This is a genomic window from Micromonospora sp. NPDC050276 (genome assembly GCF_044459545.1).
GTDB lineage: Bacteria > Actinomycetota > Actinomycetes > Mycobacteriales > Micromonosporaceae > Micromonospora.
Window position 1 is genome coordinate 1 of the sequence record NZ_JBITJA010000025.1, and the last position, 43,505, is coordinate 43,505.

Consider the following 43,505-nt stretch of genomic DNA (forward strand, 5'->3'; position numbering starts at 1 on the left):
CACCAGGTCGCGCCGTCTTCCCCTTACCAACTTTTTGGGGGGGGGGGGGGGGGGCCCCCGGGGGGGGGGGGGGGGGGGGGGGCCCGCCCCCCCCCCCCACCCCCGACCGATCACTCCGGGTACGAAGGACCCGGCTCGGTCCGCAGCATCCGCTTGAGCATGCGGTTCGCCGACCGCATGTCGTCGGTGATCAGGCGGGTCCGCACGGTTCCCTTGCCGGTCAGCTTGCCGCCCACCTCGAACACCGCCGTCTCGCCCGGCAGCGGCACCGCCTGGCAACCCGTGTACGTCTCGGTCGGCAGGCGGCCGTCGAGCAGGAAGGCGTACACCGGGTCGTCCACGCACGGCGTGTAGTACGGGAAGACACCGTGGCTGCCCTCGTTGTCGACGCTGATCATCGACGCTCCCGGCAGCTTCTTCGACGCCTCCAGCGCACCCTCGTACGCCGTGGCGACATCGAGCTCGTCCTGGAGCATCAGCACCTTCGGGAACGTCTTCCGGTCGAACGTCGGCATCCGGTTGCTCGTCGGCCAGTACGCGCAGGCAGGCGGGTTCTGCTGGTACGGCGCGACCAGCGGGGCGTCCCGGGTCAGTCGCCGGCTGAACGCGTTCCAGTACGCGACGCTGTCGTTCCACTGCCCGTCCTGGCAGCGGATCACCTCGAAGACGTAGTCGATGTCGTACGTGTACTCCTCCGCGGCCTGAACCAACCGGGCCCGGTCACGCTGCGTCTTCAGTTGCGCCTCGGCGGAGACCCGCGCCTGCTCGATGTACGCCCGACCGTCGGCGGTGATCCCCGGTGCCGCGCGCAGCTTCGCGCTGGCCGCGGTGAGGATCTGCTCGGGCGTCCAGCCGTTCCACTCCTCGTAGTACTGGATCACGGTGTTCACCGCCGACGCGGCGACCGGGTAGTTCTGGGTGTCGTAGAGAGCGCCGAGGATGAACCAGCCGAACATGAACGGGCCCATGCCGACGCGGGTGCCGCCGGCCCGCTCGAACATCTCCCGGATCTTCATCGGGTCGGTGCCCCGGCCGTACAGCTCGTCGTGGCGTGCCATGTACGGCAGCAACTGCTCCTGGAACGCCCGGTCGCGGGTGAACGGCTGCAGGTCCCAGGTCTTCTGCAGGGTGGGCGAGCCGACCGCAGCCACCGAGTCGAGCACCATCCGGCCGGTGCGGCTGCCGAACGTCGCCGCATACCAGGTACCCAGCCAGGTGCCGTACGAGTAGCCGAGGTAGTTGAGCTTGCTCTCGCCCAGCAGCACCCGGATGAAGTCCAGGTCGTAGGTGGTCTGCTCGGTGGTGATGTACTTCGTCAGCTCGGTGCTGCGGCAGCCGGCCACGTTGGCCCGGGTGACCAGGTCGTTGGTGTTGTCGGTGTCGCGGTAGGTAACCGTACAGAGCAGCGGGGTGCTCTGCCCGACACCACGCGGGTCGAACCCGATCACGTCGTAGTGCTCGGCGAGGGCGGGCGCGGACCTCGCTACATACGGCGCCAGCGACAGGCCGCTGCCGCCGGGGCCACCCGGGTTGACCAGCAGGATGCCCTTGCGGTCACTGCCGGAGGCGACGGTGCGGCTGATCCGGACCTGGATCGTCCTGCCGTCACGGGGGTTGTGCCAGTCGCGCGGCACCGTGACCGTCGCGCAGGCCAGCCGCAACTGCGCCTCGTCCTCGGCGCCGACGTCGGGCAACCCGCACGGCTCCCAGGAGAGCCGTTGGGTGGCGAGCGTCGCGGCCAGGGCCGCGGTGTCCGGCTCGGCCGCCTTCGCCGCCGCGGCCGGGGTCACGCCCGTACCGCTGCTCAGGACGGCCGCGACCAGGGTCGCGGCGAGGATGGCGGCCGGCCGGCGCACCCGACGTGGGTGGCGCGAGCTGGTCGTGAGGTGGGGCATGGTCCCGTCCTCTCGTGGAGCGGTTGATCAAGTGGCTCCACCCTGGACCAGGAGTGTTTCGCGACGACTGCCCCCGGTTGACGAAGACCAGCCATGGCAGGATCCGGCCAGTCACAGCCAGCCGCGGCGGCTGGCCTGCACGCCGAGCTGGAACCGGCTGCGCGCGCCGAGCAATTCCTGCAGGCGGCTGACCCGCCGGTGCACGGTCCGGTTGCTGACGCCGAGGTCGCGGGCGATGGCCTCGTCGGTGAGACCCGCGGTGAGCAGGGCGAGCAGCCGCTGCGTGGCGGCCGTCGGCTCGGCGTCCGGCTGAGCGGCGTCGGTGGTGGCGTGGATCGGCGCGCCCAGTCGCCAGAACACCTCGAACAGCTCGGAGAGCCCGTCCAGCAGGCGGGAGCGGTGCACCAGCAACGCGTCGGTGTCTTCCCCGCTGCCGCGCGGCAGGATGACGAGGCCACGGTCGGAATCGGTCAGCATCATCTTCAGCGGCAGCTCCGGGAAGACCCGCGCCTGCTCACCCGCCGCGACCGCGGCGCGTACCGCGGCCAGCATCGCCTCGTCGTGCAGCAACTCCCCCTCGTAGACGCAGCGATAGCGCAGGCCGCGACGCAGCCCGTCGTACTGGACCTCTTCCGGAACCCGGGTGGTGTCGCGCAGGTACGGCCCGCGTTCCAGACCGCGTACCTCCGTGCGGGCACCGGCCTGGAGCTGACGGAACAGCTCGCGGGCAGCGTGCTTGCCCTCGACGACCTCGACGAACGCGGCACCGGTGCCGTGGACCGCGCTGTAGAGACCGGACAGCGTCTCCGCCGCGGCACGCGCACGGGCGGCCTCCATCTCCCGCTGCGCGGCCCAGTTCTCCAAGGCGGTGCGCGGCGGTCGGACGTGCAGCACGCCGGCGGTGTCGCGGTGCACCGCGCCGCTGCTCAGCAGCCCCGCGAGCGCCCGAGCGGCCTGCGGTGACGCGGTGGCCAGGAACTCCGGCTGCGCCACGGGCGCCACTCGCAGGAGATCGCGGTAGACGTCCGCGGCGTCCGGCGGGAGTGGGAGCGATTCCACGTCGAGGTCGGAGGCCACGACGAAGGGATCGGTCCGCATGCCCGGATCGTAAGGCGCGTGAGTGGCGGCGGTCCACCAGGCCGGGCGGGACGGGGCTGTCGTGGTGCGTGTGCACCGCGACAGCCCCGTCCGTCAGACCCGACCGCTACCGACCCGAGGTGTACAGCGCGTCGACCTCGGCCGCCCCCAGCGCGCGGTCATAGACGTGCACTTCGTCGAGGGCACCCCGCCAGTAGTCCACCGGGTTGCCGCCGAAGCGGCCACGGCCGATCACCAGCGGGCCGATGGACTCGGTGCCGGAGCAGGCGTCGACCTGCCGGGCAAGCTGCCCGTCGACGTAGAGCCGCAACTGCCCGGCGGACGCGTCACGGACGCCGACCAGGTGATGCCACTGACCCGGCAACGGGGTCATCGGGGCGACCGCGCGCAAGCCGGCGAAGCTCATCGCGAAGCTGCGGTTCTCCCCCGAGTACTGCAGGAAGAACGCGCTCAGCTCGACGCCGTTCTCCCGCTTCAGCTGCACCTTCGGGAACAGTGGGCTGCCCAGCAGCAGCTCCGCCCGACCCGGCGTCTGCGGAAAGACACCCATCGCGGCGAACACGTACCAGGCGGACATGGTGCCGAGGTCAGCTCCCCGGTCCGCCCTCGCGGCGGGGGCCGGCATCCCGACGGTGGTACTCGGGTTGGAGCTTCGCGCTGGCGAACGCCGCCTTCACGGCCGCCGAGAGCGCGGCGATGTCGTATGCGCCGTGGTGACGGCGGCCGTTGATGAAGAAGGTCGGGGTGCCGGTGACGCCGCTGAGGTCGGCGGAGTCGACGTCCTCGGCGATCCGGTCGACGCCCATCCGCTGCACCATGTGCTCCCGGAACCCGTCCATGTCCAGGCCGAGCTGTTCGGCGTAGCCGAGCACGTCGGGGGGATCGAGTGCGTCCTGGTGGGCCAGGAGCAGGTCGTGCATCTCCCAGAACGAGCCCTGCTCCCCCGCCGCCTCGGCGGCCTCGGCGACGAGTTGGGCATGCGGGTGGACGTCGGTGAGTGGCAGGTGCCGCCAGACGTAGCGGATGTTGGCGAAGTCGGCCAACAGCTCCCGGACCACTGGCTCGGCCTGCCCGCAGTAGGGGCACTCGAAGTCGCCGTACTCCACCACCGTCACCGGCGCGTCGACCGGACCGCGCATGTGGTCGCGGTCCGGATCGACCGGCAGCATCAGGTCGACGATGCTCTCGGTGACACCCAGCAGCGCCCGCGACCGCCGGGCCGGCGAGAGTCGCCCGACGGAACGGAACAACAGCCAGGTGACGAGCGACGCGCCGAATGTCGCGACGATGATGCCGAACTTCGCCTCGTCCAGGGCGGGACCGTCCAGCGCATGGGTGGCGATCAGGAGCGCGACGGTGAACCCGATGCCGGAGATCGTGCCGACACCCGCGACGGCGAGCCAGCCCACGGGTGGCCGGAACCGGTTGCCGCTCAGCCGGGCCACCAGCCACGCGGTGGCCGCGATCCCGACCGGCTTGCCGACGACGTACGCCACCACGACGCCGAGCGTGACCGGGGAGGTCACGGCCCGGGCCAGCAGGTCGCTGTCGATCACGATACCGACGTTGGCCAGCGCGAACAGTGGGACGATCACGTAGCTCGCCCACGGGTGGTAGAGCGTCTGCAACCGCTCGTTCGGCGACAGCGCCGAGGTGAGCCCGGCCCGCGCCATCCGGGCGAGCTGCGGGGTGGGCTGCTCCCGGAAGAGGCGGAACTGGTCGCTGGCCCGCTGCAGGTCGACGCGGCCGGGAGCGTAGGCGTAGGTCAGCAACCCCATCACCAGGCCCACCGCCACCGGATCGACACCGGACATCGAGACGGCCAGCCAGGCCGCCACCCCCAGCACCGCGTAGACCGGCCCGAACCGCACCCCCCACGCCCGGACGAGCAGGACAATGCCGAAGATCACCGCCGCGACGATCAGCGCCGTCAGCGAGGGGTGATGCGGGTACGCGACGGCCAGCACCGCGATCGCCACCACGTCGTCGACGACGGCGACGGTCAGCAGGAAACCCCGCAGCCGTTCCGAGAACCGTGGCCCGAAGACGGCCAGCGCGCCGAGCGCGAGCGCCGTGTCCGTGGCCATCACCGCACCCCAGCCCGCAGCGGTGGTGCGCCCGGCGTTGATGGCGAGGTAGATCGCGATCGGCACGAGAATGCCGCCGAACCCGGCCAGCATCGGCAACGCCAACCGACGCCGCTCCCGCAGCTCGCCGATGTCGAACTCGCGGCGCAACTCCAGCCCCGCGACCAGGAAGAAGAACGTCATGAGGCCGCTGTTGACCCAGGTACGCAGGTCGTGTGACACGGACCAGTCGCCGAGCTGGACCGCGAACGAGGTGCTCCAGAGCGACTCGTACGACGACACGTGCAGGTTCGCCCACCCGAGAGCCACCACCGCGGCGACCAGCACCACCCGGGCACCGCCGGTCTCGGTACGCAGGAACGCGCGCAGCGGGGCGTTGAACCGCCCCTCCCAGGCGGTGCGGCTGGCCCAGCCCCGGCGCATGTCGTCGCTCGTCACGGGACAATCTTCGTCGACCTGACCGTCACGTGGTCCGGATTGCTACTCATCCTCGGCGAACACGACGGCCCGACGCTGACGGATCGTCGGGATAACGGCGACGACGAGCGCGGCGAGGGCCAGGACCAGCAGCGCAGCGGAGATCGGTCGGGTCAGGAACACGGACGGATCACCCCGGGAGATGATCAAGGCGCGGCGCAGGTTCTCCTCCAGCAGCGGGCCGAGCACGAAGCCGAGAAGCATGGGTGCCGGCTCGCAGCCACATTTGATCAGGAGGTAACCCAGGATCCCGAAGAACGCGATCGCGTAGACGTCGTACGCGTTGAAGCTCAGCGAGTAGGTGCCGATCGCGGCGAACAGAATGATCATCGGAAACAACACCTGGTACGGGATGCGCAGCATACGCACCCAGAGGCCGATCAGCGGCAGGTTCAGCAGCAGCAGGAGCACGTTGCCGATCCACATCGACGCGATCAGCCCCCAGAACAGCGCCGGCTCGTCGTTGATGACGTCCGGGCCCGGGGTGATTCCGTGGACGATGAACGCGCCGATCATCAGTGCCATCACCGGGTGGGCGGGCAGACCCAGGGTGAGCAGCGGGATGAACGACGTCTGCGCGGCGGCGTTGTTCGCCGACTCGGGGCCGGCGACGCCCTCGATCGCACCACGCCCGAACTCCTGCGGCCGCTTCGAGAGGCGCTTCTCCACGGCGTACGAGGTGAACGAGGCCAGCACGTGGCCGCCACCGGGCAGGACACCGAGGCCGGCGCCGAGACCGGTGCCCCGCAGGATCGGGGCGACGATCCGACGCCGGTCCTCGCGGGTCGGCCAGAGATTGGTCACCCTGCTGACGAGCGCCGCGCGGGTCTGCTCGTTCTCCAGGTTGCGCAGGATCTCGGCCACCCCGAACAGGCCCACGGCGACCGACACGAAGTCGATGCCGCCGTACAGTTCGCGCTGCTCGAACACGAAACGGGGCGTACCGGTGTAGAGGTCCTGGCCGACCGTGCCGAGCAGCACGCCGAGCGCGATCATCGCCAGTGCCTTGAGCGCCGTGCCCCGCGCCAGCGCGATCGACACGATCAGCCCGAACAGCACGAGCGAGAAGTAGTCGGCCGGACCGAACCTCAACGCGACACTGGCCAGCGGCGGTGCCGCGGCGGCCAGCACCACGGTGGCGACCGTACCCGCGACGAAGGACCCGATCGCCGCGGCCGCCAGGGCCGGGCCGGCCCGACCCTGGCGGGCCATCTCGTGCCCGTCCAGCGCGGTGACCGCCGCGGACGACTCACCGGGCAGGTTGATCAGGATGGCGGTGGTGGACCCGCCGTACTGCGCCCCGTAGTAGATGCCGGCCAGCATGATCAGCGCCGTCACCGGCTCGAAGCTGAACGTGATCGGCAGCAGCATCGCCACCGTCGCGGTCGGCCCGATGCCCGGCAGGACGCCGACCGCCGTCCCGAGCAGCACTCCCACGAAGCAGTAGAGGACGTTCTGGACCAGGAGTGCCGTCGAGAAGCCCAGCGCGAGATTGTCGAGAAGTTCCATGCCTCAATCCGGATGCCGCGTCAGAACCCCAGCCACGGGCCCCAGAGCGGGATCCGCAGCTGAAGTCCGACGACGAAGATGAGCGTGCTGGCCACGGTCAGCCCGGCGGCCACCGCCACCGCCGTGAGCAGCCGTACGCGGGCGCTGGCCAGCGTGGTGAGCAGGGCGGTCACCGCCGTCGTCGGGACGAACCCGAGGCGACGGATGGTGAATCCGAAGAACAGGACCGCGAGCACGATGACGGCGACCGCTCGCCACGGAACCGGCCCGAACGAGACCACCTCACCGGCGATGAGCCCCTTGCCGACGATCGCCAGGCCCAGGGCGACCACGGCCGCGCCGGCCAGTAGCGGGAAGGCGCCGGGGCCCATCCGCGTCGGGGTGCCCAGTTCGTAGCCGAGTGCCCCCACCACGAATGCGCCACCGATCAGGACGAAGACTCCCCCGGCCAGCACGTCCGGGTACGACCGACGACGCTGCACCTCAGGAAACCTTGACCCCGGAGTCGGCGATGATCTTCGCCCAGGTGCCGATCTGCTCGTCGAGCTTCACCCGGTGCGCCTCTGGGGTGGCGTCCTGGGCCGGAACGGGCGCGGTGCCGAGCTTGGCCATCTGGTCGATGACCCCCTGGTCGGCCAGCGCCACCTTCAGCGCCTCGGACAGCTTCTGGACGATCTTCTGCGGAGTGTCGGCCGGAACGTAGAGACCGTGCCACACGCTGACCTTCAGCTGCGGCAGCCCGGCCTCGGTGGTGGTGGGCAGGTCGGGAAGGCTCTTCACCCGCTCGGGGGTAGTGACCGCGTACGCCTTCACCTTCCCGGCGGCGATCTGGCCGCTGGTGTTGGTCGTCTGGTCGCACATGAAGTCGACCTGGCCGCCGACGAGGTCGGTCAGCGCGGGCCCGGTGCCCTGGTACGGAACCTCCTGAAGCTTCACACCGGTGGTGGTCTGGAACAGCATGCCGCACAGGTGCGACGCGGCACCGATGCCGGCGTTGGCCAGCGTGACCTTGCTGGCGTTCGCCTTCACGTGGGTCACCAGGTCCGGGAGCGTCGCGGGTGGGAAGTCCTTACGGGCCACGATCGTCATCGGCACCTCGGTGACCAGCCCGACCGTCTCGAAGTCCTCCAGGGGCTGGTAGCCCAGGCTCTTGTACAGCGCGGGTGCCGTCGACATGCCGATGTGGTGCATGAGCACGGTGTAGCCGTCCGGCTTGGCCCGTGCGACCTCGCCGGCGCCGACGGTGCCGCCGGCACCCTCGACATTCTGGACGACGATCTTGCCACCGAGCTTCGCGGCCATCGGCTCGGCGATCATGCGGGTGACGGTGTCCGTGGGGCCGCCCGCGCTGAACGGCACGACGATCGTGATGTTCTCATCCGGGTAGCTGTCGGCGTCGCCTCCACCGGTGACGCCTCCGTTACTGGAACAGGCGGCGGCGAGCGCGACGACACCGATCGCGGCGATCATCCGCGCGGTGGCCCGGTACCTGCTGGTCGTACGCATACGGCGGCCTCCCCATCAGCACATGGACATTGCTCGGTGCGTGAGTGGACCCCAGTCTCGGCTGGTCGGGGCATGGATGGTGTCAGAAAAATCCCAAGAAGCAGGGCCGGCACGAGCGCCGGACTGGGCCGTACAATCCGCTGGTATGCGGATAACCGTCATCGAGGATGACGACCGCGTGGCGCGGGGTCTGGTCACCGTCCTGACCCAGGCGGGCTTCGAGGTCCACCGGGTCGCCACCGCCGCGGAGGCCGTCCGCGCCGCGCCGTCCGACGTGGTCCTCGTCGACCTCGGTCTCCCCGACGGCGACGGGCTCGACGTGATCCGCAAGCTGCGGGACCACCCGCAGACCGCCGTCATCGCGGTGACCGCGCGATCCGAGGAGCACGAACGGGTCCGTGGCCTGCGCGCCGGCGCCGACGACTACATCGTCAAACCGTTCGGCATCCCGGAGTTGCTGGCCCGGATCGACGCCGTCCTGCGGCGTACCCGGGCCGCGCGTGCCGTCGGCCGCCCGGACGAGCCGCTGGTCCTCGGCCCGATGGGGATCAGCGTCGGCACCCGCGAGGTCACCGTCGACGGCACACCCGTGCCGCTGACCCGCAAGGAGTTCGAGCTGCTCCTGCTCCTGGCCCGCCGGGCGCCCAACGTGGTCAGCCGCGATGTCATCCTCGACCAGATCTGGGGTGCGACCTGGGAGTCGTCGAGTCGTACCCTGGACACCCACATCGCGGCGCTCCGGCACAAGCTGGGGCCGGGCGTGGTCATCCGCACGGTCCACGGCGTCGGCTATCGGCTGCTGGCCGACCAGCCGGAGCTGATCGGTTGACGCGCCGTGCATCGCCGGCTGCTCGTCGTCCTGGTCCCCCTGGCGGTGCTGCTCGTCGCGGCACTCGGGGTGCCGCTCAGCGTGACCGTCGCCGAACGGGAGATGCAGGAGACGTACGTCAACCGGCTCAACGACGTCGGTCGGTTCGCCTCGCTGGCCGAGACCGCGCTGTCGACCGGGCGGACCGAGGCACTGCAGCAGGAGCTGACGCGCTATCACGAGCTCTACGGCATCCCGGTCGCTCTGATCGACACGTCGGGCACGGTGCTGCTCGGACCGGCCGACGCGTACCAGGAGGCGGCGCACGCTGAGGCGGCGTTGCCCCGGATCGTGACCGCGGCACTCGCCGGCGCGCGGTCCGAACCGTCCGGGGAGTGGGCGCCGTGGGACGACTCGGCACTCGTCGTGGCCGAGCCGGTCGGCCGGGACAGCGAGGTCGTCGGGGCCGTGGTGACGATCTCCGACCTGGCCAAGACGCGCGAGCTCATCCTCGTCCGCTGGGCCTGGCTGGCCGGGCTCGGGCTGCTGCCGTTGCTCGCGCTGACGGCCGTCGCCTGGCCGGTGTCCGCGTGGGTGCTGCGGCCGGTGCGGAAACTCGACGCGGCCACCGGGCGGATCTCCGAGGGTGACCTGACGATCCGCGCCGACGCCGAGGCCGGCCCGGTCGAGCTGCGCAGGCTGGCACGGTCGTTCAACACCATGATGGACGCGGTCGAGAACGCCGTGCAGCGACAACGCGCGTTCGTGTCCGACGCGTCGCACCAGCTACGCAACCCGTTGACCAGCCTCCGGCTCGCCGTGGAGAGCCTCGCACCACACCTGCGGTCCGAGGGCGACGGGCAGCAGGTGTACGACATCGCCGTCGACGAGCTGAAGGCGATGCAGCGGATGCTGAACTCGCTCCAGGCCAGTGCGCGGATGGAGAGCATGCGAAAGGCGTCACCGGTGGGCCTCGACGAGGTGTTGGCGACCCGGGTGGACCGGTGGCGGGCACTGACGGCCACGGCCGGGCAGGCGCTGGCCGTCGACGTACCCCCGGGGTTGCGGTTGTTGGAACCGCCCGGCGGCCTGGGCAGCATCCTCGACGAGCTGATCAGCAACGCGCTGCGACTGTCGGACGCGGGGGTCGTGGAGGTGGCCGCACAGGTCGTGCCGGCGGGTGCGGTGGTCACCATCGTCGTCCGCGACGATGGTCAGGGTATCGACGTGTCCGAGCGGGCCCAGGCGTTGCACCGGTTCTGGCGGTCGCCACGGCACCAGAACGTGTCCGGGACCGGCCTGGGGCTGGCGATCTGCGCCGACCTGATCGGCGCGGCCGGGGGTGAGCTGCGGTTGGAGGAGGGCCTGCCGCGTCCGGACGGGTCCGGGCACGGGCTCGCCGCGGTGGTGGTGTTGCCGGTCGCTCCCGCGTCAGCGCCGGTCTGACGAAGGCGGCCCCTGCGACCGGGTCAGCGTTTGCGGTCGCGGAACCAGGCCGCCGCGCCCGGGTGGAGCGGGACCGATGCGGTGGAGATCCCGGTCCGCACGTTGATCTGCCACGCCTCGGGAAGGGCCTCGGTGTCATCGCGGCTGGCGGTGGTGATCGCGCCGGTGTGCGTGAAGACCGTGTCGGTGATGGCGTAGACCAGCTCGTCGGGCAGGTCGTCGCGCGCGAGCAGCACGTTCGGTACGGCCACGGTCCGGGTGGCCGGGACGCCGGCGTAGGCAGCCGCGTGGATCATGGCCGGGGCGTAGGGACCCGGGTATACCGTGAAGAGCCCGTCGGCCTGCGCGTCCAACGGAATCAACCGGATGGGGTGTCGCTGCGCCAGCTCGGTGATGGCGGGTGTCGGAACGCCGGTCAGCGAGAACATCGCGTCGATCGTGCCGTCGCGCAGGGCCGCCGCCGACTCGGCCTGGCTGAGATTCCGACTGTCGGCCTGCACCGGACTGAGCTTCAACACCCGCAGCGACGTGAACTCGGTGCCCGAGTCGTGCGCGCCGAGGGACAGACGCCTGCCCTCGAGGTCCCGGAACTCGTCGATCGCCGAACCGGCCATGACCACGAGATGCAGGTGGCTGTCGTAGAGCCGGCAGATCGCGGAGAGCCCACCGGGCGCGCTGCCGTCGCTGGTGATCAGCGCGTCCAGGCTGGTCAGTCCGAGGTGCACCGCGCCGGCCCGCAGCATCCGGATGTTGTCGGTGGACGCCCCGCTGGGCACGGTGGTCACCGTGGCGCCCGGCACGCGCGCGGTGATGTGCTCGGCCAGCGCACCGCCGATGCGCCGATAGACCGCCCCGGCCGGCCCGGTCGCCAGCCGCAGCTGGACCTCGCCAACCTCAGGCTGCCGCGAGCACCCAACAAGTAACCCGCTGCCGGTCAACAGCACCGCCCGCCGACTGAACCGCCCCATGTCGAGATGGTACGGACGACGGCCTCCCCCGCCGCTCCCACTGCGCCGATCTTGCACTTTCTGTCGTCGAGATGCGGGATTCTGCGTCATTTGTCGCGACAGGAAGTGCAAGATCGCGGCACAGCTTGGTCGATCATGGAGTTGTGGTGCCTGGTTTGGCGTGATGACGGGTGCTTTGCCGCCCACCACAACTCCATGATCGACGAGGCGGTGGGTGGGCATGCACGCAGCGCCACCGGTTGGTAGCGTGCGGGTGATTCGCCGGTTGCCGCCGGCAGTGGTCCCCTGGGGAGGGTCGACATGTGGGCGGACGACGCTGCGCTGGACGCGGCCGGGCGCCGGCTCGACGAGTGGGAATCATCGCTCGCCGAGCGGGCGGAACGAGCCAAGCGGCTGTCGACGGCGATGCGGAGTCTGACCGGGACCGCCCGCAACGCCGACCGGACAATCGACGTCACCGTCGACTCGACCGGCCTGCTGATCGACCTGCGGCTCGACGAGCGCATCCGGCAACAGCCCGCCGCGCGCGCCGACCTGCTCCGACAGGTCGGTAACGTGACGGCGGAATCGCTCGGCGACGACCCGAGCGCCCAGGCCATCATCGACTCCTACCGCAGCCGACTCCTCCCCGACCAGGGATCAAACGATGCCCGCCGGTAACGGCATCCAGGTCGACCCGGACGACCTGACCGCCCACGCCGCGCGCCTCGATCGCAGCGCCAGCGGCATCGACACCGCCAAGCAGGCAGGCCAGCACGTCCGGTTGGGCACCGACGCGTACGGGCAACTCTGCGCGATGATGCCGGTGCTGCTCGACGGCCTACAACGGACCCTGGTCGACGGCATCGGCGCCGCCGCCGCGTCGGTACGGGACACCGCCGGCAAGCTCCGGGTCGGAGCGGACCGCTACCGAGGCTCCGACGCCCACGCCAAACAGTTGCTCGACGGGGTGCGGGAGCAGCGGCTCGACGGGTTGCCGCCGCACCCGCTCGACGGGGTGCGGCAGCAACCGCTCGACGGGGCGCGGCAGCAACCGTGACGTCCAACCCGCTCGTCGCAACCGCTGCGGACACCCCGCCCAGCGCCTGGGCGGGAATCTGGATCTGCGAGGACATCGAACTCATCGCGCAGGGCGTCCGCAACGGCAGCTGGATCGACGGCAGCCTCGGCGTCGTCAGCGCGGGCCTGGACACCCTCGCCTTCGTCTCCGATCCGGTCGGCGCCCTGCTCCAGTACGGCCTCGCCTGGCTCATCGAACACGTCAAGCCACTCAGCGAGGCGCTGGACTGGCTCGCCGGCGACCCCGCGCAAATCACCGCACACGCTCAGACCTGGCGCAACGTCGCCGGCTCCCTCCGCGACGAGGCCGCCGAACTGGCCCGCGCCGTCCGCAACGACGTCGCCGGCTGGGGCGGCAGCGCCGGCCCCGCCTACCGGGCCTGGGCCAACGAACAGCAACAGGCCATCACCGGCCTCGCCCAGGGCGCCGACACCCTGGCCGCGATCACCGAGGGCGCCGCCGGCCTGGTGGCCGCCGTCCGACTCCTGGTCCGCGACGCCATCGCCACCTGCGTGTCCCGCATCATCGTGTACGCGGGCGAACTCCTCATCACCGGCGGACTGGCCGCGCCGCTGGTCGTGGAGCAGGTCACGACCTTGGTCGCGTCGTGGGGAGCACGGATCGCGCGGCTGCTGCGGGGGCTGCTGGCCAGCCTGCGGCGGTTGATTCCGGAGATCCGCCGGCTCGGCGACCTGATCGAGAAACTCAAGCAAGCGTTGGGCCGACTCCAGAAGCAGTCACCCGCTCCGCAAAAGCCCGACGGCCCAGAGCAGACCAAGATTCCGGCCGACCCCATCCGACCGGACTTCACCAAGGTCGAGATCGACTCGCGGAAGATCACCGCCTACGCCATGAACCCGGACCACCCCGTCGGCAAGAACAAGTATCGCGTCATCAACTCCGCCACCGGGCTCGGCCCGGACGACGCCGACGTGATCTTGCAGCAAATCCGCGATGGTGTAGTCGCCGGCAAGCCTTCGCTAGGCAAGGCGGACGAGTTCGGGCAGCGGTGGTCGGTGGACCTTCCCCTGACCGGACCCGGGGGCACGGTCACCGTCAGGACTGCCTGGATACTGGAGAACGGAGCCTCTGCACCTCGCATGGTGACCATCTCATTCCCGCCTAAGGAAAGATGACATGTTGGAGTTGTACGACGTGGTTGCTCTCCGCGAAGCCATTCCGGAAGAACAACTACCCCCCGGGGCAGTGGGAACCGTCGTTCACATCTTCAATGGCCCCCCGGCTGCGTACGAGGTCGAGTTCGCCGACGCCGACGGCCGCACCATCGCTATGGTCACGCTCCGGGACGACCAGGTAATACACCAAGGCGGGTAGTTGGTCGGTGCGTCACGTAACGTCGCAGATCGCGATCATGCTTCACCAACGCCTGGAAACGCCGGGTCACCGGCGTAGGCGGCGGGAGCAGGGGCCGTCGTGGCCGTCACGGAGCAGGCAGCGCCGGCCGCCCTGCATCCGCAGGTCGCAGAAGACCCGGTGGCGGAGCAACTGATGGTCCTCTTCGGAGACGGTGGACTCCCCCGGGTCGGTCATCGGCAGCACCAGCATCCACCGGCCGATGACCCGGGCCAGGCGTTGCGCGGCGGGCAGATCGGTGGCTACCACGGGCAGGTGGATGACGTACCGCTGACTCATCGGGCCTGGTCCCGCTCGTTGCGGGCGCGGGCCTGGTCGGCCTGCCAGCGACGCAGCCCGTCCTTGACCCGAGCGGTCTCGCGGCGACTCTCGGCGAGAGCTGCGTAGACGGCGGCCATGTCAACGGCGACCCGGTCGAGGAAGGCGTACACGTCGTCGGGGTTCAGACCGCGACGTCCGAGCCCGACCGCCGCGAACCGGCGCTCACGCACCTGCCACGGCAACAGGCTGGTGTACGCGGCGGACCGGTAGGTCGCGCCACCGTGCGGCGGTTCCGGTCGCTGGTTTCTGGCGTTCATGTCTGCCTGCCTTCCTGATCGGAGGGGCGAGGGGCGGTCGTGGAAGCACGGCGGCCGCTCGGGGGGACCGGACGACCGCCGCGCTGTGACCAGCCTGCGACAGTCCGCAGCGGAAACGCAACGTTCCAGACCGCAATTTCGCTGGCATGCATTGACTTTCTTTGCTGAAACCCGTAGGAGTTGCAGGAGCAGGTCACGCAGTGTTGCGTGGTGGAACCAGGGAGTGTGCGGATGCCCGAAGACATCGGATCGACCGTGCCGCGCCGGCAACTCGGCCGGCTGCTGCGACAGTTCCGCAACGAGGCTGGCGTAACGCTCGACGCCGCCGCCGAAGCCCTCGAATACAGCCGGCAAAAGATTTGGCGCCTCGAATGCGGCCAGGGCTCGGTCCGTGTGCTCGACGTCAAGGCGATGTGCGAGCTGTACGGAGTGTCACCCGAGATGACCGAGGCGATGCGCGGGCTGGCCGTGGAGACGAAGTCGAAGGGCTGGTGGCACGCGTACGGCGATGCGGTGCCGAGCTGGTTCGAGCTGTACGTGGGCTTGGAATCCGCCGCTTCCCGCCTCCGTCGTTACGACGAGTCGCTCATCCCGGGGATCCTGCAGACCAAGGAGTACGCCCACGCGCTCTATCGCCTTGGCGGGATGCTGAGCGAAGAAGATCGCGAGCGGGCGGTCGAGGTCCGACTCCAACGGCAGGCATTGCTCTTCCGGCGACTGCCGAGCGCTCCCAGGCTGGAGTCCGTACTGTCTGAGGCCGTTCTCCGCCGTGGCGTCGGCGGGCCGGTGGTCATGACCGCGCAGCTCGATCACCTAACCAAGCTGTCCGAACTGCCGAATGTCGGCGTCAGGGTGTTGCCACTGTCGGCGGGACCGCAGCCTGGCGCGGTTGCGGGGTCGTTTGTGATCCTCGACTTTCCGCCGACCAAGGGCGGTCGCGCCGCGCCGGAACCGTCGGTGATCTACAGCGAATCGCTGACCGGAGCGCTCTACCTCGACAAGCCCGACGAGTTGGCGGTCTACGAGCGCGTCTGGAGAGGGCTGGATGGGCTGGCCCTCGGCGAGGCAGAATCGAAGGACATGATCAAGAGGATCGCTGGGGAGATGCGGCATGACTGACCTGACCGGCGCCGTCTGGCGCAAGAGCACCCGCAGCGGCGACAATGGCGGCGACTGCGTCGAGGTCGCCACGAATCTTGCCGAAGTCGTCGCCGTTCGCGACTCGAAGGATTCCAGGGGGCCACGGCTCACCTTCACCGCCGAGGCATGGACCGACTTCATCGCGGATGCCAAACGTGGAGGAAATGTCAGCTAAGTTCGGCTTCGCCCCGGCACGAGTACGGCGGCCGCCATGCGATCGGCACAATGTCAGTCGAGGCGGATCGGCAGTTGGCCACCTACCTGGCCGGGGTGCAGGCGGGCGAGCCGCCGTGCATCCGCGCGCACGGCAACGACGAGGAGATCGGTGACGCCGAGGCCGGCGCCAAGGACTGGGGCTGGACCTACAAGAAGCTGGCCAAAATGCTGGCCACCCACCTGACCGCCACCCCGAGCGTCGTCCTGATCCGGTCGTGCGCCGAAGAAGTGACCAACTTCCCTACTCAAATGGCCGTCCGCCTCGAATCGAACTGGCCGGGCGCGAACCACCTCGACGGGGTCGTCATCTACGGCTACAGCACATCAGTCAAGGTCAGCACACCCGTCCCCTCGCCGCAGCACTGACCAAGAACGTCCAGGTCCAGCCGGTCATCGGCTCGTTGTGAAGACTGCTGCACCTAACAATTCATTCGGTACGGCGATTTCTCTCAAGCTGACGCATGCGCACGGTCTCGTGGAGTGCGTCGGTACCAGGGTGGCGCGGACGCTGGTTGGTGTGCCTTCGTCGGCGGTGCCCCCAAGAACACGCTGCCGCTGAAAGCGTTTTGCCCTCGTGACCACACGTGAGCAACATCCTGCTCCGATCCCGATGCAGTCGGTGTACGTCGGACCCCAGGCGGTGCTCGTACCTCAGAAGTCTGCTGGTGCTGCCGTCGCCCTTGAGCTGATCCTGGGCCTCTTCGGCATCTTCGGTGTGGGCAACCTGTATGCCGGCCGAACGGCCTTTGGTGTAATGCTGATGCTGTCCTTCTGGGGGCTCTTCTGGATCAACTTCTTCCTTCTCTTCGCTGTCATCGGAATCGTGACGATGCCACTGACCTGGATCGCATACATGGTTCTAGGCCCCCTGCTCGCGGCCCGTGGCGTCGAGCGACACAACACCAGCGTTGTCGTCGCCACCCACGCCGCGATCACGCACTCGTACTGAACTCGCGTGCTAGCCGGGCGCTCTACCTCGACCAGCCCGACGAGTTGGCTGCCTACGAGCGGGGCCTGAGTGGGGCTGGATGGGCCGGAGCGCGCGAGCCGTACGCCGGGCCGAAGATCACCAGCAGCGCCAGGTCCTCGGTCACCTCGTCGAACCGGTGCTCCTCGCCGGCCGGCACGAAGATCACCGAACCCGGGCCCACCTCGGTTGCGCCGTCCGGGGTCACGATCCGGGCCTGCCCCGCGGTCACCACATAGATCTCATCCTCGGTGTGCGGGCTCTGATCGTCGAGACCGCCCGCCGGGATGCAGTACGTTCCCACCGACAGGTCCGGCATTCTCAGGTGTTCGACCCAGTCGTTGGCGCCATCGGTGGGCGTGGTCCACCGACCCGCGCCTTCGATAATCAGCATGGCGAAAGCCTAGGGCCCGCTGATGCCGCAACCGATTCAGCTCCGAGGCGTCGGCGACGACTTCGACCTGGGCACGTAAGCCAGCTGACCCGGCCATTCGACCCAGCGGCGCGCCGCTGGGTCAGGGTTCACCTTCGAGTCCGAGACTCCGCCGTGTGCCCGGCGCATGCTGCCGCCGGCCACCCCTGGCCTCGCCGGCGGCTGAGGGGACGGCAATCGGTCTGCCGTCGACGCAAGTTGCTGGCACGCGGGTCTGCGATGCTCCAGGAATGGACGACCTGACAGGCCGCGTACGGGAATTCGCGGAAGAACGGGACTGGCAACAGTTCCACACGCCCAAGAACCTGGCCATGGCGCTCGCTGGTGAGGTCGGTGAGCTTGTCGCCGAGTTCCAGTGGCTCACGCCGAAGCAGTCTGAGGCGGTCATGTCCGACCAGGACGCGGGTAGCCGGGTGCGTGCCGAGATCGGCGACGTCATGATCTATCTGACTCGGCTCGCCGATGTGCTCGGCATCGACCTGGTAGAGGCAGCTCTCACCAAGCTCGAGGATTCGGCTCGCCGCTACCCCGTCGAACTGGCTCGCGGTTCGGCCGCGAAGCGGTAGCCGCTGGCAGCGTCAACATGGCGCTCAGTTGATCTCTTCGCTACAGTCCATCACTGTTAGAGCGCGTCACGACGGGCTTTCGGCGGCTGCCGGACACGCCCCCCATGCGCACGATCACTTCGTGCTGCCCGGGGGCAAGTGTTGTCAGCGTTCCGCACGTCCGCCGATGGTCTGCTGCGCCTCAGTGGCGTCGGCGTGCTCGCAGACCGGATCGTGGAGCAGATCGGTCGCAACGTGAGCCCGGCAGAACGTCGTTCCTGGTCGAAGAGCCTGACGGTGCTGGGGCAGGATCTCGCCGACGCGGGCCTGGGCCAGGTGGAGATGCTGGTCGAGTATCAGTTGCCGCTGACCAGCAAGCGGGTTGACGTGGTGCTTGCCGGCGTTGACCCCCGAACGTCCGACGATTCCTACATCGTCGTCGAGTTGAAGCAGTGGTCCTACGCCGAGTCGCACGAGGGTTCTGACACTCTGGTGGCAGTGGAGCACGCGCGTGGCCCACGGCTCCACCCCGGTGTTCAGGTTGAGCTGTACTGCGAGTACCTGACGGATTTTCTCGGCATTCTCGCCCAGCATCGGAACCCGGTTCGTGGGGCGGCATACCTGCACAACGCGACCGACCGCGACATCCGTGACCTGTTCGAGCGGCAGGCGACCGAGCAGAGCAGGATCTTCACCAAGCAGCGGCGGGGCCAGTTCCTCGATTATCTCCGTACCCACCTTGCCCCGGCCTCTGGCGCCGGCGCGGCTGACCGGTTCCTCACCAGCTCGGTTCGGCCCAGCCGGCACCTGCTGCGGTACGCCGCCCAGGAGCTGAAAGATCGGTCAAGCTTCACGCTGCTGGATGAGCAACGCGTGGCGTACGAGTTGGTGTTGCACGCAGTGGAGAAGGCGCGATCGGCGGACCGTAAGTCGGTCGTGGTCGTCTCGGGCGGACCGGGCAGCGGAAAGAGCGTGATCGCCCTGTCGGTGCTGGGCGAGTTGGCGCGCCAGAACCGCTCCGTGATGCACGCCACGGGCTCACGGTCGTTCACCCAGACCTTGCGGCGGTACGCCGGCAAAGGCTCGACCCGGCTGAAGAATCTTTTCGGGTACTTCAACAGCTTCATGGCCGCCGAACGCAACGGTCTGGACGTCCTGATCTGCGACGAGGCACACCGCATCAGGGAGACCTCCGTCAACCGGTTCACACCGAAAGCCCGGCGGGCGGAGCCTCGTTCGCAGATCGACGAACTCATCGGCGCGGCCCGTGTGCCCGTCTTCCTGCTCGACGAACACCAGGTGGTGAAGCCGGGCGAGTTGGGCAACGTCGAGGTCATCTCGTCGTACGCGAAGCAGCTCAAGCTTGACGTCGAGGTCGTGTCATTGCATGGCCAGTTTCGCTGCGGCGGCAGCGAGACGTATGAGGAATGGGTCGTTGACCTGCTCGGTCTCGATGGCGGCGAGCCGTCGGTCTGGACCGGTGATGGGAAGGTCGACCTACGTCTCGCCGAGTCGCCAGAGGAGATGGAAGCCTTCCTCTTCAGCAAGCAGGCGCCCGGTACGACCGCCAGAATGTCCGCCGGGTACTGCTGGCCGTGGAGCGATCCGCGTCCGGATGACAGTCTGGTGCCGGACGTGCAGGTGGGCGGGTGGTCGCGACCCTGGAACGTCAAGAGCGACCGCAGCGTCGGCGAGGCGCCCGGCAGCGCGTTCTGGGCCACCGACCCCAACGGTTTCGGCCAGGTGGGCTGCGTCTACACGGCGCAGGGCTTCGAGTACGACTGGTCGGGGGTCATCATCGGGCCGGACCTGGTCGCCCGGGACGGCCGGCTGTTAACGCGTCGCGAAGAGTCGAAGGATCCAGCGTTCCGCAGTCGCAAGGCGGTCAGCGATGCTGAAGCGGATCTGCTGATTCGCAATACCTACAAGGTCCTGCTGACCCGCGGGATGAAGGGCACGATCGTCTACTCCACGGATCCGGAGACGCGGCAGTACCTGGCCTCGATGGTCAAAATAGTCCGGCCGGTCGAGACGGTCTACGAGGCGGCAGCCGAGAGCGACGTGGGCTGATCGATCGGTTGGGCTCGGCGCTCAGACGTGTGCGGGTAGGGTCCAGTCACGGTCGACGAAAGGTAGATCAACCATGGCTATCCCTCACCTGACGGCAGCCGACGGGACCACCCTGCCGGCGATTGGGCTCGGCACGTACCGGCTGAACGGCTCGGCGGGTGCCGACGCGATCGGTCAGGCGATCCGGGCGGGTTACCGGTTGCTCGACTCGGCGGTGAACTACGAGAACGAGGGCGCGGTGGGCCGGGCGGCCCGGTCGGCCGGCGACGTACGCGACGAGTTGATCGTCACCTCGAAACTGCCGGGGCGGCACCACCGCTACGACGAGGCGCTGACCACCATCGAGGAGAGTGTGTTCCGCACCGGCCTCGACCGGGTCGACCTGTACCTGATCCACTGGCCGAACCCGAAGGTCGACCTGTACGTGCAGGCGTGGCGGGCGCTGATCGAGGCGCGCGAGCGCGGGCTCGTCCGGCACATCGGGCTGTCCAACTTCCTGCCCGAGCACATCGAGCGGCTGGTGGCCGAGACCGGGGTCGCCCCGGTGGTCAACCAGATCGAGGTGCACCCGTACTTCCCGCAGCAGGAGGCGATCGACTACCACCGGGAACACGGGATCCTGGTGCAGGGCTGGAGCCCGCTCGGCCACGGCAACGACCTGCAGGAGCACCCCGTCATCGTGGAGATCGCGACCGCTCACGGCGTCAGCCCGGCGCAGACGATCCTCGCCTGGCACGTGGCCCGCCAGGTGATTCCGCTGCCCAAGGCCGCCTCGCCGCAGCGGCAGGCCGAGAACCTGGACGTCTTCGGTATCAAGCTCACCGACGCGCAGGTCGAGGCCATCACCGCGCTGGGCCGCCCGGACGGGCGGCTCGCGGACCAGGACCCGGCGGTGTACGAGGAGTTCTGACGAACCCTCCCCGCTGACTGTCGGTGGAGTGGGAGAGCATGGGGCGTGCTCGACGGACTTGATGACATCGACTGGGCGCGGCTGGGTCACGCCTATGGGGCGGCCGACGACGTGCCCGGCCAACTGCGCGCCCTGCTCTCCCCCGACCCGACCACCCGGGACGAGGCCCTGGGCGACCTCTACACGAACGTCTTCCACCAGGGCAACCGGTTCGAGGCGAGCGCGTACGCGGTGCCGTTCCTGTTGGAGATGCTCGCCGACCCGGCCACCCCGGACCCGGCGGCGGTGCTCGGGCTGCTGAGCAGCCTGGCCGTCGGGTTCGACGAGGGTTTCCTGCCGGAGGGTTTCCCGGTGGCCGAGTATCGCCGGGCCGCCGAGGGCGGGCGCGAACTGCTCGCCGCCAAGCCGCCGCCGTGGACCGGCAGCGACGAGTCGAAGAAGGAGTACGTCGAGTACACGTATGTCGAGTCGCTGTCCACAGCGGAGCAGGGTCGGCTGTGGGCGTACGTCGAGGTGGCCGTCTACGACGCGGTACGCGCCGGGGTTCCCCTCTTTCGCACCCTGCTGACGCACTCCGATCCGGGTGTGCGGACGGTCGCGGCGTACGCCCTCGCCTGGTTTCCGGAGGAGGCCGAGGGCAGTGTGTCGGCGCTGGCCGGCGCGCTCGACGCCGGTCGGCAGTCGGGCGTGGAGTCGACCCCCGGCGAGCTGGCGACCATGCTGGTGGCGTCGGGGTTGCTGGGTGCCGCGCCGGACGTTCGTTGGTTGGCCGATCCGCGCCCGGTGCTGCGCTGGGCCGCCGCGATCGGTCGGGTCCGGGTCCTCGGCGCGGCGGCCGACCCGGCGACCGTCGAGGAGCTGTTGAGGTGGGCGTCGGCGCCGCTCGACGACGCCGGCGCCGAGCCGGTCGAGGGTGAGTGGGTGCCGTTCCTCGACGGTGATCGCGGTGGCTACGCGGGCCTCGCCCTGCGGCAACTCGGCCCGCAACACGAGGACCGTGCCTTCGACGCGCTGCTGCACCGGCTGCCCACCGTCAGCGGCGAGCGGTCGTTGACGGTGCTGGGTGTGGCGCTGCGCCTCGCGTTCCCGGACGGTCCGGCAGCGGCGGGGACGTCGGTCGCGGCGTTGGCACCTCGGCAGCGGCGGCTCGCCGAGGTGCTGGGCCGGTCGACCGAGCCGTGGCTGATCGACGGGCAGGAGTTCGGCAACGTGGCCATGCTCGTCGCAGAGTACGGCCTGCCGGGGAGCCGCGAGGCGATGCTGGCGTACCTCGGACGCCTGCCGTAGCCGGCCCGACACCGTCACCCGGGCCAGCGGTGGTGTCTCAGGCCACCTGCGCGGCGGCCGGCTCGTCGTCCAGTGCTCCCGCGAAGTGGCACGCCGCCGCCTGCCCGGTGCTCACCTGCAGCAACGGCGGGGTGGTGGTGGCGCAGACCTCCTCGGCCTTCCAGCAGCGGCTGCGAAACCGGCATCCGGTCGGCGGGTCCATCGGGCCCGGCACGTCGCCGGCCAGCCGGATCCGCGCCTTGGGCGCCGCGCCGCGCGCCACCCCCAAATCGGGTACGGCGGAAAGCAGCGCCTGGGTGTACGGGTGCTGCGGCGTGCCGTAGAGCGCGTCCCGGTCGGCGATCTCAGCGACCCGACCGAGGTACATGACCGCCACCCGGTCACAGAAGTGTCGCACCACGCCCAGATCGTGCGCGATGAAGACGAACGCGATGTTGAACTCCTTGCGCAGGTCTTCGAGGAGGTTCATCACCTGCGCCTGGATCGACACGTCGAGGGCGCTGACCGGTTCGTCGGCGACAATCACCTTGGGCTGTACGGCCAGCGCGCGGGCGATGCCGATGCGCTGCCGTTGGCCGCCGGAGAACTCGTGCGGGTACCGGTTGTAGTGCTCGGGGTTGAGGCCCACCACCTCCAGCAACTCCCGTACCCGGTCCAGCTCCTTGCCCTTGGGCACAAGGTTGTGCACGCGCAGGGGCGCGCCGATGATGGTGCCCACCGTGTGCCGCGGGTTGAGCGACGAGTACGGATCCTGAAAGATCAACTGCAGCTCCCGCCGGTACGGCCGCAGGTCCCTCTCCTTCAGGTGCGTGATGTCGGTGCCCTGGTAGAGGACCTGCCCGCCGGTCGGCTCCAGCAGCCGGGTGATCAGACGTCCGGTGGTGGTCTTGCCACAGCCGGATTCGCCGACCAGACCGAGCGTCTCGCCCGCGCGCAGTTGCAGCGACACCCCGTCGACGGCTCGGATCCGGTGCGCGTCGCGGCCGAACCATCCGTCGCCCCGGGCGGTGAAGTGCATCTCCAGGTCCCGCAGCTCCAGCAGCGGCGCCCCAGGTCCCCCCGGCTGCTCGGCGGGCACCGGACGGGTCGCGGTGTCGGTGGTGGTGGTCATCAGGATCGCGGCGTGGAAACCCGGCCGGTTAGGGCCGGGAGGTAACGCCGCTCCCTCCCCTCGATGCTCGTCTTGCGGGATGGGTGGATAGGTTGTGAGGCGTGGGTGAGGTGGTGAAGCGGGCGTACAAGTACCGCTTCTATCCGACGCCTGAGCAGGCCGATCAGCTCAACCGCACCTTCGGGTGTGTGCGTAAGGTTTACAACCTCGCCTTGGAGGCGCGCACCCGCGCGTGGGCCGTTGACCGGCAGCGCAGCACCTATGTGCAGTCCTCGGCGTGGCTGACCGAGTGGAAGCGCACTGAGGAGTTGGCGTTCCTCAACGAGGTCAGCTCGGTGCCGTTGCAGCAGACGCTGCGGCACCTGCAAGCCGGGTTCGCCGCGTTCTGGGACAAGCGCTCGCGCTACCCACGTTTCAAGTCCAAGCGCAAGTCCCGGGCGTCGGCGGAATACACCCGCTCGGCATTCCGCTGGCGTCACGGGCAACTCACCCTGGCCAAGATGGACGCCCCGCTGGGCATCGTGTGGTCGCGGCCCCTGCCCGAAGGGGCCGAACCGTCGACGGTCACGGTGTCCCGCGACGCGGCCGGTCGGTGGTTCGTGGCCCTGCTGGTCGGCGATCCCACCGTCACGGCACTGCCGTCGCTGTCCACGGCGGTCGGGGTGGACGTGGGCATCACGAGCCTGCTGACCTTGTCCACCGGGGAGAAGATCACCAACCCGCGTCATGAGCGCGCCGACCGGCGCAGGTTGGCCAAGGCGCAGCGGAACCTGTCTCGCAAGGGCAAGGACACCAAGAACCGCGCCAAAGCCCGGCATGCCGTGGCCCGCATCCACACCCGCATCGCCGACCGGCGACGGGATCACCTGCACAAGCTGTCGACTCGACTCGTCCGCGAGAACCAAACGGTCGTGATCGAAGACCTCGGTGTGCGCAACATGCTGCGCAACCACAGCCTGGCCCGCGCCATCTCTGACGCGGCGTGGACACAGTTGCGCAGCATGATCGAGTACAAGGCCGCCTGGTACGGGCGGAGGGTGATCGCCGTCGACCGCTGGCATCCGAGCACGAAGACCTGCTCGGCGTGCGGGCGGATCAACACTGCGATGACTCTCGGCGTTCGCGCCTGGACGTGTCCCGGCTGTGATGCCGTGCACGACCGGGACGTCAACGCCGCTAGGAACATCCTCGCCGCCGGGCTGGCGGAGAGGTGAAACGCCTGTGGAGGGCCGATAAGACCCGACCCGCGAAAGCGGCGAAGGCGCGGCCCGGTGAAACAGGAACCCCCTCGGGCGACCGAGGGAACCCCCGCCCTTCAGGGCGGTGGGGGATGTCAACTCGTGCTCCTTCAGGGCAACCGGGGCAGGATGTCGGTCTCGAAGATCCCGGCCGGGTCGGGCAGGTGGCAGCGGGAGGTCCGGGTGGTGTCCGCCGTGCGGGAGCGCAGGTCGGGTAGGTCGACGGCGCAACCTTGCACCCGGCCCGCGAACTCGCAGCGCGGGTGGAACGAGCACCCGGTGGGCAGCGCGAGCAGGCTGGGTGGCGTGCCGGGAATGGGGTGCAGCCGGGCCGGTTCGCCGGAGACCGCCGGGATGCTCTCCAGCAAACCCCAGGTGTACGGGTGCAGTGGCCGGCCGAGGATCGACGCGGCCCGGCCGTACTCGACGCCGCGTCCGCCGTACATGACGAGCACGTCGTCGGCGATCTCGGCGACGACGCCGAGGTCGTGAGTGATGAAGAGGACCGCCGAGCCAAAGTCCTGCTGCAATTCCATGATCAGGTCGAGGATCTGCGCCTGCACGGTGACGTCGAGCGCGGTGGTGGGCTCGTCGGCGATCAGCAGCTTGGGGTCGTTGACCAGGGCCATCGCGATCATCGCGCGTTGCCGCATGCCGCCGGAGAACTGGTGTGGGTAGTCGTCCAGGCGACGGCGCGGGTTGGGGATGCCGACCCGGCCGAGCATGTCGATCGCCCGGTCCCGGGCCACCCGCTTGGACACGCGGTGGTGCGCCCGGTATGCCTCGATGACCTGGTCACCGACGGTGAAGTAGGGGTGCAGCGACGACTGGGGGTCCTGGAAGATCATCGCGGCGTTGGCTCCCCGCCGCTTGCGAAGCTCGGCGGGCGGCATGCCGACGATCTCCTCGCCGCCGACCCTGATCGAGCCGGTCATCCGGGTGCTGCGCGGGTCGTGCAGGCCCATGATGGCCATGCTGGACACGCTCTTGCCGGAGCCGGACTCGCCGACCACGGCGAGGGTACGGCCCAGCGGCAGGGAGTAGCTGAGCCCCTGGACCGCCTGCACGAGCCCGTCGGCGGCGGGGAAGCTGACGGTGAGGTCGGTGACCTCCAGGTAGGACTGCCCTTCGGCGCGGTCGCCGGTGACCCGGCGGGCGCGGGAGACCGTCTCGGGCCGTCGGTTCGGAGTCGACAGCAGTTGCGGTTCGGTCATCCCAGCCTCACTCGCGGGTCGAGGATCGTGTAGAGGATGTCGACGAGCAGGTTCATCGCGACCAGCACCACCGAGCCGATCAGCACGCCACCCATGAGCACCGGCAGGTCGTACTGGTTGAAGGCCCGCAGGGTCAGCACACCGAGGCCGGGCAGCCCGAACATCGCCTCGGTGAAGATCGCGCCGGTCAACTGGAATGCCAGGTCGAGGCCGAAGATCGTGGCGATCGGAGTGATCGCAGCGCGCAGGCCGTGGCGGTAGACCACCCGGCGTTCGCTGATGCCCTTCGCGCGGGCGGTGCGGATGTAGTCCTCGCCCAGCGTTTCGATCATCGACGCGCGGGCGTAGCGGGTGTACGAGGCGGCGTTGGCCAGACCGAGCGTCAGCCAGGCGGCCAGTAGCCCGGTCGCCCAGGTGAGCGGGTTTTCCAACAGCGGGTGGTAACCGGCGTGCGGCAGGAACGTCGCGTAGAGGGAGACGAGCAGCGCCACCACGAAATACGGCACGGCGTTGATGCCGAGCGAGGTGCCGACCATGAGCCGGTCCAGGTAGGTGCCTCGTCTTCGGGCGGCGATGATGCCGCCGAGGATGCCGGCGATCAGGTACACCACCGCGCCGCCGAGGACGATGGAGACGGTGACCGGCAGCGCCTGCCCGATCAGCTTGGTCACCGGCTGGCCGAGGGTGTACGAGTAGCCGAGACAGGGCGCGTCGCACTCGATGGTGAGCCCACCGGAGTGGTACGTGCGCCCGACCGACAGACCCTTGAGATAGTCGCCGACCTGCTGCACGACGGGCTCGTCGAGGTTGAGGCTGGCGCGGATGTCGGCGTAGCGCTCCGGGGTGCAGCGCTGGCCGCAGATCGTCCCGGCCGGGTCGGTGGGCGCGACGAAGAACAGCCCGAAGCTGGCGACAAGCGTCACGATGACGACGGAGACCGCGCTGGCGATCCGTCGCAGGATGTAGATGAGCACCGCCGAGGCTCCTGGTGGCAGCGGGCCAGGGCTGGGAGCCCAAGCCGGAACGGGGAGAGGGGTGGACGCCGGCCGGCACTATGCCGGAGGCCGGCCGACGTCCACGATGGGGAGTGCGGGAGGTCAGTTCTTGAGGAACATGTTCAGGTAGAACGGCTCCCCCGCGGAGGCGTCGCCCTCGGCGCCACCGATGTTCGTGCCGATGACGAAGGCGAGCTTGCCGTAGTAGCGCGGCAGGGCCACGTACTTGCCCATGATCTCCTTGTCCAGCTCACCCCACTTGGCGACGGCCTGGTCGGCCGGGAGGTTGCCAATCTCGTCGATCTTGGCGTCCAGCGCCTTGTCGCTGAGCTCGCCCCAGCTCGTGCCGTCGCTGATGCTGTGCGACTGGAACAGCACCGGGAACCAGCTGCCGCCACTCGGCCAGTCCGAGCACCAACCCTGCGGCGCCTGGCCCATGTTGACCGGGGCGTCGTAGTCAGCGATCTTGGAGCGCAGCTCCGCGGTGGTGACACCGATCGGCTTCACGCTGAAGCCGGCCGCCTTCAACGCGTCGACCCGGATCTGGTTGGTTTGCTGCGGGACCGGCTTGGTGTTGTCGTAGTACCAGCTGAGCTCGAAGCCGACCTTGCCGGCCGCCTCCAGGTCGGCCTTGGCCCCGGCCGGGTCACCCTGGCCGACACCGCTCAGGCCCGGCAGCGGGTCGTACTTGGTGTAGCCGGGCACGCTCGGTGGCAGGACGGTGCTGGCCGGCTGGGAGTTGAAGCTGTTCAGACCGGCGGCCTTGTTGACCTGGTCGTACGGGTACGCCTTGGCGACCGCCTTGCGCACCTCCAGCGGGATCTTGCGGGTGTCCATCTGCACCGAGTAGGTGCAGGGCTGCTCGCCCTGGATCAGCTGGGCCTTCTTGTCCCCGGTCACCTGCGGGACCAGCGAGGCGTCGATGGAGTAGGAGTTGAGTGCGCTGGCGTCCTCGCCGGCGCTGTTGAGCACCTGCTGCTGGGTCTTCGGGTCCTCGCCGCCCCACTTGAAGTCGAAGCCGTCCGGGTACTGGTGCCGCACCGCGTCGGTGTTCGGGTCCCAGTTCGGGTTCTTCTTCAGCTTCAACTCGGTACCGGGGGTGTAGGTGTCGAACTGGTACGGCCCGGTCGCGAGCGGGTTGTTCTTGTAGTTCTCCTTGGTGTCCTTGGCCTTCGGGATCGGCGTGAACGCCGGGAAGGTCATGAAGAGGGGCAGGTCCGCGAAGGGCCGGGCCAGGTGGATGACCAGCGTGGTCGGGTCCGGGGTCTCCACGCCGGCGAAGGTGTCGCCGCTGGCGTAGGGGCCCTTGTACGTGTCGCCGTCCTTGAAGGTGGTCAGCTGGTACGTCGGGCCGTTGGCGAACACGTCGTGGGCGAACGAACGCTTGATCGCGTACGCCAGGTCCTCGACCTTTACCTCGCTGCCGTCGGCGTACTTGATGCCCGACTGCATCTTGAACGTCCAGGTCAGCTTGTCCGAGGAGACGGTGCCGAGGTCGGTCAGGTCCGGCACGAGCACCGGCTTGCCGTTGCGGATCGCGAACTGGGTCGGGCTGCGGAAGACCAGCTTCTCGATCGCCATCGCGTCGGCGTAGTAGGTGTCGGTCGGGTCGAACGTGTTCGGGGTCACCTGGGAGTAGACCGTGATGACGCCGCCCTTCTTGGCGCCGGGTACCTCGGCTGCCGGGCCCTTGGCGGTCGGGTCGAACGCGTTCTGCTGGGTCTCGATGCCCTTGGCGCCACCTCCACCGCTGCTGCCGTTGTTCGACGAAGGGCTACCGCAGCCGGCCACCGCCAAAGTGGCGGCCAGTGCGGCGGCGAGACCAACCTTCAGTTGCCTCACAGACGTACTCCTGTCTTGTCTTCCGGTTTTGCTTCGGCCCAGGGCGTCCTCATCGACGGGTCCGGGGATCGAAGGCATCGCGCACGGCGTCGCCGAGCAGGCTCAGGGCGAGCACCAGGATCGTGATGCCGAGTACGGGCAGCCACAGGTAGAGCGGGTCGGCCCGGTAGTACGTGGTGGCGGCCGAGATCGTCAGGCCCCAGGACGGGGTGGGCTCGATCAGCCCGGCCCCGAGCACGGTCAGTCCGGCCTCGGCCACCACGTAGCCGGGCAGGGCCAGCGACACGGAGACCACGATCGGCGCCACCAGGTTCGGCAGCAGCTCCTTGAAGAGCACCTGCCGGGTCGGGATGCCGAGCACCTTGGCCGCCGCGACGAACTCACGCTCCCGCAGTGAGAGCACCTGCCCCCGGACCAGGCGGGCGAGGCTGGCCCAGCCGAAGAACGACAGCACACAGATCAGCGAGGTGAAGCGGATCTGGGCGACGTCCTCGGAGCCGGCACCGTCCGCGCCGCCGAAGATGGCGACCAGGACGGCGGAGCTCGCGATCGCGAAGAGCAGGTACGGCAGGCTGAGCACCAGGTCGATCAGCCAGGAGAGCACCCGGTCGACCCAGCCGCCGGAGAAGCCGGCGACCAGACCCACGACCACACCGATGATCGTGGTGATCGTGGTGACCGCGACGGCAACGATGAGCGACGGTCGGGCGCCGTACACCCAGCGGGCGAAGAGGTCGCGGCCCAGGCGGGGCTCCACCCCGAACCAGTGTTCGCTGGTCGGCCCGATCGTCGGGAAGCCGAACTCGTCGATCAGGTTCTGGTGCAGGTCGCTGGCGTTCTGCCCCTCCAGCCGGGCGAGCAACGGCGCGAAGATCGCGATCAGGACGTAGGCGACACAGATCGCAGCGCAGATCATCGCGATCCGGTCGCTCCGCAGCCGGGCCAGGGCGATCCGGGTCGGCGACTTGCTGACCGTCCGGATCGGGGCGGCGGGCGACGCCACGCTCTGCACCCGTTCGTCGCCCGGCTCTCCGGCGCGGAGCACCTGGGGCTCCGTGACCATCGGCTCCACGCGGGACGACCTCCTCATCGTGCTGACACATGGCACCGCCACCCGAGCGGTTCTCCGCCCGGGTGGCGGCTCTAGTGCCGGAACGTTAGCCGGGCAAATGATTTCGTTGTGGGTCCACTCCGTTACAGATCAATTACGTGGACGGCACCCATTCGACCTTTAGGGCCGCCGACCACAGTCCTCGCCAGCACCTGCGGCACGACGGACCATCCTGTCACGCATAGTGACCAAGGCTTCCCGCCATCGCCGACGCCCGGCGGCAGCGATCGCCATAACACCTGTTCAGTGCGTCGATCCGTTCGCGCACCGTACATAACGTTGACTGAGGCAACATTAGTTCATGACTTGATGTAACGGTTCTCAATGGAATGTCGCCGCCCAGGAATGCTATTTCAAGAAGCAGCCAGCGCACTGATCATGCGCAGAGCAAGAAGGCCTTCAGAGCGATTGCGCATTGACGATGATGCTCACGTAATGCGCCGTACCCGATTTGCGGGCCGCACGGGCTGGACGATACGTAGCGTGACGTCCGCGCGAGCGGACACCGCGACGAGCGTTATGACTCTGCGGCATACCTATACCGCAGAGTCATAACGCTCACCGGCACACCGCCGCCAGTCAGGACCGACGGGGGCTATCTCGGCCGGGGGGATCTCGCTGGCCGGGGCGGAATCAGGCGTCGACTTAGACGAGCCCGCCGAGGGCCGGGTCGCTGATGCTGTCCTTGCCGTTCTCGACGTGACCCGCGCAGCGGTACGTGAAGTCGGCGTCGCCCGCGACGCTGACCGTCAGGTCGTACCAGCCGTGGGTGCGGGCGAGCGACCACGTCGCGCGCTCGGTCGCGCCGGGGCGCAGCGACACCTTGACCGGACGGGAGTGGTAACCGTCGCGGACGGTCACCTCGACCCGCTTGGACCCTCGGTTGGTGAGCGTGAGGGCGACCTTGTCACCGCGCTCGTCGTACGCGGGGGTGACGTCGAGGTGGGACCGGCCGCTCGTGAACCGGCGGAAGAAGCCGTTCGGCCCGTGCACCGACAGGTCGTACCCGGAGGCGGCCGGCCAGGTGTCGGTCAGGTGCTTGCCCGGCTCGACGGTGTAGCTGCGCGGGGCGTCCGCGCTGCCCGCCTGGCGAACCTGGAAGACCGCGGCGACCCCGCCGGTGTTGCGGAAGTCGATGCGGAACGAGCCGTCGGCGAGACGCCCGTCGGCGTGCAGGGTGTACGGGATCGCGCGCGCCGGGCGTACCCCGTGCTCCTGCTTCGGCAGCCGCTGGTCGGCTGGCGGGACCGGCACCTCGTCGGGGTGCCGGACCAGGTCCTCGGGCTTGAAGTCGTCGGTGTCGGGCAGCCTGACCTCGCGCGAGCGGTTCGGGTGCCGGAAGTCGAAGGCGGTGGTCAGGTCGCCGACGACGGCACGCCGCCACGGGGTGATGTTCTGCTCGATCAGGTCCGGCCGGCCGTGTCCGAACCGCGCCTCCAGGAACTTGATCAGCGAGGTGTGGTCGAAGACCTGGGAGTTCACGTAGCCGCCGCGCGTCCACGGCGAGACGATGATCATCGGTACGCGGATGCCGAGGCCGTACGGCCCGGCCGGGTGGTTGGCGTCGCCGGGGAAGATCTCGTTGGTGGTCGGCACTGTCGACTGCCCGTGCTCACGGGTCTGCGGGGGCGTCGGCGGGACCACGTGGTCGAAGAAGCCGCCCTCCTCGTCGTACGTGATGAAGAGCGCCATCTTGCTCCACACCTCGGGGTTCGACGCGAGGATGTCGATGACCTGGGAGATGTACCAGGAGCCGTACGCCGGCTCCCAGTTCGGGTGCTCGGTGTACGCCTCGGGCGCGGTGATCCAGGAGACTTCCGGCAGGCGCCCCGCCTCGACGTCGGCGCGGAAGTCGGCCAGCAGCGCCTCCGGGTCGCGGCCCTGGGTCCTGATCTCGGTGCCGGTCTTGGCCTTGTCGGCCAGCGGCGTTCCGGGCTGCGCGTTCTGGTACTGGTGGAAGTAGAGCAGCGAGTTGTCGCCGTAGTTGCCGATGTACGGGTCGTTCGTCCAGCCCCAGGAGCCGGCGGCGTTGAGGCCGGTGCCGACGTCCTGGTAGATCTTCCAGGAGATGCCGTTGCGCTCCAGCCGCTCCGGGTACGTGGACCAGTCGTAGCCGGCCTCGGCGTTGGTGATGACCGGGCCGCCGCCCTTGCCGTCGTTGCCGACCCAGCCGCTGAACATGTGGTAGCGGTTCGGGTCGGTCGGCCCCATCAGCGAGCAGTGGTAGCTGTCGCAGACGGTGAAGGCGTCGGCGAGCGCGTAGTGGTACGGCAGGTCCTGGCGGGTGTGGTAGGTCATCGCCGTGACGCCCTTGTTCGGCACCCACTTGTCGAACCGGCCGTCGTTCCAGGCGGCGTGTCCGTCGTTCCAGCCGTGCGGCGGGTCCGGCAGGAAGGTCTGACCGAGATCCTTCACCTCGGGCCGGAAGGGCAGCAGCTCGTCGGCCCCGTTGGGCTGGTGCCACACGTCCTTGCCGGACGGCAGTGTCGCCGGATGAGGGTCACCGAATCCGCGTACACCGCGCATGGTGCCGAAGTAGTGGTCGAAGGAGCGGTTCTCCTGCATCAGGATGATGACGTGCTCGACGTCCTTGATCGAGCCGGTCCGGTTGTTCGCCGGAATGGCGAGCGCCTTGCTGAGGTCCAACGGGAGCGCCGCGCCGATCGCGGGGACTCCCATCGCCTTGAGGAACGTACGGCGATCCACCGTGCCCATAACTCCGCCTTTGGGGGACTGGTCGGGAAACTGGCGACCGGACGCTACCGACGGCGGGTTGACACCGGATGGCCACAGTTGGAGGGTTTTGCAACCTCTCGACGACTGGCAGCCAGCCCGCTGAACTGCACGATTCACCGGAGATGATCTTCGGTTGCGTGCCAGGTGCCGTTCAGCCGGGCGTCGAGGGGCGCTCACCGCACCTCGGGAGAGTGCTCCACGTTCAGGCACCTCACCAAGCGGGAGACCAGATGGCCGCCACCGGCGATCAACGAAACGTGGAGCGGCGGACCCTGCTCCAGGCGATGCTGGCCGCACCGGCGGCGGGCGCCGCCGTGGCCGTGCTCGGCGGCACCGCCACCGAGGCCGCAGCGGCGACAGCGACAGCGGCGTTCGACGCGCAGAGCCCGCGCTTCGCACTCGCGGTGCTGCCCGACACGCAGTACCTCTTCGACGAGGACAGCTCCGACCCGGAACCCTTGAATGCGACCTTCCGCTATCTCAATCAGGAGCGCAAGGACGCGAACATCGTGTTCATGACCCACCTCGGCGACGTGACCGAGCACGGAAGCGAGCATGAGGTCGCGCTGGCCGGCGAGACGTTCCGTACCCTCGACGGCAAGCTGCCGTACAGCGTCCTGGCCGGCAACCACGACATCCGCGGCGGCGACGACCAGCGCGGCGACAGCGTCTACTTGCGCACGTTCGGCCCGCAGCGGTTCGCCTCGATGCCCACCTTCGGCGGTGCCTCGCCGGACGGCTACAACAGCTACCACGTGCTGCGCGCCGCGGGACGAGACTGGCTGGTGCTCGCGCTGGACTGGCGCATCTCGGACAAGGGGCTGGCCTGGGCACAGGGCGTGATCGACGAGCACCGCACCAAGCCGATCATCCTCACCACGCACGACCTGGCCTGGGCCGATGATGCGGGCGCGGCGAAGCTCTCGGACAACGGCCAGCGCCTCTGGGATCGTCTGATCCGCAACAACGACCAGATCTTCCTCACCCTCAACGGTCACTACTGGCCGCCCGGCCGCACCACGCTCACCAACGCCGCCGGCAACGACGTGCAGGTGCACATCACCAACTACCAGGACCGCTACTACGGCGGCGCGGCGATGATCCGGCTCTACCACTTCGACCTGGCCCGCAATGTCATCGACGTCGAGACGTTCTCGCCCTGGTTCCTCGCCCGGGACCCGGAGAAGCGCACACCCCTGGAGGCCGAGACGATCGAGCTGACCGGTCCGGTCGACCGATTCAGCATGGAGATCGACTTCGCCGCCCGGTTCCACGGGTTCGCGCCGGTGCCGCCGCCCGCTCCCCGTCCCCCGGTCGCGGTGCTGCCGCGTGCCACCGTCGGCTACTGGCGGTTCGACTCGTACGGGTTGTCGTCGGGCACCGACGGTAAGCCGGTCGCGGACGGAACTGTCGTCCGGGATCTGAGCGGCAACGGCAACAACCTCACCGTCCAGCGCATCGGCGCCGGTGCCGCCGAGGCGTTGACCTACTCGACCGAGCACCACCCCGGTCAGCCCGCACACGCCAGCCTCCGCTTCGGCGGCGGCAAGGGCCCGGACCGTGGCGCCATACTCCGGGCCGGCGCCAACGCCCCGATCAACAGCATGAAGTTCACCAGCGGATACACCATCGAGGCGTTCATCAAGCTCCCCGACCCGTTCGAGGGCGACCACGCCTGGATGGGCATCCTGAGCTGGGAGGGGCGCAGCGGCGACGCCGGCAAGACGACCGGCTGGTCTCCGCTGGAGTCCACCTGCAGCCTCAACATCTCCCCCGAGCGGTTCCTGCAGTACGTCGTCTACGCCGACAAGCAGGACGCCGACCCGACCTCGTGGAGCCACGCCCTGCCGACCGGTCGCTGGACCCACCTCGCGGTGGTCAACGACGGCCAGCAGACCGTGGTCTACATCGACGGTTCGAAGATCGCCCGCAACCCCACCCAGCCGTCGACCGGTATCGCCACCCTCGGGCTTCCGTTCGTGATCGGGGCGACGTCGTTCGACCTTTCGTACGGGCAGGGCTTCTACGGGTGGATCGGAGATGTCCGGGTTACCAGCAAGGCGCTGCGCCCGAAGGACTTCTTGACGCCGTACGCCTGACCGGCCCGACGGCGGCTACCACCCGCACCGGTAGCCGCCGTCGGCCCGGCCAATCAGTGAGCAGCGTTACCGGTGATCTGCCGGTAAGCCGGGAGCCGGCCGACGTACCGTGAGATCGTGCCGACGAGAGACGTACTCACCAAGGCTGACCTCGCTGAACTTCGCCGCTCGGCGCTCGGGACGGCAAACCCGCTCGGTGTCGCGGCCGACCTGGCGGAGGCGGCCGGGCGGGGCCGGCTGGAGGATCCGGACGACGCCGGGGACGCGCTGACGCTGGCCGCCGAGATCGCGGAGATCCGGGCGCGGCCCGAGGCCGCCCTGCGGTACGCGGAGCAGGCGCTGGCGGCGTACCCGTCCGGCGACGATCCTCGGGCCGGGTTCGCCCGCGCGCTGCGGGCCCGCGCCCTGTTCCGGGCCGGCGATCGCGACGACGAGGCGATGGCGGAGTTGACCGCGCTGCGCCCGTTGCTGCTCGTGCAGCCCGACGCCCCGGCCTACGTCAGTGCCGCGCTGGACGCCGGTGGGCGCTCGGCGACCGCCGAGACATGGCTGAGCGAGGCGGTCGACACCCTGCTCAACGAACGGGCGACCGCCGCGTCCGGGCCGGCCAGCACGGCGATCGACCCGGTGGTCGATCTCGGTCCGCCGGACGCGCCGGGTGTGGCCTTCTTCCTGCTGCAACAGCGGCATCGGGTACGCCGGAATCTGAACCTGCCGCACGACCGGCAGGACGATCTGGCGGACCGGTTGGAGACCCAGCTCGTGCGCCGGGCCGGGGAGCGCAGGGACGCCGAGTCGGATCTGCTCTTCTGGCCCCGGGCCGAGTTCGATCGGCTGCTGGCCGAGCATCCCGCTCTCGCTGAGGTGTACGGGCCGGACTGGGACGCGCACCGGGGGCGGCTGGAGACGGAGCTGGTCCGGCTGCGGGGTGCCGGTCAGGCCGGGTTGGGCGTGTTCCGCGCGACCGTGGACGGGCTGAACGCCGTCGCCGGTCGGCGTGGCGGCGACCCGGCCGACGTGGCGGTCCGGGCGGGCTATGCAGCCGAGGTGTCGGCGCGGCCCAGCGCGCGGATCGCCTGGCCGCCGGAGCGCAACGACGCCTGCTGGTGCGGTTCGGGTCTCAAGTACAAGAAGGACTGTCTGCCGCGCTCCCGGAGCTGAGCAACCGGTCAACTGGCGCCGACTCTAGGACGGAGCGCTGAGGCAAATCAATACTTGAAGAAGTTAAATATTCGCCTTAGATTTCGTTCATGTTTCCCGGGATCGACACCGGTACGTTCGCCGGGCCACCGGCGGCGACGGCGGTCTTCACGACGGTGCTGACCGAGGGGCCGGTGAGCCGGGTGGCGCTCGCCCGCCGGCTCGGGCTCTCCTCCGCCGCCGTCACCAAGGCCGCCCGACCGCTCATCGACCTGGGTTACCTGCACGAACTGGCCGCCACCGAGCGCTCCGGGCCGGGCGCCGGACGCCCTGCCAGCCCCCTCGCGGTACGCGCCGAACGCGAGTTCTTCCTCGGCGTGAAGATCACTGCCGACGAGCTGATCGGCGTGGTCTGCGACCTACGCGCGCAGGTCCAGGCCAGCGCCCGCCGGCCGTTGGACGACCCCGACGTCGACGCCGTCCTCACCGAGGTCGGCCGGCTCGCCGACGACCTGTTCGGCGCGTTCCCCGGCGACCGGAGCCGGGTCCACCGGCTCGGGCTGGCCCTTTCCGGCGACATCGACCGTGGTATCGGCCTGGTGCGCTACTCGCCGTTCCTGCACTGGCGGGACGTGCCGCTGGGTCGACTCGCCGCCCAGCGCACCGGTCTCACCGTGACCGTGGAGAACGACGTCAAGGCGCTCACGGCCGCCGAGCACTGGTTCGGCGAGGGGGTGGGGGCGGAGTCGTTCGCCCTGGTCACCGTGGGCACCGGCATTGGCTGTGGCCTCGTCGTCAACGGCCGCTTGGTCTCCGGCTCGTACGGTGTGGCCGGCGAGATCGGCCACCTCACCGTCGACGCCACCGGCCCGGACTGCCACTGCGGTGGTCGGGGCTGCGTCGAGTCGATCGCCGGCACCGACGCCATCGTGGCCCAGGCCCGCGACCGCACCGGCCGCCCCGACCTCACCATCGACGAGGCCGTGGCCCTGGCACGCGGGGGCCACGAGCAGGTGCGGGGCGTCTTCACCCGGGCCGGCGGCGCGATCGGTTGCGCCATCGCGGCCGTCGCGAACCTGGTCGGCCCCACCCGCATCGTCGTGTCCGGTGAGGGGCTGGCCGCGTACGACCTGTTCGACAGCCACATCCGCACCAGCTTCGAACGGCAGGGCTTCGGCGCTGCCGCGCGGTGCCCCCTCTCCATCCGCCCGTTGCCCTTCGAGGAGTGGGCTCGCGGGGCGGCGGCCGTGAGCATCCAGTCGCTCGTCGTCCCCTGATCCGGCGCCACCCCGGCCACCGGCCGTCCACCGCACTCGACTCGACCCACCGTGCCCCCAGGAGGTTGACCATGCCGTCACCGACAATCCCCCGCAGACGACTCCGTACCGGCGTACCCCTCGTCGCAGTGGCACTTGCCGCGCTCCTCGGGGCGGGCGCGGCCCAGGCCGCACCGGCCGACGCCGTGACGACGAAGACCCCGACGGCTGCGGACATCGCACAACGCCCTTTCATGGGGTGGACCAGTTGGACCATGCAGTCCTCGAAGTACCCGGGCCTGAATCCCGACGGCGACTACAGCTACCTCACCGAGGCCAACGTCCTGAAGCAGGCGGACGCCCTCGCCAGCAAGCTGAAGCGGTACGGCTACGAGTACGTCAACATCGACGCCGGCTGGTGGCGGGACAACGCCTGGGTGCCGAGGTTCGACCAGTACGCCCGGCAGGCGCCCGACCCGGTGCGGTTTCCACGTGGCATGCAGGTGATCGCCGAGCACATCCACGGCAAGGGGCTGAAGGCCGGCATCTACCTGCCGGTCGGGCTGGAGAAGGAGGCGTACGCCAACGGCGCGGCGCCGATCTGGAACGCCCCCGGCTGCACCACCGCGGACCTCGTCTACCCGGACCTGCGCACCACCAACGGCTGGGACAGCGCGTACAAGCTGAACTTCGACAACCCCTGCGCGCAGAAGTACATCGACTCGCAGGCGCAGCTGTTCGCCGACTGGGGTTACGACTTCCTCAAGCTCGACGGGGTCGGGCCGGGCTCGTTCAAGTCCGGTGACAACTACGACAACGTGGCCGACGTGGCCGCCTGGCAGCAGGCCATCGCCACCGCCGGCCGGCCGATCCACCTGGAACTGTCCTGGTCGCTCGACATCAACCACGCCGCCGACTGGAAGCGGTACTCCAACGGGTGGCGGATCGACACCGACGTCGAGTGCTACTGCAACACCCTGGTCAGCTGGGAGAACTCGGTCGACGACCGGTTCGACGACGCGCCGGCCTGGAGCCGCAAGGCCGGCCCCGGCGGGTGGAACGACCTCGACTCGCTCAACGTGGGCAACGGCGAGATGGACGGCCTCACCAGGGCCGAGCGGCAGTCGTACGCGACGTTGTGGGCGATCTCGAAGTCGCCGCTGTACACCGGGGACGACCTCACCCGCCTCGACGACTACGGGTTGTCGTTGCTGACCAACCGCGAGGTCATCGCCATCGACCAGAACGGCGGCGCGCCCGCCCGGCCGATCACCCCCGCCGGTGACCAGCAGGTCTGGGGTGCGAAGAACCCGGACGGCAGCTACACCGTCGCGCTGTTCAACCTCGGCGACGCGCCCGCGTCGGTCACGGCGCACTGGGCGTCGTTCGGGTTCACCGGCAACGCCTCGGTGCGGGACGTGTGGAACCGCCGCGACCTCGGAAAGCAGAAGAACAGCATCACCGCGGCGCTGCCCGCGCACGGCTCGCGGTTGTTCACCGTACGGCCGGGCACCGCTCTCGCCACCACCAGCTACGAGGCCGAGGCGTCGATCAACACCCTGACCGGCAACGCCTCCGTCGGCGGGTGCGCCGCCTGCTCGGGTGGGCAGAAGGTCGGCAACCTCTACGTCGGCGGCAAGCTGCGGTTCAACGACATCACCGTACGCAAGGACGGCATTTACACCGTCGCCGTCTCCTACGTCAGTGGCGACGCGCGGTCGGTGCACGTCCTGTCCAACAACGGCAACGGCACCTACCTGAAGTTCCCCTCGACGGGTGACTGGGGCACGGTCGAGACGGTCAGCGTCCAGCTGGCGCTGAAGGCGGGCACCAACACCATCACCTTCGACAGCGGCACCGCGTACTCCCCCGACATCGACCGGATCGCCGTACCGCAGACCCGCTGACGTGCCGGCGCGGCCCGGCGCGACAGCCGGGCCGCACCGGAGGGGTCGGCGGGGATGACATGACTTCGCGGTACCGATAACGTCCCCTCTGCGGACGATCAACGTCCAGGCCCATGGCAGCGGAGGAGACGCCGATGTTCGAGGAGTTCATGGGCATCCCTGCCCACCCTCTGCTGCTGCACGCCGCGGTGGTGTTCGTGCCGCTGCTGGCCCTGCTGACGGTCGGTTACGCGCTCGTCCCGCCGATCCGGCCGCACACCCGCTGGGTGCTGGGGCTGCTCGCGGTGGGTGCGCCGGTCGCCGCCCTGCTGACGAAGCTCAGCGGTGACGCCTTCCTTGAGCGCATGCGCGCCGCCAACCGGGTGACCCCCGAATTCCTTCCGAAGCTTCAGGCGCACCAGGAGTTCGGCGACATCACGCTCTACGCCAGCATCGGGTTGGGGGTGGTGGCCCTGGCACTGGTCCGGTTCGTCCCGCCGCGAACCGCCGAGGGTGTACGCCCCGGGCCGGCGCTGACCCTGGCGTTGCAGGTGTTGTCGGTGGTGGCCGCCGGCGTCGCCATCTACTACGTGTTCCGTACCGGCGACTCCGGGGCGAAGGCGGTCTGGGAGGGCCAGTGACGTCGGCGGCTCATCGGCGGCTGGCGCGGTCGATGCCCCTGTGCACCCGGACGGTGCGCACAATCAGCTGCCGCAGCACGCTCTCGTCGACGTCGTCGAGCCGCTTCAGGTAGAGGCATCCCTTTCCGGCGCGGTGCTGGCCAAGCCGGCCGAGGAGCGCGCCGTACCGCTCCTCGAGACCGCCGGTGAGGTAGAGGACGAGGTGCTGTTTGCACGGCCGGTGTAGCCGGCCTTCCAGGCGTCCGGCGCGGCGATCTGGCCGAGGTTGCGGTCCAGGCCGGCGGGCCGTCCACCGCCGGTCAGGGCGGTGGCGTGCACCTTGCGGTCGAGCCAGACCTTCTTCGCGCCGGCGAGCAGCGAGTTGGTGGCGAGCTTCGCGGTGGCCGGGCTCTTCTTGGGTACGCGGCCGGCGACCGCGCCGATGCTGGGCAGTGGCAGCACGTCACCGAGCGCGGCGACCCGGGCGGACGCGGTGGCGGGCTGCAGGATGAGCGACAGCTCGCTGGGGTTGTCGGTCACCACGTCGCCGGTCAGCAGGGTGACGGTGTGCGTCTTCCCGGAGGCCGAGGCCGCGGGTGTGCCGACTCGGTCGATGCCGCTGGGTCCCGCTGTGGCCGAGCCGCCCGGTAGGGCGGTCAGCGTCGTGGCCGTGACGGCGACGCCCAACAGCCATCGTGTTCTCCTGAGCATGTTGCTCCTCGTCTAATGTGGACGAACGTGCCTCTTCGGGCGACTACGGCAAGATCATATGCAGGAAAAGGATCTTCAGGGACCCCGATCGAAGGGATCGACGGGACGCCTGCGCGGTCCTAGCATGTCGACGAATGGATCTTCGAGATCGACCCCTGCCGACCCCGGCAACCAGCCCAACCGAAGGGAGACGCGCATGCGTCGACCCCGTCATCTGGCACTCCTGAGCATCGGTGTGTCCGGCGCCCTGGTCCTCAGCGCAGCCCCACCAGCGGCTGCGGCTCCGCCCACGCCCACCACGCCCACCGGCATCGTGGTCAGCGACGGCATGACCCAACCGGTGTTCTCGCTCGCCGACGCGATCGAGGAGCGGGTGTTCGTCCAGACCCCAATGGACACCGACCACGACGGCCGACCCGACCGGGTGGCGATCGACATCTCCCGCCCCCGAGAGACCGCCACGCAGGGCTTCAAGGTGCCGGTCATCTTCGAGCACAGCCCGTACCGCAAGGGCACCTGGGGTGACGTGCCGTACCCGAGCGTGCTGGTCGACGACCTGCCGCAGAACGGTCTGACCGACCGCTCCGGGCGTCGAGCGCTCGACGCGGGCGTCCAACGGGCCGAGGCGAAGGCCAACCTGCCCGGCTCGCTCGACGACTACTACGTGCCACGCGGGTACGCGGTGGTGCTGGGCCAGAGCGTCGGCACCGGCGACTCGGACGGTTGCCCGACCAGCGGCGACCAGGCCGAGACGCTCGGCACCAAGGCGGTCATCGACTGGCTCAACGGCCGGGCGAAGGGGTACGACGCGAACGGCGCACCGGTCACCGCCGGCTGGACCACCGGCGCGGTCGGCATGACCGGCGTCTCCTACAACGGCACGCTGCCCAACCAGGTGGCCACCACGGGTGTCAAGGGCCTCAAGACCATCGTGCCGGTCTCGGCCATCAGCAGCTGGTACGACTACTACCGGGCCAACGGTCTGGTGGTCGCGCCCGGGACGTTCCAGGGCGAGGACCTCGACATCCTGGCCCAGTACACCGCCGGGCAGGCCCGCGCCGAAGGGCCCTGCGCCGACGAACTCGCGAGCATCACCGCCGAGCAGGACCGCGTCACCGGTGACTACTCGGAGTTCTGGCGGGACCGCGATTACCTCGACGCCCGTGACGTCAAGGCCAGCGTCTTCGTTGTGCACGGCCTCAACGACTGGAACGTGAAGACCGAGCATTTCGCCGGCTGGTGGGACCAGCTCGCCAAGCGCGACGTGCCGCGCAAGATCTGGCTGCACCAGGGCGGGCACGGCGGGCCCGGCAGCAGCGCTTCGGTGACGCTGCCGGACGGCCGGACGTGGACGTACAAGCAGACCGAGAACCGCTGGTTCGACTTCTGGCTGTGGAACGTGCGCAACGGCATCATGGACGAGCCGACGGCGGTGCTCCAGCGTGAGGACCGCACCTACACCACGTACGCCAACTGGCCCGACCCCGCCGCGCGGGAGGTCGGCCTGCGGTTCGCCGCCACCGACGCCACCACGCCGGGCACGTTCACCACCGGCAAGCCGCCGAAGGCCAAGGTCGAGCAGAGCTTCGTCGACGAGGGCCGGACCATCCACCCGGACACCCTGGTGGCCAACCCGGACACCGCGAGTGCGAACCGGCTCGCCTACCGCTCCCCCGAGCTGACGCAGAACGTCCGCATCTCCGGGCGTCCGGAGATGCGGCTGCGCATGGCGATCGACAACAAGCCGGACGCGAACCTCACCGCGTACCTGGTCGACTACGGCCCGGCCGGATCGATTGCCGCCCCGACCGTGGTGACGCGAGGTTGGATGGACCCGCAGAACCGCAAGAGCGCCGCGCGCACCGAGCCGGTCAAGCAGGGCAAGCTGTACGACTACCGGTGGACCATGGAGCCGAAGGACTACATCTTCCCGGCGGGGCACCGGATCGGTGTGGTCGTCTTCTCCAGCGACCAGGAGTACACCCTGCTGCCGTTGGGCGGCACCGAACTGCGGGTCGCGCCGAACGACAGCGAGCTGCGGCTGCCGGTGGTCGGCGGGCGGGGCGTCCTCGGGTTCTGATCTCATCCCTGCGCTCCCGGGTGGGGCAGTCCGACGCGTTCGGGCTGCCCCGCCCGCACGTCGGGGCCGCCCGGTGCGAGGCCCGCCGCGTCGCGGCGTGATCCACTCGAGTTCCGTGATGTCGGGGTATCCCCGCGAGCGAGACACCGCAGTTTCACCGAACCCGAGTCGATCAAACCGTCGGGATCGCTCCGAACGGCCTTCCCTAGGCATAACCGGGCACCCGGGGGCTCTGCCCCTCGGCCAGACCGACCGACGTGCCCAAACGGCGCAGACCGCGCGGACGGCGCAGTCGGGCGTGATCGACTCGTGTTTCGTGATGTCGGGGTATCCCCGGCACCGGGACAGCGCGGTTTCCGGGAACCCGAGTCGATCACGGGTTCGTTCGTCGTGCCCGGGGTTGCCGGGTGGGCGGGTTGTCTGGTTTGACCGGTGGTGTCGGGTGGTCGGAGCCACCCCGGGGGTGGAATCGGCGGCCCGGCGGGGTCGTTATACCTGGCATGCCACCGCGACCCTCGGGTCCGTGGCGCGCGGCAGCCGCGGGGAACACCCGCCCGGCCGCCCCGGTTACACCCCCGGCACGGCCAAGCCCCACGGCCGACCCCCGCGAGAACGGAATGACCCCCCGGCCCGACCAGTTACACCCCCGGCACGGCCAAGCCCCACGGGCAAGCCCCACGGCCAAGCCCCACGGCCAAGCCCCACGGCCGACCCCTGCGGGGAAACACTCGGCCGGCCCCCGGTTACACCCCCCGGCACAGCCAAACCCCACCGGCCAAGCACCCCACCGGCCAAGCCCCACCGGCCAAGCACCCCACGGGCCAAGCACCCCGCCGGCCAAGCAGCACGGCCGGCCCCCGGGCAGGCGGAATGACCGGCCGCCGCGAACGGTTACACCCTGTCCCGACGCCGACCCCGGACCAGCGGGTCGCCGGGCAGAACCCCCGCGAACTTTCCCCGCACCGGCACGCACCCCCCACAGTGCCGGGCGGACTTTCCCCCGATGCAGAGGAGCACGCCATCATGCGTACCGATCTGATCCGCAAGACCGCCCTGACCGCCGCCGGCCTCGCCTTCACCGGCGGCGCCATC

39 protein-coding genes and 1 pseudogene are annotated in these 43,505 nt (G+C 69.5%); 22 read left to right on the forward strand and 18 right to left on the reverse strand.

Annotation, left to right across the window (positions count from 1 at the left end):
• Positions 1–110 precede the first annotated feature (110 nt).
• The 7 genes from ACIBF8_RS30645 to ACIBF8_RS30675 form a co-directional block, all read right to left on the reverse strand.
• Positions 111–1,895, reverse strand: a complete 1,785-nt coding sequence (locus ACIBF8_RS30645) for an alpha/beta hydrolase (protein ID WP_396787393.1) — start codon at positions 1,893–1,895, stop codon at positions 111–113.
• A gap of 111 nt (positions 1,896–2,006) precedes the next feature.
• Positions 2,007–2,993, reverse strand: a complete 987-nt coding sequence (locus ACIBF8_RS30650) for a LuxR C-terminal-related transcriptional regulator (RefSeq protein WP_396787394.1) — start codon at positions 2,991–2,993, stop codon at positions 2,007–2,009.
• Positions 2,994–3,099: 106 nt separating this feature from the next.
• Complete coding sequence (locus tag ACIBF8_RS30655; RefSeq protein ID WP_396787395.1) at positions 3,100–3,570, reverse strand: LamG-like jellyroll fold domain-containing protein; 471 nt, start codon at positions 3,568–3,570, stop codon at positions 3,100–3,102.
• 10 nt (positions 3,571–3,580) lie between these two features.
• A complete protein-coding gene (locus ACIBF8_RS30660; protein ID WP_396787430.1) occupies positions 3,581–5,503 on the reverse strand; it encodes a Na+/H+ antiporter NhaA in 1,923 nt (640 codons plus the stop codon).
• 57 nt (positions 5,504–5,560) lie between these two features.
• Entirely contained in the window at positions 5,561–7,066 is a 1,506-nt protein-coding gene (locus ACIBF8_RS30665) for a tripartite tricarboxylate transporter permease (RefSeq protein WP_396787396.1), read from the reverse strand.
• A 20-nt stretch (positions 7,067–7,086) separates the two neighbouring features.
• Positions 7,087–7,548 (reverse strand): tripartite tricarboxylate transporter TctB family protein, encoded by a 462-nt coding sequence (locus ACIBF8_RS30670; protein WP_396787397.1) that lies wholly within the window; start codon positions 7,546–7,548, stop codon positions 7,087–7,089.
• 1 nt (position 7,549) lies between these two features.
• Positions 7,550–8,572 (reverse strand): tripartite tricarboxylate transporter substrate-binding protein, encoded by a 1,023-nt coding sequence (locus ACIBF8_RS30675; RefSeq protein WP_396787398.1) that lies wholly within the window; start codon positions 8,570–8,572, stop codon positions 7,550–7,552.
• 145 nt (positions 8,573–8,717) lie between these two features.
• Between ACIBF8_RS30675 and ACIBF8_RS30680 the strand changes: the two genes are divergently transcribed.
• Together ACIBF8_RS30680 and ACIBF8_RS30685 are read left to right on the forward strand one after the other, a co-directional pair.
• Complete coding sequence (locus ACIBF8_RS30680; protein WP_396787399.1) at positions 8,718–9,401, forward strand: response regulator transcription factor; 684 nt, start codon at positions 8,718–8,720, stop codon at positions 9,399–9,401.
• Positions 9,402–9,407: 6 nt separating this feature from the next.
• Positions 9,408–10,826: an ATP-binding protein gene (locus ACIBF8_RS30685; RefSeq protein ID WP_396787400.1), complete on the forward strand. Its 1,419-nt coding sequence runs from the start codon at positions 9,408–9,410 to the stop codon at positions 10,824–10,826.
• A 23-nt stretch (positions 10,827–10,849) separates the two neighbouring features.
• Here the strand turns inward: ACIBF8_RS30685 and ACIBF8_RS30690 are convergent, their stop codons facing one another.
• Entirely contained in the window at positions 10,850–11,794 is a 945-nt protein-coding gene (locus tag ACIBF8_RS30690; RefSeq protein WP_396787401.1) for a TAXI family TRAP transporter solute-binding subunit, read from the reverse strand.
• Between the two features lie 300 nt (positions 11,795–12,094).
• Between ACIBF8_RS30690 and ACIBF8_RS30695 the strand changes: the two genes are divergently transcribed.
• Genes ACIBF8_RS30695 through ACIBF8_RS30710 form a run of 4 tightly spaced genes read left to right on the forward strand, consistent with a single transcriptional unit; the run spans position 12,095 to position 14,189 of the window.
• Positions 12,095–12,454: a YbaB/EbfC family DNA-binding protein gene (locus tag ACIBF8_RS30695; RefSeq protein ID WP_396787402.1), complete on the forward strand. Its 360-nt coding sequence runs from the start codon at positions 12,095–12,097 to the stop codon at positions 12,452–12,454.
• Positions 12,441–12,833 carry a type VII secretion target gene (locus ACIBF8_RS30700; protein WP_396787403.1) on the forward strand — a complete coding sequence of 131 codons (393 nt, stop codon included), beginning with the start codon at positions 12,441–12,443 and terminating at the stop codon, positions 12,831–12,833. The genes ACIBF8_RS30695 and ACIBF8_RS30700 overlap by 14 nt, the downstream gene beginning before the upstream one ends.
• Positions 12,830–13,990 (forward strand): WXG100 family type VII secretion target, encoded by a 1,161-nt coding sequence (locus tag ACIBF8_RS30705; RefSeq protein WP_396787404.1) that lies wholly within the window; start codon positions 12,830–12,832, stop codon positions 13,988–13,990. Before ACIBF8_RS30700 ends, ACIBF8_RS30705 begins: the two co-directional genes overlap by 4 nt.
• A 1-nt stretch (position 13,991) precedes the next feature.
• Positions 13,992–14,189 (forward strand): DUF4926 domain-containing protein, encoded by a 198-nt coding sequence (locus tag ACIBF8_RS30710; protein ID WP_396787405.1) that lies wholly within the window; start codon positions 13,992–13,994, stop codon positions 14,187–14,189.
• 66 nt (positions 14,190–14,255) lie between these two features.
• On the opposite strand, the gene ACIBF8_RS30715 is transcribed toward ACIBF8_RS30710, so the two are convergent.
• Together ACIBF8_RS30715 and ACIBF8_RS30720 are read right to left on the reverse strand one after the other, a co-directional pair.
• Positions 14,256–14,507, reverse strand: a complete 252-nt coding sequence (locus ACIBF8_RS30715; protein ID WP_396787406.1) for a hypothetical protein — start codon at positions 14,505–14,507, stop codon at positions 14,256–14,258.
• The gene (locus tag ACIBF8_RS30720; RefSeq protein WP_396787407.1) at positions 14,504–14,806 is read right to left on the reverse strand and encodes a DivIVA domain-containing protein; all 303 of its coding nucleotides are present in this window, start codon (positions 14,804–14,806) and stop codon (positions 14,504–14,506) included. Before ACIBF8_RS30720 ends, ACIBF8_RS30715 begins: the two co-directional genes overlap by 4 nt.
• A gap of 231 nt (positions 14,807–15,037) precedes the next feature.
• Between ACIBF8_RS30720 and ACIBF8_RS30725 the strand changes: the two genes are divergently transcribed.
• The 4 genes from ACIBF8_RS30725 to ACIBF8_RS30740 all read left to right on the forward strand — a co-directional run bounded on the left by ACIBF8_RS30725 (position 15,038) and on the right by ACIBF8_RS30740 (position 17,111).
• Positions 15,038–15,925 carry a helix-turn-helix domain-containing protein gene (locus ACIBF8_RS30725; protein ID WP_396787408.1) on the forward strand — a complete coding sequence of 296 codons (888 nt, stop codon included), beginning with the start codon at positions 15,038–15,040 and terminating at the stop codon, positions 15,923–15,925.
• On the forward strand, positions 15,918–16,121 hold the full coding sequence (locus ACIBF8_RS30730) for a DUF397 domain-containing protein (RefSeq protein WP_396787409.1): 204 nt from the start codon (positions 15,918–15,920) through the stop codon (positions 16,119–16,121). The genes ACIBF8_RS30725 and ACIBF8_RS30730 overlap by 8 nt, the downstream gene beginning before the upstream one ends.
• A gap of 50 nt (positions 16,122–16,171) precedes the next feature.
• On the forward strand, positions 16,172–16,528 hold the full coding sequence (locus ACIBF8_RS30735) for a hypothetical protein (protein ID WP_396787410.1): 357 nt from the start codon (positions 16,172–16,174) through the stop codon (positions 16,526–16,528).
• 208 nt (positions 16,529–16,736) lie between these two features.
• Positions 16,737–17,111 carry a hypothetical protein gene (locus ACIBF8_RS30740; RefSeq protein ID WP_396787411.1) on the forward strand — a complete coding sequence of 125 codons (375 nt, stop codon included), beginning with the start codon at positions 16,737–16,739 and terminating at the stop codon, positions 17,109–17,111.
• Positions 17,112–17,163: 52 nt separating this feature from the next.
• Here ACIBF8_RS30740 and ACIBF8_RS30745 read toward each other — a convergent pair whose 3' ends face one another.
• Positions 17,164–17,523 (reverse strand): cupin domain-containing protein, encoded by a 360-nt coding sequence (locus tag ACIBF8_RS30745; protein ID WP_396787412.1) that lies wholly within the window; start codon positions 17,521–17,523, stop codon positions 17,164–17,166.
• Positions 17,524–17,792: 269 nt separating this feature from the next.
• Here ACIBF8_RS30745 and ACIBF8_RS30750 point away from each other — a divergent pair, with 269 nt between their 5' ends.
• From ACIBF8_RS30750 to ACIBF8_RS30765, 4 genes are all read left to right on the forward strand, one after another.
• The gene (locus ACIBF8_RS30750) at positions 17,793–18,128 is read left to right on the forward strand and encodes a nucleotide pyrophosphohydrolase (RefSeq protein ID WP_396787413.1); all 336 of its coding nucleotides are present in this window, start codon (positions 17,793–17,795) and stop codon (positions 18,126–18,128) included.
• Positions 18,129–18,341: 213 nt separating this feature from the next.
• Entirely contained in the window at positions 18,342–20,177 is a 1,836-nt protein-coding gene (locus ACIBF8_RS30755) for a DNA/RNA helicase domain-containing protein (protein WP_396787414.1), read from the forward strand.
• Between the two features lie 73 nt (positions 20,178–20,250).
• Positions 20,251–21,087 carry an aldo/keto reductase gene (locus ACIBF8_RS30760; protein WP_396787415.1) on the forward strand — a complete coding sequence of 279 codons (837 nt, stop codon included), beginning with the start codon at positions 20,251–20,253 and terminating at the stop codon, positions 21,085–21,087.
• 45 nt (positions 21,088–21,132) lie between these two features.
• Positions 21,133–22,374 carry a hypothetical protein gene (locus ACIBF8_RS30765; RefSeq protein WP_396787416.1) on the forward strand — a complete coding sequence of 414 codons (1,242 nt, stop codon included), beginning with the start codon at positions 21,133–21,135 and terminating at the stop codon, positions 22,372–22,374.
• A gap of 37 nt (positions 22,375–22,411) precedes the next feature.
• Here ACIBF8_RS30765 and ACIBF8_RS30770 read toward each other — a convergent pair whose 3' ends face one another.
• A complete protein-coding gene (locus tag ACIBF8_RS30770; protein ID WP_396787417.1) occupies positions 22,412–23,485 on the reverse strand; it encodes an ABC transporter ATP-binding protein in 1,074 nt (357 codons plus the stop codon).
• A 101-nt stretch (positions 23,486–23,586) separates the two neighbouring features.
• Here ACIBF8_RS30770 and ACIBF8_RS30775 point away from each other — a divergent pair, with 101 nt between their 5' ends.
• Positions 23,587–24,699, forward strand: coding sequence for an RNA-guided endonuclease InsQ/TnpB family protein (locus ACIBF8_RS30775; protein WP_396787418.1), 1,113 nt, complete (start codon positions 23,587–23,589; stop codon positions 24,697–24,699).
• Between the two features lie 134 nt (positions 24,700–24,833).
• On the opposite strand, the gene ACIBF8_RS30780 is transcribed toward ACIBF8_RS30775, so the two are convergent.
• The 5 genes from ACIBF8_RS30780 to ACIBF8_RS30800 form a co-directional block, all read right to left on the reverse strand.
• Positions 24,834–25,937, reverse strand: a complete 1,104-nt coding sequence (locus tag ACIBF8_RS30780; protein WP_396787419.1) for an ABC transporter ATP-binding protein — start codon at positions 25,935–25,937, stop codon at positions 24,834–24,836.
• Positions 25,934–26,911 (reverse strand): ABC transporter permease, encoded by a 978-nt coding sequence (locus ACIBF8_RS30785; protein WP_396787420.1) that lies wholly within the window; start codon positions 26,909–26,911, stop codon positions 25,934–25,936. Before ACIBF8_RS30785 ends, ACIBF8_RS30780 begins: the two co-directional genes overlap by 4 nt.
• Before the next feature lie 123 nt (positions 26,912–27,034).
• Complete coding sequence (locus ACIBF8_RS30790; RefSeq protein WP_396787421.1) at positions 27,035–28,774, reverse strand: ABC transporter substrate-binding protein; 1,740 nt, start codon at positions 28,772–28,774, stop codon at positions 27,035–27,037.
• A gap of 49 nt (positions 28,775–28,823) precedes the next feature.
• The gene (locus ACIBF8_RS30795; RefSeq protein WP_396787422.1) at positions 28,824–29,837 is read right to left on the reverse strand and encodes an ABC transporter permease; all 1,014 of its coding nucleotides are present in this window, start codon (positions 29,835–29,837) and stop codon (positions 28,824–28,826) included.
• A 693-nt stretch (positions 29,838–30,530) separates the two neighbouring features.
• Positions 30,531–32,600, reverse strand: a complete 2,070-nt coding sequence (locus ACIBF8_RS30800) for a phosphocholine-specific phospholipase C (protein ID WP_396787423.1) — start codon at positions 32,598–32,600, stop codon at positions 30,531–30,533.
• Between the two features lie 251 nt (positions 32,601–32,851).
• Between ACIBF8_RS30800 and ACIBF8_RS30805 the strand changes: the two genes are divergently transcribed.
• The 5 genes from ACIBF8_RS30805 to ACIBF8_RS30825 all read left to right on the forward strand — a co-directional run bounded on the left by ACIBF8_RS30805 (position 32,852) and on the right by ACIBF8_RS30825 (position 39,643).
• Positions 32,852–34,720 carry a LamG-like jellyroll fold domain-containing protein gene (locus tag ACIBF8_RS30805; protein ID WP_396787424.1) on the forward strand — a complete coding sequence of 623 codons (1,869 nt, stop codon included), beginning with the start codon at positions 32,852–32,854 and terminating at the stop codon, positions 34,718–34,720.
• Positions 34,721–34,837: 117 nt separating this feature from the next.
• Positions 34,838–35,881, forward strand: coding sequence for an SEC-C metal-binding domain-containing protein (locus tag ACIBF8_RS30810; RefSeq protein ID WP_396787425.1), 1,044 nt, complete (start codon positions 34,838–34,840; stop codon positions 35,879–35,881).
• 89 nt (positions 35,882–35,970) lie between these two features.
• Complete coding sequence (locus ACIBF8_RS30815; RefSeq protein WP_396787426.1) at positions 35,971–37,137, forward strand: ROK family protein; 1,167 nt, start codon at positions 35,971–35,973, stop codon at positions 37,135–37,137.
• Between the two features lie 71 nt (positions 37,138–37,208).
• Positions 37,209–39,023: an alpha-galactosidase D gene (locus ACIBF8_RS30820; RefSeq protein ID WP_396787427.1), complete on the forward strand. Its 1,815-nt coding sequence runs from the start codon at positions 37,209–37,211 to the stop codon at positions 39,021–39,023.
• Between the two features lie 113 nt (positions 39,024–39,136).
• Positions 39,137–39,643 (forward strand): DUF2231 domain-containing protein, encoded by a 507-nt coding sequence (locus tag ACIBF8_RS30825; RefSeq protein WP_396787428.1) that lies wholly within the window; start codon positions 39,137–39,139, stop codon positions 39,641–39,643.
• A gap of 10 nt (positions 39,644–39,653) precedes the next feature.
• Here ACIBF8_RS30825 and ACIBF8_RS30830 read toward each other — a convergent pair whose 3' ends face one another.
• Positions 39,654–39,977: a DUF1801 domain-containing protein gene (locus ACIBF8_RS30830; RefSeq protein WP_396787431.1), complete on the reverse strand. Its 324-nt coding sequence runs from the start codon at positions 39,975–39,977 to the stop codon at positions 39,654–39,656.
• A gap of 552 nt (positions 39,978–40,529) precedes the next feature.
• On the opposite strand from ACIBF8_RS30830, the gene ACIBF8_RS30835 reads away from it, so the two are divergent.
• Positions 40,530–42,413, forward strand: coding sequence for a Xaa-Pro dipeptidyl-peptidase (locus ACIBF8_RS30835; RefSeq protein WP_396787429.1), 1,884 nt, complete (start codon positions 40,530–40,532; stop codon positions 42,411–42,413).
• A gap of 870 nt (positions 42,414–43,283) precedes the next feature.
• A pseudogene (locus ACIBF8_RS30840) lies at positions 43,284–43,505 on the forward strand (hypothetical protein); the annotation flags it as partial.

Excerpts from the sequence above, each read along its gene's own strand:
- ACIBF8_RS30695 (WP_396787402.1), top strand. The coding sequence starts at position 12,095 with ATGTGGGCGGACGACGCTGCGCTGGACGCGGCCGGGCGCCGGCTCGAC.
- ACIBF8_RS30760 (WP_396787415.1), top strand. The coding sequence starts at position 20,251 with ATGGCTATCCCTCACCTGACGGCAGCCGACGGGACCACCCTGCCGGCG.
- ACIBF8_RS30690 (WP_396787401.1), bottom strand. The coding sequence starts at position 11,794 with ATGGGGCGGTTCAGTCGGCGGGCGGTGCTGTTGACCGGCAGCGGGTTA.
- ACIBF8_RS30655 (WP_396787395.1), bottom strand. The coding sequence starts at position 3,570 with ATGTCCGCCTGGTACGTGTTCGCCGCGATGGGTGTCTTTCCGCAGACG.
- ACIBF8_RS30820 (WP_396787427.1), top strand. The coding sequence starts at position 37,209 with ATGCCGTCACCGACAATCCCCCGCAGACGACTCCGTACCGGCGTACCC.
- ACIBF8_RS30725 (WP_396787408.1), top strand. The coding sequence starts at position 15,038 with ATGCCCGAAGACATCGGATCGACCGTGCCGCGCCGGCAACTCGGCCGG.
- ACIBF8_RS30750 (WP_396787413.1), top strand. The coding sequence starts at position 17,793 with ATGGACGACCTGACAGGCCGCGTACGGGAATTCGCGGAAGAACGGGAC.
- ACIBF8_RS30715 (WP_396787406.1), bottom strand. The coding sequence starts at position 14,507 with ATGAGTCAGCGGTACGTCATCCACCTGCCCGTGGTAGCCACCGATCTG.
- ACIBF8_RS30720 (WP_396787407.1), bottom strand. The coding sequence starts at position 14,806 with ATGAACGCCAGAAACCAGCGACCGGAACCGCCGCACGGTGGCGCGACC.
- ACIBF8_RS30800 (WP_396787423.1), bottom strand. The coding sequence starts at position 32,600 with ATGGGCACGGTGGATCGCCGTACGTTCCTCAAGGCGATGGGAGTCCCC.
- ACIBF8_RS30660 (WP_396787430.1), bottom strand. The coding sequence starts at position 5,503 with ATGCGCCGGGGCTGGGCCAGCCGCACCGCCTGGGAGGGGCGGTTCAAC.
- ACIBF8_RS30805 (WP_396787424.1), top strand. The coding sequence starts at position 32,852 with ATGGCCGCCACCGGCGATCAACGAAACGTGGAGCGGCGGACCCTGCTC.
- ACIBF8_RS30745 (WP_396787412.1), bottom strand. The coding sequence starts at position 17,523 with ATGCTGATTATCGAAGGCGCGGGTCGGTGGACCACGCCCACCGATGGC.
- ACIBF8_RS30680 (WP_396787399.1), top strand. The coding sequence starts at position 8,718 with ATGCGGATAACCGTCATCGAGGATGACGACCGCGTGGCGCGGGGTCTG.
- ACIBF8_RS30700 (WP_396787403.1), top strand. The coding sequence starts at position 12,441 with ATGCCCGCCGGTAACGGCATCCAGGTCGACCCGGACGACCTGACCGCC.
- ACIBF8_RS30780 (WP_396787419.1), bottom strand. The coding sequence starts at position 25,937 with ATGACCGAACCGCAACTGCTGTCGACTCCGAACCGACGGCCCGAGACG.
- ACIBF8_RS30795 (WP_396787422.1), bottom strand. The coding sequence starts at position 29,837 with ATGGTCACGGAGCCCCAGGTGCTCCGCGCCGGAGAGCCGGGCGACGAA.
- ACIBF8_RS30665 (WP_396787396.1), bottom strand. The coding sequence starts at position 7,066 with ATGGAACTTCTCGACAATCTCGCGCTGGGCTTCTCGACGGCACTCCTG.
- ACIBF8_RS30815 (WP_396787426.1), top strand. The coding sequence starts at position 35,971 with ATGTTTCCCGGGATCGACACCGGTACGTTCGCCGGGCCACCGGCGGCG.
- ACIBF8_RS30735 (WP_396787410.1), top strand. The coding sequence starts at position 16,172 with ATGTCAGTCGAGGCGGATCGGCAGTTGGCCACCTACCTGGCCGGGGTG.
- ACIBF8_RS30835 (WP_396787429.1), top strand. The coding sequence starts at position 40,530 with ATGCGTCGACCCCGTCATCTGGCACTCCTGAGCATCGGTGTGTCCGGC.
- ACIBF8_RS30650 (WP_396787394.1), bottom strand. The coding sequence starts at position 2,993 with ATGCGGACCGATCCCTTCGTCGTGGCCTCCGACCTCGACGTGGAATCG.
- ACIBF8_RS30645 (WP_396787393.1), bottom strand. The coding sequence starts at position 1,895 with ATGCCCCACCTCACGACCAGCTCGCGCCACCCACGTCGGGTGCGCCGG.
- ACIBF8_RS30825 (WP_396787428.1), top strand. The coding sequence starts at position 39,137 with ATGGCAGCGGAGGAGACGCCGATGTTCGAGGAGTTCATGGGCATCCCT.
- ACIBF8_RS30710 (WP_396787405.1), top strand. The coding sequence starts at position 13,992 with ATGTTGGAGTTGTACGACGTGGTTGCTCTCCGCGAAGCCATTCCGGAA.
- ACIBF8_RS30770 (WP_396787417.1), bottom strand. The coding sequence starts at position 23,485 with ATGACCACCACCACCGACACCGCGACCCGTCCGGTGCCCGCCGAGCAG.
- ACIBF8_RS30675 (WP_396787398.1), bottom strand. The coding sequence starts at position 8,572 with ATGCGTACGACCAGCAGGTACCGGGCCACCGCGCGGATGATCGCCGCG.
- ACIBF8_RS30730 (WP_396787409.1), top strand. The coding sequence starts at position 15,918 with ATGACTGACCTGACCGGCGCCGTCTGGCGCAAGAGCACCCGCAGCGGC.